Origin of the sequence: Guptibacillus hwajinpoensis (assembly GCF_005144865.1) — a bacterium.
Classification (GTDB): domain Bacteria; phylum Bacillota; class Bacilli; order Bacillales; family Guptibacillaceae; genus Guptibacillus; species Guptibacillus hwajinpoensis_A.
The window spans coordinates 461,373-519,043 of the sequence record NZ_SWFM01000001.1 but is presented as its reverse complement, the minus strand read 5'-3'; the positions used below and the strand labels follow the sequence as shown (position 1 = coordinate 519,043).

Here is a 57,671-nt window from a genome sequence, read left to right as displayed (position 1 = left end):
TTAATCCTTGATCGAACAGTAGCTGTTAAATTACTACGTCCCGAATTCTCACGTGACGATGATTTTATTAAACGGTTTCGTAGGGAAGCGGAGTCTGCAACAAGTTTAGCTCACCCAAATATCGTTTCTATTTATGATGTTGGAGAAGAAGAAGATATTTACTATATCGTGATGGAACACGTTGAGGGCGCAACCCTTAAGCAAAAAATTCGTAACCGTGGTGCGCTACCTATAGAAGAAGCTGTTGATATTATGAAACAAATGACTTCTGCTATCGACCATGCGCATGAAAATCACATTATACACCGAGACATTAAACCTCATAATATACTGATTAATGAATATGGGGAAGCGAAAGTAACTGACTTTGGAATCGCAATCGCCATGACGTCAGCTACGATAACCCATACCAATTCCGTACTTGGCTCTGTCCATTATTTCTCACCTGAACAGGCCCGTGGGGGGCTCGCGAACGAGCGATCTGATATTTACTCCCTTGGCGTTTGTTTCTATGAAATGGTTACAGGTGTTCTTCCTTTCTCAGGGGATTCACCAGTATCTGTAGCTCTTAAACATTTGCAGGATCGTTTTCCTAAGCCAAGTTTAATTAATACGTCACTGCCTAAAAATATTGAGAATATCATCTTGAAAGCAATGGCAAAGGAACCTTCTCAACGTTTTCAAAGTGCCCAAGAATTAATTGACGCACTGGAAGTGGCGCTAGATCCAACGAAGGTTTATGATAAGCCCATAGAGTCAACAGATGATGAAGCAACCAAAATTTTAGGTCCTGTACTACCTGATCGCTCTGAAAAGACGCAAGAATTAAAGCCGCTTGGCCCTGTCCAGAAACAAGAAACTGAGCCAGAGCCGAAAAAGAAAAAAAAGGCAGGTAAAATTACTGCAATCGTATTTTTAATTCTACTTCTTCTTGGTGGAGCAGGAGCTTTAGCCTTTGTCTTCATACCAGGTTTATTCTATGTTAGTGAAGTTGAAGTACCTGACGTAAAAGGTATGTCCTATGAAGAAGCAAGAACCACGCTTATCGATCAGAAGCTTGATGTGAAAAAGGAAGAGCAATTTGATGATGAAGTGGAAGAGGATGACGTTATCAGTCAAGACCCTGGCGTAGGTGTTATGGTGAAAGAAAATAGCACAGTAACGATCTATGTAAGTATGGGAGCTGAAAAGACAGAACTTGATGATTTCATTGGTAAATCAAAAGACGAAGTGCAAGCACTTTTAGATAAACAAGGCTTTACAAATGTGAAATACGAAGAGGAGTACCGGGACGAACCTGAAGGAGAAATTTACGATCAGAACCCTGAAGCTGGAAAGATGGTTCTTCCTACCGAAGATCGAATCGTTATTTGGTATAGCCTCGGACCTGAACCAACTCTCATGGAAGATATTATTGGACTAACCAAAGAAGAAGCTGAGGCTTATGCGAGTGAAGAAGGTTTAACCATTGTTTATGAAGAACCAGAATACAGTGATTCAATCGATGAAGGAAGCGTTCTGGATCAATCACCTAGAACGCCAGCTAAGGTTGAAGAGGGTGACGAAATTAGGCTTACCCTTTCAAAGGGGAAGGAGCCTGAACCTGAACCAGAGCCAGAACCGGAACCAGAGCCAGAGCCAGAACCAGAACCTGAGCCATCACCAGAAGATCAGGCAATTGTTGTTCCAAACTCATTCACGTATGATGTGAAAGAGGGAAAAGAACACCTGATTGAAATTCTATACAAGGATTCAACAACCAAAGGTGAAGAAATCTCAGAGAAAATAACTGAAACAAAAGAATTCAACTTTGACTTAACCATCTATCCAGGTGAAGAAGCATCCTACAAGGTCTTTGTCGATGGCAAAGAGAAAAAGAAGGATTCAAAAACAATTACCTATGAACAGGCTAAACAAAAAAACGAAAAAAACGAGTAAGGAGTCCTACATGGCAGATGGAAGAATTATTAAAGCGTTAAGCGGCTTTTACTACGTGCAGGATGAAGCGAACAAAGAAATCTATCAGTGCAGGGGAAGAGGGAATTTCCGGAAGCGGAAGATCACTCCACTTGTTGGAGATTATGTTGTCTATGAAGCAGAAAACAAAACAGACGGCTATGTATTAGAGGTTAATGACCGGGAGAATGAGTTAGTTCGTCCTCCCATTGCAAATGTCGATCAAGCTTTTCTTGTTTTCTCTGCTACACAACCTACTTTTAATACCCAGCTTCTTGATAAATTCCTCGTTCATATTGAAGCGAGTGATATTAAGGCTATCATCTGCATCTCTAAGATTGATCTCGTTTCAGCTTCAGAGGAGAATGAAATCATGGCGTATGCAGAGAACTATAGAGAAATTGGGTATGATGTGCTTGTCTCTTCTGCTCAAAGTCTATCAGGCGTGGCTGAAATTGAGCCCTATTTTCAGGAGAAAGTCACCGTGTTTGCAGGACAGTCAGGTGTTGGAAAATCTTCACTCTTGAATGCAATTAAGCCAGAACTTGAACTTGATACGAATGATATTTCAACACATCTTGGACGTGGTAAACATACAACGCGCCATGTTGAGCTTATTCCATTTGGATCAGGTCTCGTCGCTGATACACCTGGATTTAGTTCTCTAGATTTTAGAGGCATAGAAGCGGATGATTTGTGGCTTTATTTCCCTGAGATAAGAGAAAAAAGCAATGAGTGCAAATTTAGAGCGTGTACTCATCAGGCAGAGCCAGGCTGTGCTGTGAAAGAAGCGGTTGAGAACGAAGAAATTAAAGCATACCGTTACGATCACTATTCTTCTTTCTTTCAAGAGATTAAGGACCAAAAACGGAGGTACTAATATGATAAAAATTGCACCCTCAATTCTGGCATCAGATTTTGCCAGATTAGGTGAAGAAGTAAAAGATGTTGAAGCTGCTGGTGCTGATTATATCCATGTTGATGTTATGGACGGGCATTTTGTGCCGAACATTACGATTGGGGCGCCGATCGTACGTGCCCTTCGCCCTGTTACAACGCTTCCGCTAGACGTTCATCTTATGATTGAAAATCCTGATCAGTATATTGAGGAATTCGCAGAAGCAGGTGCAGATATCCTAACCGTTCACGCAGAAGCGTGTCCACACTTGCATCGTACGATTCAGCTTATAAAGAGTAAAGGCATTAAAGCGGGGGTTGTAATAAATCCTGGAACTCCTGTAGATGCAATTAAACATGTTATTGAAGATGTAGATCTTGTTCTTTTAATGACAGTCAATCCAGGCTTTGGTGGACAGGCATTCATCGAGAGAGTTCTATCTAAGATCTCAGAAACGAAGCAGTTGGCAGCGTCTCTTGGAGTCTCACCTGAAATAGAGGTAGACGGTGGTGTGAACGCCGAAACAGCACGTTTATGCATAGAGGCTGGCGCAACAGTATTAGTGGCAGGGTCAGCCATTTATAATCAATCTGACCGAAAAGCAGCAATCGATCAGATTCGCCACTCATAAAACAGCGGGGGCTCTTCCCGCTGTTTTTTTATAGGATAGTAACACTTCGTAGAATAGACTAAATCGTCAATTCATTAATATAGAAGACGATTGTAATGGGGGATTAACTCTTTATGAAGAAAAATAATAGACTCGTACTGCTTGTTGAAATTGCTTTAATGGCAGCAGTCGGTGTTATTCTTGATTTATTATCGCTACGTTTATGGCCGAATGGTGGTTCAATTTCGCTTGCTATGGTTCCAATTTTCCTCATAGCTTTTCGACGAGGGGCGGGACCTGGACTTATTACTGGTTTACTAGTCGGTGTTTTACAGCCTCTTCTAATTGCGCCATTTTACGTCCATCCTATTCAGTTCATCCTTGATTATCCTGCTGCCTTTATGCTAGTTGGATTAGCTGGATTGTTTCATGTATCGGTAAATACGAATAAGCGAAAAAGACTGACAATGATTGCAGTCGGATGTGTTGTGGGCTCTCTCTTTCGATTAGTGAGTCATTTTATTTCTGGCGTTATCTGGTTCGGAGATATGGCGCCAGAAGGTACTCCAGTAGCTCTTTATTCATTCCTTTATAATGCATCCTATTTACTACCAACAGCAGTGGTATCTATTATCGTACTTGGTCTCCTCTCAAATACTGCTCCCAAAATGGTGCATTACGAATGAAATCAAAAGAAATATATATTGTAGCAGGCGGACCTGTAGAAGATCTTCCGCAAAACTTGCTTGAAGAAAAAGATGTTCGCTGGGTTGGCGTAGATCGAGGAGTCTATACGCTATTGCAAAACGGTATTCTTCCTGAGCATGGTTTTGGTGATTTTGATTCTGTTACTTCAAAGGAAAGGGCATGGATGGAATCACACGATCTTCCGTTTACGGTATATCCTTCTGAGAAAGACCACACGGATCTCGAAATAGCACTGGATTGGGCCATAAACGAAAATCCAGAAGCGATTACGATGTTTGGCGTAACGGGAGGAAGACTTGATCATAGCTGGATGAATGTCCAAATGTTAATTAAGGGTGTTAAATCACATATTAGACTTGCTTTAGAAGATCGATTAAACCGTCTTGAAATGAAAGAACCAGGATTTTTTGTGGTAAAAGAAGATGCGCGTTTTCCATATATGTCATTTCTCGCATTTACACCGGAGGTAAAGGGCTTAACGCTCGATGGATACAGATATCCTCTAAGTAATCAAACCATTTCATGGGGCTCAAGTCTATGTATAAGTAACGAACTGGTTAAGGAAAAAGGGTCTTATTCATTCACCGAGGGCATACTATTGGTGGTAAGAAGTTCGGACGCCGAACAGCAGCTTTAGGTACTATTTTATTTTCGGCGAATATAATAGTAATGCATCTTATATTCTCATATTGTTCATCCGGAGGTCCATCTTTGACTTTCTGAGGAGGGGGAAATATGAAGTTCTATACGATTAAATTACCAAAGTTTCTCGGTGGTTTTGTGAGGGCTGTGCTGGGGTCTTTCAAAAAGAATGAGTAGCAACAAAAAAAGCACCCTTAAGGGTGCTTTTTTGCTAGTTATTATACGCGTTCAACTTTACCTGATTTAAGAGCGCGAGCAGAAACATAAACCTTCTTTGGTTTACCATCTACCATGATACGTACCTTTTGAAGGTTAGCACCAAATTTACGTTTTGTTGTATTCAACGCGTGAGAACGCTTGTTACCAAACGTAGTCTTTCTTCCAGTGATTGCACATTTAGCCATTATTTCAACCTCCTTACTGTCCTACATTGCACAAAAAGTGCAGGATAAATCCTCCACTATAGTATCACGTAGGTTTAGTGATTGCAAGATGTTTAACAAGTGATATCAAGAAAAAAACTTAACAGTAAAAACTGTCTATAATAGTGGTTTTAAAGGATGAACTTTTATTATGACTAATATTGTAGTAAAATAACGTTAGCTCTGCAAATAATTTATTTCATTTATAATATTTATCTGGAATGCTGAATTAGGATAGACTTAACAACAAGTTAGCACCCAAATCGCTAAGGGAGGAAATATAATGGCAATTGAAATGAAAACCCAATATGGACAAATCGATATTTCGACGGAAGTGGTAGCTGCGATTGCAGGTGGCGCGGCAATTGACTGTTATGGTATCGTAGGTATGGCTTCTCAGAAGCAACTGAAAGATGGCATTACTGAACTGTTGGGGAAAGATAACTTTAGCAGAGGGATTGTCGTTCGCAAAGAAGAAGAAGACGAACTTAACATTGATATGTATATAATTGTGAGCTACGGAACGAAAATTTCAGAAGTTGCTCATAATGTTCAAACGAAAGTAAAGTATCAGCTTGACCAGATGCTTGGACTTTCAGTGGATTCAGTAAACATCTACGTACAAGGGGTCAGGGTGACCAACCCTTAAGTGGAGTTAGGAGGAACAGTTTGTGACGATTGAAAAGATTAACGGTAAAAAGTTTGCGCATATGGTTCTTGAAGGAGCGAACAATCTTTCAAAGAACGCTAAAATGGTTGATGCGTTAAACGTATTCCCTGTGCCTGATGGGGATACAGGAACGAATATGAATTTAACCATCACTTCTGGCGCAACAGAAGTGAAAACAAGTAGTTCTGATAAAGTGGGAGAAGTAGCTTCCCTTTTTGCAAGAGGATTACTAATGGGAGCACGCGGTAATTCAGGTGTAATTCTTTCACAATTATTTAGAGGTTTTTCAAAATCAGTAGAGGGCAAGTCTGAGATTACTTCAGTAGATCTTGCTGCGGCACTTGAAAATGGTGTGGATTCAGCATATAAAGCTGTTATGAAACCCGTTGAAGGTACCATTCTCACTGTTGCGAAGGATGCGGCCAGAAAAGCTGTGAAATCAGCTAAAAAGATGCCAGACGTAGTTGAATTGATGCGAGAAGTTGTAAAAGAAGGAAAAGCATCACTTAATCGTACACCAGACCTTCTCCCTGTTTTGAAAGAAGTAGGGGTAGTTGATTCAGGTGGACAAGGTCTTCTTCTAATTTATGAAGGGTTTTTAGCCGTGCTTGAAGGCAAAGAAACGCCGGATTCTTCTGTAGACGAAGAAAAGATGGAAGAGCTAGTTCGTGCAGAGCACCATAAAAGTGCCCAAGGACATATGAAAACAGAAGATATTGAATTTGGATATTGCACAGAATTCATGGTCCAATTCGAGGGTGATAAGCTTGCGAAGTCTCCTTATGATGAGGAAGCGTTCCGTAATGAACTCGATAAGCATGGGGACTCTTTATTAGTTGTGTCTGACGACGATATCGTTAAAGTACATATGCATACAGAATATCCAGGAGAAATTATGACGTATGCACAGAATTACGGTAGCTTGATCAAAATTAAAATTGAGAATATGCGTGAACAGCATACGACGATTCTTAAGCAGGAACAAACTGCTCCTGTTAAAAAAGAGAAGGCTGCCGAACGTAAAAAGTACGGAATTATTACTGTCTCAATGGGAGAAGGCATTGCGACCTTGTTTGAAAGTCTTGGCGCAAGTTATGTAATCCCTGGTGGACAGACGATGAATCCAAGTACTGAAGATATTATTAAAGCGATTGAAGAAGTGTATGCAGAGAATATTATTATCCTACCGAATAACAGTAATATTGTCATGACAGCACAGCAGGCCGCTTCTGTCGTGGAAGAGAATGTGATTGTGATTCCTTCCAAAACAGTACCACAGGGAATATCGAGTCTTCTTGGTTTCAACCCTTCGGTTGAACCAGATGCAAACGAAGAAGCGATGAAAGAGAGCTTATCTGCTGTGAAATCTGGTCAAGTTACGTTTGCTGTAAGAGATACAAAGATTGACGGCATTGAAATCGCAAAAGATGATTTCATGGGCATCTCCGATGGTAAAATTGTCGTATCTGAACCTGGTCGATTAGAAGTTGCGAAAGCCCTTCTTCAATCAATGATTACAGAAGATGATGAGATTGTAACGATCATCTTTGGTGAAGATGCAGAACAGAAAGAAGCAGAGGAACTTGTTAACTTTATTGAAGATCAGTACGAAGATGTAGAAGTTGAGCTTCATGAAGGAAATCAGCCAGTTTATGCTTATATTGTAGCAGTCGAGTAGATTTATAATGACGGAAAAAGAAACGTGGCATGTGCCAGGTTTTCTTTTTCTGTTAAGATAAAGTGCATTTGAAGAAAGGTGGAGTCAGTGTGAAGTTTCGCAGCGTTTTTGACATTATTGGTCCTGTCATGATTGGCCCTTCAAGCTCCCATACTGCTGGAGCAGCAAGAATTGGACGAGTTGCAAGGCACCTCTTTGGGCGTGAACCAAAAAGCATTACGATTTCACTATACGGTTCCTTTGCAAGAACGTACAAAGGACACGGTACTGATGTAGCACTAATCGGTGGCGTTCTTGATTATGATACTTTTGATGAGCGAATCGTGAATGCGCTTACAATAGCGAAAGAAAAAAAGATTAAGGTTCGATTCACCGAAGAAGACGCTATTACAGATCATCCGAACACCGCTCGTGTTCATTTAAAAGATGATCAGGGGGAGCTCGAATTAGTCGGAATTTCAATCGGTGGTGGCAAAATAGAAGTAATAGAGTTGAATGGATTTGCGCTAGGTCTTTCAGGAAATAGTCCAGCTATACTCGTTGTACATAATGATCGCTTTGGAGCGATTGCAGGTGTATCAAATACACTTGCCAAACACGAAATCAACATTGGTCATATGAACGTATCGAGAAAAGAAAAAGGTAAAGAAGCGTTGATGACAATTGAAGTGGACCAAAACATTCCACAAATCGTTCTTGATGAAGTGGAGCTTTTACCAAATATCATTCAAGTCGCTAAGATAAGTGACTAAAAGATAAAGGAGGAATGGCAATGTTTCGTAATGTAGCAGAATTAGTAGAGATTGCTCAATCAAAAAATATGCCGATTTCAGAGATCATGATAGAACAGGAAATGGATTTTAGAGGGAGTACTCGTGAACAAGTTTATAACCAAATGAAGAACAACCTTGAGGTAATGGAACAAGCGGTTGAACGAGGCATTAATGAAGATGTTCGCTCTCATTCCGGGTTAACTGGCGGAGATGCAGTTCTTCTCCAAAACTATATGAAAACTGGAAACTCTCTTTCGGGTCATATGATGCTTGATGCAGTTAGTAAGGCTATTGCAACGAATGAAGTAAATGCGGCGATGGGGACTATTTGTGCAACGCCTACTGCAGGTTCTGCAGGTGTCGTTCCTGGTACCTTGTTTGCCATTCGTGAGAAAGTTAAACCAACCGAAGAACAGATGGTCAGATATCTATTTACTTCAGGTGCCTTTGGTTTTGTCGTTGCAAACAATGCATCGATTTCTGGCGCTGCAGGTGGATGTCAGGCCGAAGTGGGTTCCGCAACGGGGATGGCAGCAGCCGCCATTGTAGAATTAATGGGTGGAACGCCAGAACAGTCATCTCACGCATTTGCTATTGCACTTAAGAACATGCTCGGTCTTGTTTGTGATCCAGTGGCAGGTCTTGTAGAAGTTCCATGCGTAAAGCGGAATGCCATGGGCGCATCCAATGCTCTCGTAGCAGCTGATATGTCACTTGCAGGTATCACAAGCCGCATCCCATGTGATGAAGTAATTGATGCAATGTACAAAATTGGTCAAACGATGCCATCCGCATTGCGCGAAACAGCTCAAGGGGGCCTAGCCGCCACACCAACTGGTCGAGAGCTAGAAGCAAAAATCTTTGGAGTATCTCTAGATAGGAAATGAGTGAGAATCAATGGACGATCGGATCACACAAATAAAAGGGATTGGTGATGAAAAGGCCGCCTCTCTCTCATCAATCGGAATAAACAAAATTACAGATCTAATTGAATATTTTCCATTTCGCTATGAAGACTATGAGCTTAAAGATCTTTCGGATGTTAAGCATGAAGAACGCGCAACCCTAGAGGGCAAAGTTCATAGCGAACCGGTCGTTCGCTTTTATGGCAAGAAAAAATCACGTTTGTCTGTAAGGCTGTTAGTAGGAAAGTTCCTCATAACAGCCGTTTTTTTTAACCGTGCATTCTTGAAAAAGCAGTTTACTCTCGGACAGCTTGTGACAGTTACCGGTAAATGGGATCAGCATAAAATGACGCTCTCTGCCAATGAAATTACGTTCTCAAGTCATAATCCAGATGGAACAATCGAGCCGATTTATCCGGTTGGTGGTGATGTGACAGTAAAGGCGATGAAGCGATACATCCAGCTTGCGTTGAAGCAATTTGGGGATCAAATTGAAGAAAACCTTCCCCCACAAATGCTTGAACGATATAAGCTAATGCCACGGAAAGACGCTGTTGTGATGATGCACTCACCTGATTCTCATGAGGGGCTTAAACAGGCAAGAAGGCGCTTTGTTTATGAGGAGTTGCTTCAATTTCAATTAAAAATGCAGATTTTCAGAAAAAGAGAGCGAGAAAGCACGCAGGGAGCAGCACAACGGTATGAGAAAGAGAGGCTTGATGAGTTCGTTCAAAGCCTTCCATTCCCACTGACAGGTGCACAGAACCGGGTTGTGGGAGAAATTCTAAACGATATGGAAAGTTCTTATCGAATGAATCGGTTACTTCAAGGTGATGTTGGTTCAGGGAAAACAGTTGTTGCGGCCATTGGGTTGTATGCTAGTTATCTTGCGGGTCACCAGGGAGCGTTAATGGTGCCAACAGAAATTCTAGCAGAGCAGCACTATGAATCATTTCAGGATCTTCTTGGTGATCGGTTGAATGTTGAACTTCTTACAGGATCTGTTAAAGGGAAAAAGCGCCGAGAGATACTTGGACGGCTAGCAGATGGTGAAGTTGATCTTTTAATAGGCACTCATGCTTTGATTCAGGATGAAGTCGTCTTTAAAAACCTTGGACTCGTTATTACAGATGAACAGCACCGTTTTGGTGTTGGGCAGAGAAGAGTTTTAAGAGAAAAAGGTCTAAGTCCTGATGTTCTTTACATGACAGCAACTCCAATTCCAAGAACGCTTGCCATTTCGGTATTCGGAGATATGGATGTTTCAACAATTGATGAAATGCCTGCCGGTCGTAAGCCTATTGAGACATACTGGGCGAAGCCAGATATGCTTCCACGCGTCATTGATTTTGTGAAAAAGGAATTGGATCAGGGTTTGCAGGGTTATGTTATTTGTCCGTTAATTGAAGAATCCGAGAAGCTGGATGTTCAAAATGCGATCGACGTTCATTTTCAAATGCAAACCGCTCTTCCTGATTATCAAGTTGGGTTAATGCATGGGCGCTTAAGTTCTGAGGAAAAAGAAGAAGTAATGGATGAGTTCAGTAAAAACGATGTACAACTCCTCGTGTCAACCACGGTAGTAGAAGTTGGTGTAAACGTTCCGAATGCAACGATTATGGTCATTTATGATGCTGAGCGGTTTGGTCTAGCTCAACTTCACCAACTTCGTGGTCGGGTTGGTCGGGGCAGTGAACAATCTTATTGTGTGTTACTTGCTGATCCTAAATCAGAAGTTGGGAAAGAGCGAATGCAAATTATGACGGAATCCAACGATGGATTTGTCCTTTCCCAGCGTGACCTTGAACTCCGAGGGCCCGGCGACTTTTTTGGTCGGAAACAAAGTGGTTTGCCTGAGTTTAAAGTGGCAGATCTTGTCCATGATTACCGCGTTCTTGAAGTGGCGCGAAATGATGCTGCTGCACTCGTTGATTCCAGTGCTTTCTGGGAAGATGCCACATATAGTAGTCTCAGAAACTACCTTACCGAACAAGGCGTATTGAGCGGAGAGAAGCTTGATTAGCTTGCATAATCAATCAGCTCGGTATATACTACCTTTTAGGACCTAGTCATAAGACTGAGATAAAGAGGATCTAATGATCCTCTTTATCCGTTTATTAATGCTAGATAGGCGGCGGTAGTGAATGAAAAGGAGTAAAAAGGATCGGCAGAAGCAACTAAAAGAAACGATTGAAAGTACGCCATTTATTACGGATGAAGAACTCGCAGATAAATTTAAGGTGAGTATCCAAACCATAAGACTGGATCGGCTCGAACTTTCAATACCAGAATTAAGAGAGCGTATTAAGTATGTTGCTCAGCAACAGCTTGATGAAGTTAAAGCATTACCAATTGATGAAGTTATTGGACAAATCATTGATTTGCAGCTGGATGAAAGTGCAATTTCGATTCTAGATATTCGACCTGAGCACGTATTTTCTAGAAATAAGATTGCTAGAGGGCATCATTTATTCGCACAAGCAAATTCGCTTGCGGTTGCAATTATTAATGATGAACTGGCACTGACTGCGAGAGCGAATATACGCTTTTCAAGTCAGGTAAAAGAAGGAGAACGAGTGGTAGCTAAGGCAAACGTCACTGACCAAAGTAAGGACAGAACAATGGTGGAAGTTAATAGTTTCGTTCACAATGAGAATGTCTTTTCTGGTGAGTTTGTTATGTATCGCTCCACTAAATCCTGAAGGGAAGTTGAATGAATATGAGACTTGCGATAGATGCAATGGGCGGCGACAATGCGCCTCACTCGATTATTGATGGCGTATACGAAGCGATTGAAGCTTTTTCTGATCTTTCTGTTACCATTGTTGGAGACGAAGAAAAACTTAAACCGCTTCTTAAAGGCAACAAAGATCGTATTGCAATTTTACACACAGAAGAATACATATCCTCGGAAGATCAGCCAGTAAAGGCAGTCCGAAGAAAGAAAAAAGCTTCAATGGTACTTGCCGTGAATGAAGTGAAAGAAGGAAGGGCCGACGCAGCCATTTCTGCTGGTAACACCGGGGCATTGATGGCAGCTGGTCTGTTGTATATCGGTCGCATTGAAGGAATAGATCGTCCTGGTCTTGCACCTACACTTCCAACTATTGATGAAAAAGGGTTTGTTCTGCTTGATGTAGGGGCTAACATGGATGCAAAGCCAGAACACTTGCTACAATATGCCCATATGGGTTCCATTTACGCCGAGAAGGTTCGGGGAGTAAACAATCCCCGTGTTGGTCTTTTAAACATTGGAACAGAAGAAGGAAAAGGAAATGAACTAAGTAAAGAAGCATTTACTCTCCTTCAAGATAGCGGTCTTAACTTTGTAGGGAACGTCGAATCACGAGATATTCTGTTTAATGAAGCCGACGTTGTGGTGTGTGATGGATTTTCAGGAAATCTGGTTTTGAAGACGATTGAGGGAACAGCTCTTACAATGTTTAAAATGTTAAAAGAAGAGCTAACTAGTTCATTGACGAGTAAAATGGCAGCGGGCGTTCTGAAACCTAAATTGAAAAATTTAAAAAACAAACTTGATTACTCAGAATATGGAGGGGCTGGACTATTCGGTCTTCGCGCTCCGGTTATTAAAGCACATGGGTCATCCAATGGTCGTGCTGTTTTTAGTGCAATTAAACAGGCGCGTATGATGGTGACTGGTAATGTTGTATCAGCTATTCAAACATCGCTAAAACAGGAAGGGGATCAATAATGGGTAAAACAGCATTTTTATTTCCAGGACAGGGTTCACAGGCTGTCGGTATGGGACAAGCTTTTATGGAAGCTTACTCAGTATCGAAGGATGTTTTTACTGAAGCAGACAACCGATTGGATTACGAATTAACCAAACTTATTATGAATGGCCCGATCGAAACGTTAACAAGAACTGAAAATACACAGCCTGCTCTTGTAACAGCAAGTGTTGCTGTGCTTGAAGCTCTTCGTGAAAAAGGGATAACAGCAGACTACACAGCAGGACATAGTCTTGGAGAATACTCGGCCCTTGTCGCTTCTGGAGCTCTTTCGTTTTCAGATGCTGTTTTCGCTGTCCGAAACCGTGGATTGTATATGGAGGAAGCAGTTCCTTCAGGTGAAGGTGCAATGGCAGCAATCATGGGAATGGAACGAGAGGCACTACAACAAGTTGTTGATGATGTATCTGCTTCCACTGCTACTGTTCAACTTGCTAACTTAAATAGTCCAGGACAGATTGTTATTTCAGGTGCTAAAGAAGGCGTTGAGAAAGCATCAGAGGTTGCGAAAGAAAAAGGAGCAAGACGGGTCATCCCGTTGCAAGTTAGCGGACCATTCCATTCTAGTTTAATGAAACCCGCTGCTGATAAACTTTCAAGCATATTAGAAGGTATTGAAATTAAAGATGCTTCGATTCCTGTTATCGCAAATGTAACAGCAGAACCTTCTACTTCGGCAGAAGAAATTCATGATCACCTTTTAAAGCAAATTTATTCACCAGTATTATGGGAAGATACAGTACGTAAACTCATGGATCTTGGAGTAGACACATTTATTGAAGTTGGACCCGGAAATGTCTTATCTGGATTAGTAAAAAAGGTAAACCGTCGTGCATCTGTTCATGCAGTTAGTACACCGGAACAGCTTGATCAACTAATTGAAAAGTTAGGGGAGGAATAACAAATGGCTGAAAATAAAACGGCACTTGTTACAGGTGCTTCTCGTGGAATTGGACGAGCAATTGCTCTTGAACTTGCTGCGCAAGGGATGAATGTAGCTGTAAACTACGCTGGAAGTGAAGCGAAAGCGATGAGCGTTGTTGAAGAGATTAAGGCAGCAGGTGGACAAGCCATAGCGATTAAAGCAAACGTTGCTAGTATGGAAGAAGTTCAGAGTATGATTAAAGAAGTTGTAGGAACATTTGGTAGCCTTGAAGTGCTTGTCAATAATGCTGGTATTACACGTGATAATCTTATTATGAGAATGAAGGAAGAAGAATGGGACGCAGTCATTGACACCAATTTAAAAGGCGTATTTAACTGTACGAAATCAGTAACTCGTCAAATGATGAAGCAACGTTACGGTAGGATCGTCAATGTAGCTTCAGTTGTTGGTGTAGCTGGTAATGCTGGTCAAGCTAACTACGTTGCTGCGAAGGCTGGGGTTATTGGGTTAACGAAAACAACTGCGAAAGAGCTTGCAAGCCGTAATATCACAGTGAATGCTCTTGCGCCAGGATTCATTGAAACAGATATGACAGATGAACTTTCGGATGATGTAAAAAGTGGCATGAAAGGCCAAATTCCTCTTGGAAGACTAGGAGCTGCTGAAGATATCGCGAAAGCTACTAAATTCCTTGTATCTGATGATGCTAATTACATTACAGGCCAAACGCTTCATATAGACGGCGGCATGGTAATGTAACTTTTCGTTCAATGTCTAGTTTTTTTACTTTATATATCCTATAATAGCTTGAGGGGAGGTGAGTCTAATGGCAGATACACTAGAGCGTGTAACAAAGATTATTGTTGATCGTCTTGGAGTTGAAGAATCTGAGATTAAACCAGAAGCTTCTTTCAAAGACGACCTTGGTGCCGATTCCCTTGATGTAGTGGAATTAGTCATGGAACTTGAAGATGAGTTTGATCTTGAAATTTCTGATGAAGATGCTGAGAAAATTGTAACAGTTGGCGATGTAATTGATTACATAAACAGCCATCAATAATCTTCAGGGTAAACCTGAAGTTGTGGAGTAAGCCCCGCTCGCCGGGGCTTTATTCCCTTTCATGAAAGAGAATCTCAATCAACTAAGATGATATTGATAAGTCGTGGAGGTATCTATGTCCAAATCTAAACAATCACCAAAAACGAGAGCAAGACGTTACAAACCTAAACATTCACGACAACTCGTGGTTGGAGACGCGACTAGATCGCAATTCGCTACATTTCAAGAGGAAATTGGTGTATCGTTCGAAAATGAGCAGCTGCTATTTCAGGCTTTTACCCATTCATCCTATGTGAATGAGCATCGACTGCATCCGCAAATGGATAACGAACGTCTTGAATTTCTTGGAGATGCTGTACTTGAGCTCACAATATCAAGATACTTATACGAGAAATATCCGAACATGAGTGAAGGTCAACTAACAAAACTCAGGGCTGCAATTGTTTGTGAACCATCACTTGTTCAATTCGCGAACGATTTAAATTTCGGACATCTTGTCCTTTTGGGTAAGGGTGAGGAAATGACAGGAGGAAGAATGAGACCTGCACTACTTGCTGATGTGTTCGAATCATTTGTCTGCGCACTGTATCTTGATCGAGGTCTTGAAGTAGTCTTTGAATTTCTTGAGAAGTTTGTCTATCCAAAGATTAATGCCGGTGCTTTTTCTCATGTGATGGATTACAAAAGCCAACTTCAAGAAGTTATTCAACGTGAAGGCCTTGGAGGAATTGATTATGTCATTACCGACGAAAAAGGTCCAGCGCACAATAGAGAGTTTTCTTCAAAAGTCATGTTGAATGGAAATGATCTTGGTGTAGGTATCGGGCGCTCGAAGAAAGAAGCCGAACAAATGGCTGCACAAAAAGCACTTTTGAATTTAAAAGAACGCAATGAAAAAGAATCCTGATACTTGCTCAGGATTCTTTTTCATTACTATTAAATGGAGTCAACTGGGATTAAATTATGATACGCGCATTTTACCGAGTTCAGCTAGTAACGCTTGCATTTCAGCAACGCTAAGTGAATCCTTCTTGTTCACCATGACGTAAATTTCATGAATATCTTCATATGAAGATAGATCGAATGATTCTGGCTGAATCATCCCAGCGTTGATAACCTGCATTTTTTCTTTAATACCTTCAAGCATAAATGCAAGATTTTCTTCTGATTTAATTGAAAGATCCATGAATACCACCTGCCTTATAAGTCATTTCAACGTTAGATAACACATTGTGTCATTACGTTATGTAGAGACCATGCGACTCTTAAGATAACCGAGACACTTGGACTTTCCTTATTGTAACATGTCTTAGCTCGGTATCGTAGAGGGCATTGTTTTATGATAAAATAAGACAGTTAGTTAAAGTATTACACTTGATATGCATACATAGATGAAACAGATGAGGGGGAAAGATGATGTTCCTCAAACGATTAGATGTAGTCGGCTTTAAATCATTTGCCGATCGTATTTCAGTTGAGTTTGTCCCAGGAGTAACATCAGTTGTCGGACCAAACGGAAGCGGCAAAAGCAATATTAATGACGCCATTCGATGGGTACTTGGTGAACAATCAGCCAAGTCACTTAGAGGCGCTAAAATGGAAGATATTATTTTCGCAGGTAGTGATACAAGGAAAGCTGTAAATCTTGCAGAGGTAACACTAACCCTAGATAACACAAATCAATACCTACCAATTGATTATAACGAAGTAAGTGTGACAAGACGTGTTTATCGTTCTGGAGATAGCGAGTATTTATTAAATAACCAGACGTGTCGACTGAAAGATATTATCGAACTCTTTATGGACTCAGGACTTGGTAAAGAATCGTTTTCCATTATTGGCCAAGGCAGAATAGAGGAAATACTTAGTAGTAAGTCTGAGGAGCGTCGCAAGATCTTTGAAGAAGCGGCAGGTGTTCTAAAATACAAAACGCGGAAAGTCAAAGCGGAAAATAGGTTGAAAGAAACTGAAGATAACCTGCATCGAGTAGAGGACATTCTCTACGAGCTTGAAGATCAAGTAGAGCCGCTTCGAATGCAAGCATCCATTGCAAAGGATTACTTGCAAAAACGTGAAGACCTTGAGAAATTTGAAGCTGCGCTCACTGTTCATGAAATTGAAGAGTATCACAAGGCGTGGAAAGAGAAAACTTCAGAGCTTGACTCACTAAAGAACAAAGAGAGTGATCTAGCGGCCTCTGTTCAAGAGAAAAAGGACGAGCTTAACGATGCAAGAGTAAAGCTTGAAACCTCAGAACGCGACCTGGAAATGTACCAGCAAAAGCTTCTTGATACAAGTGAAGACCTTGAGAAGCTCGAAGGTAAAAAAGAAGTTTTGAAAGAACGAAAGAAAAATGCACATCAAAATCGCACGAATCTGAAAGAACGAATAACCTTTTTGAATGAGAAAAAGAGTTATTATGAAAAAGAGATAGACCATCATCGTAAAAGATTTGAACAACAAAGGAAAGAACTTGGCGATCTGAAAGGTAAGCTGAAAAAAGAAACAGACCTTCTTTCTGATATTGAACAAGATATCGAGTTAGAGCTTGACCGTATGAAGTCCGATTATTTCGAGCTTCTGAATGAACAGGCATCGATTCGTAACGAAAATCGTTATCTTCAAGATCAACTGTCGATCCTGAATCAACGGAAACAAAGGCTAGACGGTGACAACCATAAGTATATAGAAGAGCGCAGCAAGTTGGATGATAAAAAGAAGAATCTTTCAAATGAATTGACCGAGTCAAAGAAACAACTTGAAGCACACGTGTCTCGGTTTTACAAAAGTAAGCATGATGTTGAAGAGAAGAAAAAGTCACTAAGTGAAAAAGAATCTAAGCTCTATCAAGCATATCAGTATATTCAACAGTACAAATCAAAGAAAGAAATGCTTGAAGAAATGCAGGATGATTATGCTGGGTTCTTCCAGGGCGTTAAAGAAGTACTTAAAGCGCGAGAAGAACTAGAGGGTATTGAAGGCGCGATTGCTGAACTCATTACAGTGCCAAAAGAAGTAGAAATAGCACTAGAAACTGCTCTAGGTGGTGCGATGCAGAATGTGGTTGTACGCGATGAAGCTGCTGGACGCAAAGCCATCTCCTACTTGAAGAATAATCGTTCAGGTCGAGCGACCTTCCTACCGTTAACCGTTATCAAATCTAGAAAAATTTCTGGATATGATCTCGAGCGAATCAAACAGCATGACGCTTTTGTAGGCGTAGCTTCAGATCTTGTTAAATTTGATCCGAAGTATGAAGCTGTTATTGAGAATCTTCTAGGTTCAGTTCTTATCGCAAAAGAATTAAAAGGCGCTAACGAACTCGCAAAAATAATGCAATACAGAACACGCATCGTTACACTTGATGGTGATGTGGTTAACCCAGGTGGGTCAATGAGTGGAGGAAGTGTTAAGCAAAAATCTTCTTCACTTCTTAGTCGTCAGCGTGAACTTGAAGTGCTTGAAAAGAAACTCGCCGATATGCAGCAAAAAACGACGGTAGTAGAGCAGGAAATTAAACAGGAAAAAGCGCATTTAACTGAACTTGAAGAAAAGCTTGATGCTATGCGAGAGCGAGGAGAAAACCTAAGACTTCAAGAGCAATCCCTTCTTGGTGACTTAAGAGCTATCGAAGGCGAAGAGCGAAATACAAATGAGCGACTTCAACTTTATGATCGCGAGAAAAAGGCAATCGATGATGAGGAAGAAACACACGAGAATCGAAACGTTTACCTTTCTGAACGATTAGAAACAATCACGAAGCAGGCAGCGACGTTAGAAGAGAAAATTGAAAACCTGACTGCCAAAAAACAGACCCAGCAATCTTCTCGTGAAACGATTCAAGAGGAAATTACTGAGTTAAAAGTGAAAGTAGCTGAACATCAACAATCATTCCAGAACCAAAAGGAGACGCTTGATCGATTAACGTCAGAGCAAAATGAAACGATAGAAAAGCTTCAGGAAACAGTTGAAGAGCATACGCTTTTATCTGAAGCAATGTCTTCCAATTCGAATGGTGAGGAAAAGCTCGATCAGAACATTCTCTCCTATCGATCTCAGAAAGAAGAGCTCCTCACAGCTCTTCAGTATGAACGTGAAGTGAAACTTACTTTGCAGAATGATATCTCAGGAATAAGTGGTAACCTCGATAAATTAGTAGCTGAAGAAAAGCAATTGTCTGGTCTCATGCAGGCTGTAGAAGTGCGAATTAATCGCCTTGATGTTGAATTAGAAAATCGATTAGCCATTTTGAGTGAAGAATATGAGTTAACGTATGAGGCAGCCAAAGAAAAGCATATTTTAACAGTAGAACCTGATGAAGCGAAACGAAAGCTTAAACTTATTAAGATCGAAATCGATGAGCTTGGTACAGTGAATCTTGGAGCGATCGATGAATATGATCGCGTGAATGAACGGTTTACCTTCCTCAGTGAGCAACAATCAGACCTTCTTCAAGCAAAAGAGACGCTTTATCATGTTATTGATGAAATGGATCAGGAAATGAAGAAACGATTTGAAGAAACGTTTACAAAAATCCGCTATCATTTCCAAATCGTGTTTAAAGAGTTGTTTGGGGGAGGGAAGGCGGATCTTGTCTTAACGGATCCAGAGAACCTTCTGACGACTGGTGTTGATATTCTAGCGCAACCACCAGGGAAAAAGCTTCAACATTTGGCACTTCTTTCAGGTGGAGAACGAGCGTTTACTGCAATTGCTCTTCTCTTCTCAATTTTGAAAGTACGCCCTGTACCTTTCTGTGTACTAGATGAAGTGGAAGCTGCGCTCGATGATGCGAATGTTGGCAGATTTGCGAAATATTTAAAACAGTTTAGTGAGAAAACACAATTTATTGTTATTACTCATAGAAAAGGTACGATGGAAGAGTCTGACGTGCTTTATGGGGTTACAATGCAGGAGTCGGGTGTATCAAGACTCGTATCAGTTAGACTGGAAGAATCGAAACATTTAATATCGCAATAACAAACAAGGGGGATCATTCATGAGTTTTTTTAAGAAGTTAAAAGATAAATTCACAACGCAAACTGATGAAGTAACAGAGAAGTTCAAAGGCGGTCTTGAAAAGACGAGAACATCTTTTTCAACAAAGATGAACAATCTTGTAAAGAACTATCGTAAAGTGGACGAGGATTTCTTCGAAGAACTTGAAGAGCTTTTGATTAGTGCTGACGTTGGGGTAGCTACCGTAATGGATCTCATTGATGTGTTAAAAGATGAAGCGAGAACACGGAACATTAAAGATACAAAGGAACTTCAGAGCGTTATTTCAGAAAAACTAGCTGAATTGCTTCACAAAGAGGAAGAAGATGGTTCCCTAAATGTACAGGAAGACGGTCTATCTGTATTTCTATTTGTTGGTGTTAACGGAGTAGGGAAAACAACAACGATCGGCAAGCTTGCTCATAAGTACAAACAAGAAGGTAAAAAAGTAGTACTTGCTGCTGGAGATACGTTCCGTGCTGGTGCTATTGAACAATTAGATGTTTGGGGAGAACGAGCAGGCGTTGATGTAATTAAACATCAGGCAGGTTCGGATCCGGCTGCAGTTGTATTCGATGCTGTCCAATCTGCTAAATCAAGGCAGGCTGATATTCTTCTTTGTGATACGGCAGGACGACTACAAAACAAAGTGAACTTAATGAATGAACTTGAAAAAGTGAAGCGTGTCATTCAACGTGAAGTGCCTTCAGGTCCACATGAGGTCATCCTCGTTCTGGATGCAACGACAGGTCAGAATGCTATGAGTCAGGCAAAGCAGTTTGGTCAATCAACAGACGTTACTGGAATTGCGCTAACAAAGCTTGATGGTACAGCAAAAGGCGGTATTGTTCTTGCGATTCGACATGAGCTTGATATTCCTGTTAAACTCGTAGGGCTTGGGGAGCAAATAGACGATTTGCACGAGTTTGATCCTGATACGTTTGTGTATGGTTTATTCTCATCGATTATTGAAGAAGAGGAAGAAAACGAGGAATAAATCATCGCAAAAATGTGTTAAGAAAAAATCTTGACAAATAAAATGACGCATAGTAATATAATTAACGTAAAGGTGATTACCTTAACAAGGGGCTGTTAACAATGCTAGAAAAAACGATGCGAATTAACTCGTTATTCGACTTTTATCAGTCGCTTTTAACACCAAAACAACGTAATTATATGGCATTGTATTATCTGGATGATTATTCCCTTGGTGAAATCGCGGAAGAATTTCAAGTTAGCCGTCAGGCTGTCTATGATAATATTAAGCGAACAGAACAAATGATAGAAGAATATGAAGCAAAACTGTTGCTATTCGAGCGATATGTCAAACGGCAAGAGCTATTAGAACAGCTCAGAGACACTATAATTAGTGAGAATGAGAACTCTAAGGCGTTGTCATTGATTAACTCTCTTGAAAAACTGGATTAGGAGGCGGCGAACATGGCATTTGAAGGGTTAGCCGACCGACTGCAAGACACCCTGCAGAAGATTCGCGGTAAAGGGAAAGTAACGGAAGCAGACGTAAAAGAAATGATGCGTGAAGTAAGGCTCGCTTTACTTGAAGCAGACGTTAACTTTAAAGTCGTAAAACAGTTTATTAACAAGGTCAAAGAGCGCGCGGTTGGACAGGAAGTAATGAAGAGCCTGACGCCGGGACAGCAAGTCATTAAAGTAGTTAATGAAGAGCTGACAGCGCTTATGGGTGGCGAACAGAGTAAAATCGCCGTTTCAAATCGCCCGCCTACTGTTATTATGATGGCCGGTCTTCAGGGTGCAGGTAAGACGACAACTGTCGGTAAGCTTGCAAACCATTTACGTAAAAATCATAATCGCAAACCATTGCTAGTAGCAGCGGACATTTATCGTCCTGCCGCAATCAATCAGTTGGAAACATTAGGCAAGCAACTCAGCATGCCGGTGTTCTCAATGGGTGATCAAGTTAGCCCGGTTGAAATTGCTTCCAAAGCGATTGAAAAAGCGAAAGAAGAACATCTTGACTATGTCATTATTGATACAGCAGGTCGCTTGCATATTGATGAAGATCTGATGCAAGAGCTAAAAGATGTAAAAGAAGCCGTTACACCTGACGAAATCTTCCTTGTCGTCGATTCGATGACAGGACAGGATGCCGTGAATGTAGCTGAAAGCTTTAATGATGCCCTTGATATTACAGGTGTCGTTTTAACGAAGCTTGATGGCGATACCCGCGGTGGTGCTGCGCTTTCCATTAAGGCTGTGACGGACAAGCCAATTAAGTTCGCAGGTATGGGAGAAAAGCTTGATGCTCTTGAACCATTCCACCCTGAACGGATGGCGTCACGCATTCTTGGAATGGGAGATGTGCTAACACTCATTGAGAAAGCACAAACTTCTGTTGATGAAGATAAAGCGAAAGAGCTTGAGAAGAAGATGCGAACGATGAGCTTTACGTTCGATGATTTCCTTGATCAGCTCGGTCAAGTTCGCAGCATGGGACCGCTAGATGAATTGATGGACATGATTCCTGGTATGAATAAGAAAGCCATGAAGAATGTAAGTGTTGATGAGAAGCAAATTGGTCGAGTAGAGGCCATTATTCAATCAATGACAACACGTGAGAAAGAAGAGCCTGATATCATCAATGCGAGTCGCAAAAAAAGAATTGCCGTTGGAAGTGGGACATCTGTACAAGACGTCAATCGTCTCTTAAAGCAATTTGAAGAGATGAAGAAAATGATGAAGCAGATGACCAACATGTCTAAAGGCGGCAAGAAGAAGGGTAAAGGCATGAATTTCCCATTCATGCAATAAAAACGAAGTAAATTTTCTCTTTACAAGAGTATAAATTTATGATATTATATTTATTTATGTGAACATTTTATGGAGGTGAAAGACATGGCAGTTAAAATTCGTTTAAAGCGTATGGGTGCTAAAAGAGCTCCTTACTATCGCTTAGTTGTTGCTGATTCACGTGCACCACGTGACGGACGTTTCATCGAGGAAATCGGAACTTACAATCCGGTTGCTAATCCTGTTGAAGTGAAAATCAACGAAGAGAAAGCTCTTGATTGGATGCTTAAAGGCGCTAAGCCTTCTGATACAGTACGTAACTTATTCTCCACTGCAGGACTTATGGAGAAGCTTCACAACGCAAAAAACACAAAGTAATTTAACACCTAAGAGGAGGCTTTCTTGAAAGCCTCCTTTGGTGTATCTAGGTCCATCATTTAATTAAAGGTGGGATATCATAATGGAAGCCCTAGTAGAAACAATTGTAAAAGCTCTTGTGGATCATCCTGAAGATGTTAGGATTGAGAAAGAAGAAACAAACAATTTGGAGATATACAAGCTTCACGTTCATTCTAATGATACTGGTAAAGTCATAGGCAAGCAGGGGAAAGTCGCGAGGTCAATTCGTACAGTGATGAACGCCGCTGCTGTTCAGTCCAATAAACGTGTACAGTTGGAGATACTTTAGGGGAGATGAAACTCCTCTTTTTTTGTTTTTTAGCTGTTTACGTCGACATTGTTGCTATAAGAGTAGAGGTTGGCTCCAATCTACTGTGAAGTGGGGTACTTTATAGAAATTCTATTCCACAAACGTCACTTTTAAAAAAAGTATTTTTTAGCTCCCCATGTTCGTTTGGGCTCTTTCTTATGATAAAGAAGTAAGAACAAATGCGAAGGCTCTCCCATGAAGACTTGGCCCGAAGCCAGGTTTTTCTATTGCTTGTTTTTTATCATGTGAAAAACAGAACCTATTTACATATGGAGGGACAGCGCGTTGAAAATCATTGTAACGTATGAAGTGAAACAAATTCTAACCGAAGAAAGCCGGGCTTCCTATCTCGATAAATGGCGCAAAGAGTACAGCTCTCTCCAGCAGGAGAGGGAACATCTCCAATTTGAAATGAAACGATTGCAAAAGAAGCGTCCTTCGGATCAAAAGTGGATAGAAGAACAATTTGATAAAGAATTACGATCAAGATCCGAGCGGATGTCATTCCTTAAGTTTAAAATGGATCAACTCGATCAGTTATCGGTAGGATCTGAAATTCATGATGGAGAAATACAATCCGTTCAGGAACTTCAGGTTGGGGATGAGTGGCACGGGAGAGAGCAAAAAGGTAAAATAGTTGTAAAAGATGGGATTGTGCAAAGCATCGTCCCTGACTCAACAGGAAAGGATATCATGATATGACAGAATGGCTTAATGTAGGCAAGATCGTTAATACCCACGGCGTACGAGGAGAAGTACGCGTTATTTCTAGAACGGATTTCCCTGAGGAACGTTATGCAATAGGCAACAAGCTATACTTATTTAAGAATGACGAGCCTGTAGCCTTAACGGTTGCATCTCACAGAAAACATAAGCAGTTTGATTTGCTTACGTTTGAAGGTTTTCACAATATAAACGAAGTAGTGCATATGAAAGAAGGCATTTTGAAGGTAAAGGAAGATCAAGGCGGAAAGCTTGCAAAAGAAGAATTTTATTACCGTGATATTATCGGACTTGAAGTTCATACTGAAGACGGCGAATACCTCGGGAAAATTAAAGAAATTCTTTCACCAGGAGCAAATGATGTCTGGGTTGTTCAAAGTGCTAGCGGCGGTAAGGATCTTTTGTTACCATACATTGAACAAGTAGTGAAGAACGTTGATTTAGAAAAAGGTAAAGTCACTGTACATTTAATGGAAGGACTTCGTGATTAGCATGAAGGTCGATGTTCTTTCCTTGTTTCCAGAAATGTTTACGGGTGTTTTTAATCACTCAATATTAAAACGAGCACAGGAAAGCGGTGCTGTAACGTATCAGGTAACAAACTTTCGAGACTATAGTACGAATAAACACAAAAACGTTGATGATTACCCGTATGGAGGCGGCGCAGGAATGGTTTTAACACCACAGCCTGTTTTTGATGCAGTTGCAGATCTTTCAGGTGAAAAAAAGCCTCGCGTCATTTTGATGTGTCCTCAAGGGGAGCGTTTCACTCAGAAGAAAGCAGAAGAGCTTGCAAAAGAAGATCACCTTATTTTTGTTTGTGGTCATTATGAAGGCTACGATGAACGAATCCGTGAGAATCTTGTGACGGATGAGATCTCTATTGGTGACTTTGTGTTAACTGGCGGTGAACTTGGTAGTATGGTTATCATTGATAGTGTAACAAGGCTTCTGCCTGGTGTACTTGGCAATGATACCTCAGCTCCTATGGATTCGTTTAGTAGCGGTTTACTTGAGCACCCCCATTATACACGGCCGTTTGAATACAATGGGATGAGTGTTCCTGATGTCCTGCTTTCAGGTAATCATGCGGCCATTGATAAATGGCGTCTTAAAGAATCACTAAGACGTACATGGAGCAGAAGACCTGATTTAATCGATGAGAAGGATCTGACAAAAGAAGAACAGAAATTACTTCAAGAAATTAAGAGTGAAAACGACTGATTTCTTCCTTGTAATCTAAAAAATGCTATGCTATGATATCAGTTGTGGCATAAGTCACGTATTACGATGTTCCGCTGTAATGAAAGCTTATTTATAAGAGCATCTGTGTGGAAGGAGGGTTACTTGATGCACAAGTTAATCCAGGATATCACAAAAGACCAACTTAAGTCGGATCTTCCAAATTTCCGACCAGGAGATACTGTTAAAGTTCACGTTAAAGTTGTCGAAGGCACTCGTGAGCGTATTCAGTTATTCGAAGGTGTTGTGATTAAACGACGTGGTGGCGGAATCAGCGAAACGTTTACAGTTCGTAAGATTTCTTACGGTGTAGGTGTTGAGCGTACATTCCCTGTACATTCACCGAAAGTTGCTAAGCTTGAAGTTGCTCGTCGCGGTAAAGTTCGCCGTGCTAAGCTATACTACTTGCGTGCACTTCGTGGTAAAGCCGCTCGTATTAAAGAAATTCGATAAAGTTACACATGAAAAAGGAGCTTGCTCAGTCAGGCTCCTTTTTTCTATTGTAAAAACGAACATGAAATAGAAAACATATTATGGTAGAATATAGCGGTACATACAGGTTTCTTAGCGTATGTTTGAGGGAAATAATTAGTTAAAAAGACCTTGTAGGAGGAACGGGCATGAATAGCTCTAAATCAGCTGAGAAAAAAGACTCATGGGAATGGATCCGTGCTCTTGTCATTGCATTTATTCTTGCCGGAGCTGTACGCTATTTTATATTTGCTCCAATTGTAGTCGATGGTGAAAGTATGATGCCGACGCTCCAGGACCGTGATCGAATGATTGTAAATAAAATTAGTTATAATATTGGAGATGCTGAGCGTTTCGATATTGTTGTATTTGAAGCGCCAGAAGGAAAAGATTATATTAAACGCGTGATCGGCTTACCTGGAGATACGGTTGAATATAAACAAGATACCCTCTATGTAAATGGGGAACCAATTGAAGAACCGTACCTTGAACCGTCCAAAAACGATCTACTAGACGGAAACCTAACATATGATTTCGACTTGTCAGGAGTAACGGGTCAAACAACAGTACCTGAGGGGCAACTATTTGTGATGGGCGACAATCGTCAGCACAGTAAAGATAGCCGTTCAATTGGGTTTGTTCCAATAGAGAAAGTAGTAGGGGAAGCGAGCGTGATCTTCTGGCCGCTAAATGATATTCAAGTAATGGAATAGAAAGAATAGGGTGAGATGGTATGACGATTCAATGGTTTCCTGGACATATGGCAAAAGCACGCCGGGAGATTACCGAAAAGCTTAAGATGATAGATGTAGTAATTGAACTAGTAGACGCAAGAATTCCTCTAGCTTCACGTAATCCAATGATTGATGAAATCGTTTCTTCAAAACCAAGACTAATTTTGCTTAACAAAGCAGATATGGCGGATGATAAGAAAACGAATGAGTGGAAGAGCTATTTTCAATCACTAGGTCATAAAGCACTGCCGATCGATTCTCAAACAGGCAAAGGTGTTAAAGCTATACCTGGGGCTGCAAGAGAGCTTATGAGTGATAAGATTGATCGAATGATTGAAAAGGGTATGAAACCTCGAGCTGTACGAGCACTTATCCTTGGAATTCCTAACGTGGGTAAATCAACACTGATTAATCGACTAGCTGGAAAAAGGATTGCGAAAACAGGTGATCGACCTGGTATTACGAAAAAACAGCAGTGGATTAAAGTTGGCGATGAAATGGACCTTCTTGATACACCCGGGATTTTGTGGCCTAAATTTGAAGATCAGCAAACTGGATATAAATTGGCCGCTACAGGAGCGATCAAGGATGAAATTCTAGATTTTCAGGATATTTCTGTTTTTGTTCTTAAATTTCTTAGCATTCACTACCCGGATCGATTAATGGATCGATATAAGCTTGAGTCGATTCCTGAAGATGTTGTTGATCTGTTTGATGAAATTGGCAAAAAACGTGGTTTCTTAATGAGCGGAGGTTGGATTGATTACGACAAAACAGCTGAAACCGTTCTTCGTGAGCTTCGAAGTGGGAAACTGGGCGATGTTACGCTAGAAACGCCCGAAAGGTAAGGCCAATAGTGCCTTGCCTTTTTTAATTAGAAATAGAAGAGAGTGGGAGACGTTTGAAAGCGAAATGGTCAATTAATGAAATAGGGGAAAAGATTCAGAGCGGATATTCGGAAGAAGAATGGCAAGAATTTAAAAAGGATACTCGAAAAGGCGTAGTGAAACTACTTGCAAGAGAAGAAAAGAAAAAAAAAGAGAAGCAAAAACTGATTGACATGCATTTCGATATGAGCGTATTTGAAGCTCACTATAGAAGTGAAGGATACCAATCAATAGCAGGAGTCGATGAGGTTGGGCGTGGCCCTCTGGCAGGCCCTGTAGTCGCTTCAGCAGTCATCTTAAACCCTGAGGCTCCTATTCTTGGATTGCAAGACTCCAAAAAGCTTTCGACATCAAAGCTTCATGAGCTATTTGAAGAAATTAATGAACATGCCATTTCGATTGGTGTGGGTGTCATGAGTCCTTGCGAAATAGATGAGTTAAACATTTATCAGGCAACGAAACAAGCGATGCAGAAAGCTGTGAAGGGTTTAAATGTGCAAGCGGATCTGTTGTTAGTGGACGCAATGGAATTGCCAATTCAAATTAAACAAGAATCAGTAATAAAAGGTGATGCCAGAAGCGTTAGCATTGCTGCAGCATCAATTGTTGCAAAAGTTACACGAGATCGTATGATGACAGAATTAGCTGAAAAGTATCCTCAGTATGGATTTAATCGCCACGTGGGTTATGGAACGAAAGAGCATTTAGCCGCGTTAGACGAGCACGGAGTTACTGAAGTTCACCGGAAGTCTTTTGCACCTGTTCGAGATCGTCTTGGTATGCTTTAGTATGATTGCAGGAAAATAGATGATACTATACTTATTCCAGAAAGAAGGAGCAATCAGCAGTGAACGATCCAGGACATCCAGAAAGAAATAATTCGTTTTATGAAGAAGCGGGCGAAGAATTTGGTGTCTACACACCCGCTGCAGCAAGAGAATTAACCATTACTGATCATCAAAAGAGAGAGCAGCAGGAAGGTAGTTCCCAATCGAAAAAAGCAGGTAGGGAGGAACAGGAGGACGGGAGGTAACCCGTTTTCCTGTTTTTTTGATTACAATAGTCATTCGTGAGGTGTTGTGGAGGCTTACAAAAACAGCAGTTTTATAAAACCATTTAATCGCTTCCAATACTTTACTCAAATAAAAGAAGAGTGACTTTTTGCAAAAGGGTAGACAATCGGTGTGAATTTTCTATACAATGAAAACGTCGTCAAAGATTTGATTGACTAGGATAGGAGGATGAGAGAATGAATATCCATGAATATCAAGGAAAAGAAGTCCTAAGAAGCTACGGGGTATCAGTCCCTAATGGACAAGTCGCATACTCCGCGAAAGAAGCCGTGGACGTTGCGAAACAATTAGACAGCAGTGTTTACGTTGTGAAAGCTCAAATCCACGCAGGTGGTCGAGGAAAAGCTGGCGGTGTTAAGATTGCCAAGAACCTTGATGAAGTTCGTACATATGCCGAGGAGATTCTCGGAAAAACGCTCGTTACTCATCAAACGGGACCAGAAGGTAAAGAAGTAAAGCGCTTACTTATCGAAGAAGGTTGCGATATTGAGAAAGAATATTACGTAGGTCTTGTTCTAGACCGTGTCACTTCACGTGTTGTAATGATGGCATCTGAAGAAGGCGGAACTGAAATTGAAGAAGTGGCTGAGCACAGTCCTGAGAAAATCTTCAAAGAAGTGATCGATCCTGCCGTTGGTCTTCAAGGTTATCAAGCTAGAAGACTAGCATTCAATATTAATATCCCGAAAAAACAAGTAAACAAAGCAGTGAAATTCATGCTTGGTTTATACAAAGTATTTATCGAAAAAGACGCATCTATTGCAGAAATCAATCCACTAGTTACAACAGGTGATGGTAATGTAATGGCTCTTGATGCAAAGTTGAATTTTGATCCGAATGCGCTTTATCGTCATAAAGATATTCTTGAACTTCGCGATCTTGACGAGGAAGATACGAAAGAAATCGAAGCTTCTAAATATGAGCTAAGCTACATCGCTCTTGAAGGTAATATTGGTTGCATGGTTAATGGTGCAGGCCTTGCTATGGCTACAATGGATATTATCAAGCATTACGGCGGCGATCCCGCTAACTTCCTTGACGTTGGGGGCGGCGCAACTGCAGAGAAGGTTACAGAAGCCTTCAAAATTATTCTTTCTGACAAGAACGTTAAAGGCATCTATGTAAATATTTTTGGCGGTATTATGAAGTGTGATGTTATCGCTGAAGGTGTTGTAGAAGCTACGAAACAAGTTGGACTTGAAATTCCACTTGTTGTACGTCTTGAAGGAACAAATGTAGATCTAGGAAAGCAAATCCTGAATGATTCAGGATTGAATATTACCGCTGCTGAGTCTATGGCTGACGGCGCGGAAAAAATCGTTTCATTAGTTAAGTAGAAAGGCGGGACTAGGAATGAGCGTATTCATTAATCAAGATACAAAAGTCATCGTTCAAGGTATTACTGGATCAGTTGGTTTATTTCATACACAGCAAATGCTTGAGTATGGTACGAAGATTGTTGGTGGCGTAACGCCAGGTAAAGGCGGCACTGAAGTTGAAGGCGTTCCTGTATTTGATACAGTTGAACAAGCTGTTCAAAAGACTGGCGCAAATGCTTCCGTTATCTATGTTCCTCCTGCTTTTGCTGCAGATGCAATCATGGAAGCGGTTGACGCTGAGATGGACCTTGCTATTTGTATTACTGAGGGAATCCCGGTAATCGATATGGTTAAAGTGAGTCGTTATATGGAAGGGAAGAAAACACGCCTTGTTGGACCAAACTGTCCAGGTGTTATTACTCCTGAAGAATGTAAAATTGGCATTATGCCTGGCTATATTCATAAGAAAGGTCACGTGGGTGTAGTTTCTCGTTCTGGTACATTAACGTATGAAGCCGTTCATCAGCTTTCAGAAGCTGGTATTGGTCAATCTACTGCTGTCGGTATCGGTGGAGATCCGGTTAATGGAACAAACTTCATCGATGTATTGAAAGCTTTTAACGAAGATGACGATACGTATGCAGTAATCATGATCGGAGAAATTGGCGGTACGGCTGAAGAAGAAGCTGCTGAATGGGTTAAAGCAAACATGACTAAGCCAGTTGTTGGATTTATTGGTGGTCAAACGGCACCTCCAGGAAAGCGCATGGGTCATGCTGGTGCGATTATTTCTGGCGGTAAAGGTACTGCCTCTGAGAAGATCAAAACAATGGAATCATGTGGAATTAAAGTCGCACCAACTCCTGCAGTTATGGGCGATACACTGATCTCTGTTCTTGAAAATAAAGGTTTACTTGAGAAGTGCACAACACATAAGGCTTAATGGTAATAGCTCCCGTTCGGGAGCTATTTCTCTTATACATAACAAATTACATTCAAAAATTTTGTTTCTGATAGGAGAGGTCGATGTTTGATAACATTTAGAAGCCGGTTAATACAGCTGCATCAGTGTCGAGGTACGGACTGGAAGCTGCTTCAATCATTTCTCATATTTGACCCAACGCTTCAAAGCATATATGATATGTCTGCTACTCAGTTAAAACAGTTTGGACTATCAAGTAATCTAGCAGGTCTATTATATGAAGATCTTCATATAAAAAAACCTTGGCGAATAACTCATGTTAAAGCAGGCGATATTAGGGCCATAACAAGGTTTGATGAAGCATACCCTGAAAGACTTTCGCATATTTATGATGCACCGTGGGTGATTTATTGTTTAGGGAACTTAAAGCTTCTTAACGAAAAGAAATCTTTAAGTGTAGTTGGCTCTAGGTATCACTCAGCAAATGCAGGGGCGATGATGAAACATATTTTAACTCCAATCGTATCCAGCGGGTGGACAATTGTCAGCGGTCTTGCGCTCGGAATCGATACACTTGCACACCAGCTTGCGCTCGATCATCATGCAGGAACAATTGCCGTGCTTGGAAGTGGATTCAAACATATCTATCCTAAAGAAAACAATATGCTAGCATCCATTATTGCTCAAAATGGTCTTCTTCTATCAGAATACCCACCTGATCGTCGACCTGAAAAACATCAGTTTCCTGAACGCAATCGAATCATTAGCGGATTGTCTGCTGGAACACTGATTGTAGAGGCTAGAAAACGAAGCGGTTCGTTGATTACAGCTGATCAGGCGATGGAACAGGGGCGTGATGTATTTTGCTTACCTGGAAGAATAACAGACCTGCATGCAGAGGGGACAAATCGTCTCATTCAGCAGGGGGCAAAGCTTGTCATGGAAGCGAATGATATTTTGAACGAATTACCGAATATTCACGAAAATCAAACTAGCACTATTTGACAAACGAGTTTTGACTATTTAATAATAAGGAAGATTTTAAAATATACCTCAATGGGGGGAGGAAACGTATTGTGGCAGATTATCTAGTTATTGTTGAATCTCCCGCTAAAGCAAAAACAATTGAAAAATATTTAGGGAAGAAATATAAGGTGAAAGCCTCATTAGGTCACGTCATTGACCTGCCAAGAAGTCAGATGGGCGTTGATGTGGAGAATAACTATGCACCTAAATATATAACAATTCGCGGGAAAGGCCCTGTACTGAAAGAAATTAAAGATGCTGCTAAAAAAGCAAAGAAAGTCTATCTCGCAGCTGACCCCGATCGCGAAGGGGAAGCAATTGCGTGGCATCTCGCTCACAGTTTAAAAATTGATGAGCAAGCAGAGTGCAGAGTAGTATTTAATGAAATTACGAAAGACGCAGTAAAAGATGCGTTTAAACAACCTAGACCGATTAATATGGACCTTGTAGATGCTCAGCAGGCACGTCGTGTTCTTGATCGTCTCGTTGGTTACAACATAAGTCCTTTATTATGGAAGAAAGTGAAAAAAGGGTTAAGTGCTGGTCGAGTTCAATCGGTAGCTGTACGTCTCATTATTGAAAGAGAGAAAGAAATCCAGAACTTTGAAGCAGAAGAATACTGGAAAATCAAAGCCTCTTTCGAAAAAGATGGAGAACAATTCGATGCTGGTTTCTATGGTATTGATGGTAAGAAAACAGAGCTCCACTCAAGAGAAGATGTGGACAATGTTTTAAAACGGATTGAGGGAGATCAGTTCAACATTCAGTCTGTTCAAAAGAAAGAGCGTAAACGAAATCCTGCTAATCCATTCACAACTTCTTCTCTTCAACAAGAAGCGGCACGAAAGTTAAACTTCCGTGCAAAAAAAACCATGATGCTCGCACAGCAGCTTTATGAAGGAATTGCGATCGGTAAACAGGGAACGGTCGGTTTGATTACGTATATGAGAACTGATTCAACTAGAATCTCTGATACAGCAAAAGATGAAGCAAAAGAATATATCCAAGGAAAATATGGCGAGACGTACTTATCTGGTAAAAAAGCGGCTAAAAAACAGTCCGGTAAATCGCAAGACGCACACGAAGCGGTCCGCCCTACTTCCGTGATGCGTGATCCATCTGAGATGAAGGCATACTTGAAGCGAGATCAATTGCGATTGTATAAGCTGATTTGGGAACGCTTTGTTGCGAGTCAAATGGCACCAGCTATTATGGATACGATGAGTGTCGATCTTGAGAACAATGGTACGATTTTCAGAGCTACTGGTTCAAAAGTAAAGTTTAAAGGATTTATGAAAGTGTATGTAGAGGGCAATGATGACAACAAAAAGGAAGAAGATAAGATGCTTCCTGATCTTGAAGAAGGTATGAATGTTGATTCATCAGATATTGATCCTACTCAACACTTTACACAGCCGCCGCCAAGGTATTCTGAAGCGCGTCTTGTTAAAACAATGGAAGAACTCGGTATTGGGCGTCCATCTACCTATGCACCTACGCTTGATACAATCCAGCGGAGAGGCTATGTTGCACTCGAGGACAAGAAGTTTGTCCCAACTGAGCTTGGTGAAATAGTCCTTGAGCTTATTCTAGAGTTTTTCCAGGACATTATTAATATCGAATTTACCGCCGGTCTCGAAAATGATCTTGACAAAATTGAAGATGGAGATGCAGAATGGATTTCTGTCATCAACGAGTTTTATCAAAATTTTGAACAGCGGCTTAAAGTTGCTGAAGAAGAAATGAAAGAAGTCGAGATCAAAGACGAGCCTGCTGGGGAAGATTGTGAGAAGTGTGGTTCTCCTATGGTAATTAAAATGGGCCGTTACGGTAAATTTATGGCATGCTCGAACTTCCCTGACTGCCGAAATACTAAACCAATCCTAAAAGAAGTTGGAGTTACCTGTCCTAAATGTAAAGAAGGTAACGTGGTTGAACGTAAGAGTAAGAAAAACCGTCTCTTCTATGGTTGTGACCGATTCCCAGAATGTGATTTCCTATCTTGGGATAAGCCAATCAAACGACCATGTCCTAAATGCGGCGATTTGCTTGTTGAGAAGAAGACGAAGAAGAAAAAAGAGATCAAATGTGTAAACTGTGATTTCATCGAAGAAGAAAACTAGTAAGGAGTTTTAGCAATGAGTAATCATGTTACGGTTATCGGAGCCGGATTAGCTGGAAGTGAAGCAGCATGGCAACTGGCAAAACGAGGGGTAGATGTTCATCTTTATGAGATGCGTCCGAAGAAACAAACGCCAGCCCATCATACTGATAAATTTGCTGAGCTTGTATGCAGTAACTCGCTACGTGCAAATACACTAACAAACGCTGTTGGTGTATTAAAAGAAGAAATGCGAATGATGGATTCGGTTATCATTAAATCTGCGGATGAGTGTGCGGTACCAGCTGGCGGTGCGCTAGCGGTCGATCGTCATGAATTCGCAGCTAAAGTAACTGAAAATGTGAAAAACCATCCGAATGTGACTGTTTTTTCTGAGGAATGTACAAAAATCCCTGATGGTCCAACAATCATTGCAACAGGACCATTAACATCAAAGGACCTATCTGACCAATTAAAAGCGCTTAGCGGCGAAGAGTATTTATACTTCTATGATGCAGCTGCGCCTATCATTGAAACAGAAAGCATTGATATGGATAAGGTATATAAAAAGTCCCGTTATGATAAAGGTGAAGCGGCTTACTTAAACTGTCCAATGACAGAAGAAGAGTTCAACACATTTTATGAAGCGCTTATCTCAGCCGAAACGGTGCCGCTTAAAGAATTTGAAAAAGAGATTTTCTTTGAAGGTTGTATGCCGATTGAAGTCATGGCTCAAAGAGGACAGAAAACAATGACGTTTGGTCCACTTAAACCAGTTGGTCTTGAAGATCCGAGAACAGGAAAGCGTCCTTATGCAGTTGTTCAATTAAGACAAGACAATGCATCAGGAACACTTTATAACATTGTTGGTTTTCAAACACATCTCAAGTGGGGTCCGCAAAAAGAAGTGATCCGTCTAATACCAGGCCTTGAAAATGCCGATATTGTGCGATACGGTGTGATGCATCGAAACACGTTTATTAATTCTCCGAATCTATTGAAAGCAACTTATCAGTACAAGGAAAGAGAGAACTTGTTTTTCGCAGGTCAAATGACAGGCGTTGAAGGGTATGTAGAATCTGCAGCTTCAGGCTTAATTGCTGGGTTTAATGCAGCTCGGTATATGACTGACGAAGAGCCTGTAGTGTTTCCTGAAGAAACAGCGCTTGGTAGCCTAGCAAATTATATAACAACGGCTAACCCTGATAACTTCCAACCGATGAACGCGAATTTTGGATTGTTTCCACCTCTCGAAACGCGAATTAAAAGTAAGAAAGAGCGCAATGAAACAATTGCTAACAGAGCGTTAGAAACAATTCAGAATTTTGTAAAAAGATTGTAAATTTCTATTGCTTAGGCTTCTAGATTGTGATACGATTTAGAAGCCTTTTGAGGTGATAACTATGAATAACAATCAGCAAGCTCATATTCAGTCATTTTCTGAATATCTTCAGATTGAAAAAAATTGTTCACCACATACGATCTCAGGTTACTTACAGGACATTGAACACTTTAAGTCTTTTATGAAGCAGCAGACTATCGATGTCCTTGCTGCTGTTTCTTATGTAGACGTTAGGATTTATTTAACGGAACTTCATGAGAGAGGTTATGCAAGGAAAACGGCTGCGAGGAAAATCTCGACGTTAAGAAGCTTGTATCGCTTTCTTTTAAGGGAAAACATTGTAGAAATAAACCCTTTTACAATGAGTTCACTGCCGAAGCAAGAAAAACGTCTTCCACAATTTCTCTATGAGCAAGAATTGAGTCAATTATTTGAAGCGCCTGATTTAAATACACCCCTAGGACAGAGAGACAAGGCACTGCTCGAAGTACTATACGGATGTGGTATTCGTGTTAGTGAATGTGTAGCGCTTGATTTAGAAGATATTGATTTTGCTATTGGTACAATCTTTGTTACTGGTAAAGGACGCAAAGAAAGGTACGTACCAATTGGTAGTTTCGCTATAGATGCAATTAAAGAGTATATTGATGACGGGCGCTCGAAACTCCTTTCGTCAGCAAAGGAACCTACAAAGGCTCTGTTTTTGAACTTTAGAGGTGCTAGAGTAACAGCAAGAGGTGTTCGCACAATCCTTGATAAGATTGTCAAAGACGCTTCATTGCATGTACATATAAGCCCACATGTGATGAGACACACGTTCGCAACACATTTGCTGAATGAGGGAGCCGACTTACGGTCAGTTCAAGAACTTTTAGGGCATTCGAATCTTTCGAGCACACAAATTTATACACATGTTACAGGTGATCGATTGAAAACGATATACATGAACCATCACCCAAGAGCTTAATCGCTCGGGAGGAGGAACTTATGGGAGACTTTCATTCAACGACAATTTTTGCAGTGCGACATAATGGTGAATGTGCAATGGCGGGAGATGGCCAGGTAACATTCGGAAATGCTGTCGTAATGAAACATACAGCCAAAAAAGTTAGACGACTTTTCCATGGCAAAGTAATTGCAGGATTTGCAGGGTCAGTAGCAGATGCATTTACCTTATTCGAGAAATTTGAAAGCAAGCTTGAAGAATATGGTGGAAACCTTCAGAGAGCTGCGGTAGAACTTGCTAAAGAATGGCGAAGCGACCGTGTGCTAAGAAAGTTAGAAGCAATGCTTATTGTGATGAATAAAGATGAGCTACTCCTTATTTCTGGAACAGGTGAAGTAATTGAGCCTGATGATGGCATCCTTTCCATTGGGTCAGGCTCTAATTATGCACTTTCGGCAGGTCGAGCACTTAAACGATACAGCGAAAACAAAAGTGCGGAAGAGATTGCGCGAGCATCTATGGAAATAGCCTCAGAAATTTGTGTTTATACAAACGACCAGATTATCGTAGAAACCATTTAGTATCAAAACTGTATCTTTTGGAGGAGATCGTATGTCTAATCCATTAACACCAAGACAAATTGTTGAAAAGCTTGATCAGTATATTGTTGGTCAGAATGATGCAAAAAAAGCTGTAGCGGTTGCGCTGCGGAATCGATATCGCCGAGGTCTTTTAAGCGATAAACTGAAAGATGAAGTAAATCCGAAGAATATTTTAATGATTGGACCTACAGGCGTAGGGAAAACAGAAATTGCAAGACGGCTCGCTCGACTTGTAAATGCTCCTTTCATTAAAGTAGAAGCAACGAAATTTACTGAAGTAGGTTATGTAGGACGAGACGTTGAATCAATGGTTCGCGATCTTGTTGAGACATCGATCAGACTTGTCAAAGAAGACCGAATGGAACAGGTGAAGGGCAAAGCGGAGGAAAATGCAAACAAGCGTATTGTAGAATTACTCGTACCTTCTAGTAAGAAGCAAACACAATACAAAAATCCGCTTGAAATGTTATTTGGTAATCAAGGGCAAGAAGAGACCAACGCACAGTCCACTTCTGAAGATCAATCGATCGCTTCAAGAAGAAAGCAAATTGCACAGCAGCTTGCACTTGGAGAACTAGAAGATCGGATGATTACAGTTGAGGTTGAAGAACAAAACAATTCGATGATGGATATGTTTCAAGGCGCTGGCATGGAGCAAATGGGTATGAACATGCAGGATATGCTCGGTAACTTTATGCCAAAGAAAAAGAAAAAACGTAAGCTACCAGTTTCTGAGGCGCGGAAAGTGTTAACTCAGGATGAAGCTGCTAAACTGGTTGATATGGATGAAGTAGCACAAGATGCTGTTTCGAAAACGGAGCAATCGGGAATCATTTTCATTGATGAAATCGATAAGGTTGCTGGAAAGAGTCAACAATCTGCAGATGTTTCAAGGGAAGGTGTCCAAAGAGACATTCTACCAATTGTTGAAGGATCAACAGTGACGACGAAGTATGGCCCCGTGAAGACTGACCATATTTTGTTTATGGCAGCTGGAGCATTCCACATGTCGAAACCGTCTGATTTAATTCCGGAACTCCAAGGGAGATTTCCAATTCGCGTTGAGCTTAATAGTTTAACAATTGATGACTTTAAACGCATTTTAACAGAGCCTGATAATGCACTTGTGAAGCAGTATACAGCTTTATTAGAAACCGAAGGTATAAAAGTTGAATTTTCAGACGATGCTATTCATAAAATTGCCACAATTGCCACGGAAGTAAATCAAGATACTGACAATATTGGTGCACGTAGACTTCATACAATTCTAGAAAAACTTCTAGAAGATCTCTCGTTCGAAGCACCGGATATTAATCTTGAAAGCATTACGATTACACCAGAGTATGTTGAGGAGAAGCTAGCTTCTATCGCGAAGAACCGTGACCTCAGCCAATTCATCTTATAACACTAGCAGGAGGAAAATAACTATGAATTTACTTGAAAAAACAAGAAAAATTAATGGAATGCTACAAAAATCAGAAGGACCAGTTAATTTTACAGACATGGCAGAAACGCTTCGTGACGTTATTATGGCGAACGTCTATGTGGTTAGCCGTAGAGGGAAGCTACTTGGAATCGCGATTAATCAGGAAATCGAGAATGAGCGTATGAAGAAGATGTTTTCTGAGCGTCAATTCCCTGAAGAGTATACACAAAACCTATTCAACATTACTGAAACGTCTTCAAACCTTGATATTACAAGCGAGTACACAGCGTTTCCAGTAGAGAATCGTGACCTATTTGAAAAGGGTCTTACTACGATTGTTCCTATCGTAGGTGGCGGAAGCCGTCTAGGTACGCTAATTCTTTCTCGTTTAAGCGATTCTTTCTCAAATGATGACCTATTGCTAGCTGAATATGGTGCTACAGTAGTAGGTATGGAGATTCTACATGAGAAAGCAGAAGAAATTGAAGAAGAAGCAAGAAATAAAGCTGTTGTTCAAATGGCTATTTCTTCTCTTTCTTACAGTGAGCTAGAAGCAATTGAGCACATTTTCGAAGAACTTGAAGGAAATGAAGGTCTTCTAGTTGCTAGTAAAATTGCTGACCGTGTAGGAATTACTCGTTCAGTTATCGTGAACGCACTACGTAAGTTAGAGAGTGCCGGCGTTATTGAGTCACGCTCACTAGGTATGAAAGGGACTTATATTAAAGTCCTTAACGATAAGTTTCTAGTAGAGCTATCAAAACTTAAAACACAATAACACTTACGCTCCGGTCTAACCGGAGCGTTTTTATGTCTCTCTACTATAGGTATTAGTGTATTTTGCAAATTAAACTTGCGGCATTAAATTCTATATGTTATATTAATCAACGGTGTTAATCACACACGCTTGTTGATTTGGGAAGTGGTGCTGCGACTGCAGTTTTTCTCAGACACGATGCAAGCGGAGGCTAAAAAAACCATTAGGAGGAACACAATCATGGCAGTAATCTCTATGAAACAGCTTCTTGAAGCTGGGGTACACTTCGGTCACCAGACACGTCGTTGGAACCCGAAAATGAAACCTTATATCTTCACTGAAAGAAACGGTATCTACATTATCGATCTTCAAAAAACAGTGAAGAAAGTCGAAGAGGCTTATAACTTCGTTCGTGACATTGCTCAGGACGGTGGTAAAGTTCTTTTCGTAGGTACGAAAAAGCAAGCGCAAGATTCCGTTAAGGATGAAGCAATCCGTGCTGGCCAATACTTCATCAACCAACGTTGGTTGGGTGGAACACTTACGAACTTTGAAACAATTCAAAAGCGTATTAACCGCCTGAAGAGCCTTGAGAAGATGCAAGAAGACGGCACTTTCGAAGTACTACCTAAGAAAGAAGTTATGCTTCTTAAAAAAGAAATGGATCGCCTTGAAAGATTCCTTGGTGGTATTAAAGACATGAACGGCGTTCCAGACGCATTGTTCGTAATCGACCCTCGTAAAGAGCGTATCGCTATTGCTGAGGCTCGTAAGCTTAATATCCCAATCGTTGCGATCGTGGATACAAACTGTGATCCAGATGAGATCGACTATATTATCCCTGGTAACGACGATGCAATCCGCGCTGTGAAACTTCTTACTGCTAAAATGGCTGACGCTATTATCGAAGTTAGCAAAGTAGAAGAAGAAGCAGAAGTTGAAGCGGTAGAAACTGAAGAAACATCTGTATAAGAACACAAAGGGGTGATAAAGGGGAACTCAAACCCCTTTATCACCTTTTTTTAACCCAAAAGGGTATGATTACATATCATAATTCAAGGAGGAATTACTAATGGCAGTAACAGCTCAAATGGTAAAAGAATTGCGTGCACAAACTGGTGCGGGTATGATGGATTGTAAAAAAGCTCTAACAGAAAACGACGGTGACATGGACAAAGCGATCGACTGGCTTCGTGAGAAAGGTATCTCTAAAGCAGCTAAGAAAGCTGACCGTGTAGCAGCAGAAGGTCTTGCAACTATCGCTGTTGAAGGAAACAAAGCAGTAATCGCTGAAATCAACTCTGAAACTGACTTTGTTGCAAAGAACGAGAGCTTCACTTCACTAATCAATGATATCTCTCATCACCTCCTTAAAACTAGCCCTGAGTCTGTTGACGCAGCTCTTGAAAGCAAAATGGAAAACGGACAAACAGTTACTGAATTCCTAAACGAAAAAATTGCTAAGATCGGTGAGAAAATTTCTCTTCGTCGCTTCCAAATCGTTGAGAAAACTGATGCAGATGCATTCGGTGCATACCTTCACATGGGAGGACGTATTGGCGTTCTAACTCTTCTTGAAGGAACAACAGATGAAGAAGTTGCAAAAGACGTAGCGATGCATACAGCTGCAGTTAACCCTCGTTTCGTATCTCGTGACGCTGTTCCAGCTGAAGAAGTTGAGCGCGAGCGCGAAGTACTTAAGCAACAAGCTCTTAACGAAGGTAAGCCAGAGAAAATTGTTGAGAAGATGGTAGAAGGTCGTATCAACAAGTTCTTCGAAGAAATCTCTCTTGTTGATCAGCCGTTTGTTAAAGACACTGATCAAAAAGTTGGAAAGTATGTTGAATCTAAAGGCGCTACTGTAAAAGGCTTTATCCGCTACGAAGTTGGAGAAGGCATGGAGAAGCGTGAAGATAACTTCGCTGATGAAGTTATGTCTCAAGTGAAGAAGTAAAACATTGATAGGGAACACGTTGTGTTCCCTATTTTTCAAGAACAAATAATGAAAAACATGCTGGAGGGTTAAAATGAGCGGAGCCAAGTATGAACGCGTTGTGTTAAAATTAAGCGGAGAAGCATTGTCTGGTGGAGAAGGTCAAGGGATTTCACCAACAATTGTTCAGTCTATCGCATCACAAGTGAAAGAAATTCACGAAATGGGTGTTGAAGTAGCCGTTGTCGTCGGTGGTGGAAACATCTGGCGTGGTAAAGTAGGCAGTGAAATGGGAATGGACCGTGCTACAGCTGATTATATGGGCATGCTTGCAACAGTTATGAACTCACTTGCAATGCAAGATAGTCTTGAAAGTATTGGGGTAGAAACGCGTGTTCAAACTTCAATCGAAATGAGACAGGTAGCAGAACCTTACATCCGCCGTAAAGCAATACGACACTTAGAGAAAAAACGCGTTGTTATTTTTGCTGCAGGAACGGGTAACCCTTACTTCTCAACAGATACGACGGCAGCTCTTCGTGCAGCCGAAATTGAAGCTGACGTTATTTTGATGGCTAAGAATAACGTAGACGGAGTATACACAGCAGATCCATCTATCGATGCAAATGCGAAGAAGTATGATACGCTTTCATACCTTGATGTGCTTAAAGAAGGTCTAGCAGTTATGGATTCCACAGCTTCTTCACTTTGTATGGATAATGATATCCCGCTCGTTGTCTTCTCTATCATGGAAGAAGGTAACATTAAACGTGCCATTTGTGGCGAAGAAATCGGAACAGTTGTAAAAGGGAGAGATTAAGAATGCCAAAAGAAATTTTGAAAAACGCTGAAGAACGTATGCAGAACGGAATAACAAGCTTTAAGAAAGAGTTAGCTACATTAAGAGCTGGAAGAGCAAACGCTTCTCTTCTAGACAAAATCCAAGTAGACTACTACGGCGCACCAACTCCTGTTAACCAGCTTGCTGGTATTACTGTGCCGGAAGCTCGTATGCTATTAATTCAACCATATGATAAGTCATCTGTAGGGGATATCGAGAAAGCAATCCTTAAATCAGATCTTGGCCTAACACCTTCAAACGATGGTAACGTGATTCGCCTTACAATTCCAGCTCTTACGGAAGAGCGTCGTAAAGATCTAGTGAAGCTCGTTAAGAAATACGCTGAAGAAAGCAAGGTTGTTATCCGTAACATCCGTCGCGATGCTAACGATGAACTTAAGAAGAAAGAAAAAGATGGCGATATTACAGAAGACGAACTTCGTCGTGGCAATGATGATGTGCAGAAGCTAACGGATAAATTTGTAGCTGAAGCGGATAGCATTGCGGCAGATAAAGAAAAAGAAATCATGGCAGTCTAATTCAATAACATGTAAAATAAGATAATAAAAGAACCCTCTTTTCCCACAGGGGGTTTTTTTGTTAAGTAAGCGACACAATGGAGGATTTGCAATGCTTGGGAAGTTCTCGAACTGGATGAGAAAGAATGAAGATGAGGAACATTTTGAAATAAACACATCTGCTAATATCCCAGGACATATTGCGATCATTATGGATGGCAATGGACGCTGGGCGAAGAAGCGAGGTCTCCCGCGTGTGGCTGGCCACCGTGAAGGTGTGAAAGTCGTTAAGAAGATTGTAAGAAAAGCTAACGACCTTGGGGTAAATTACCTAACGCTTTATGCCTTTTCAACAGAAAATTGGAAGCGACCGAAAGAGGAAGTAGACTTTTTAATGAAACTCCCGGAACAGTTTCTACTTAGTCATCTGCCAGAGTTAATCGAGCAGAACGTACAAGTTAGAATAATGGGAGAACGAGAGCAACTACCCCCCCACACGTTCAAAGCCATTAGTAAGGCAGTGAAAGACACGAAAGACAATACCGGACTCATTCTTAATTTTGCGCTGAACTATGGAAGTCGACATGAAATGAAAATGGCTATGCAAAGGTTATTAAGTGACGTTAGAAAGGGGATACTGACTGAGGAAGATATTACTGAAGAGAAGATTTCTTCGTATTTACTCAGTAGCCAATATCCTGATCCTGACCTATTAATACGGACAAGCGGCGAAATTCGCCTAAGTAACTTTATGCTCTGGCAACTAGCTTATACTGAACTGTGGTTTACTGAAGTACTGTGGCCAGATTTTACAGAGCATCATTTTCTTGAGGCTGTACAGGAATATCAGCGACGAGGAAGACGTTACGGTGGGGTGTAAGTGTAGGAGGACATTAACGTAATGAAACAACGTGTTATTACGGGTGTGATTTTTGGCGCCCTATTGTTAGGTATGATAATTTTAGGAGACTGGCCGTTCATTATTCTTATGGCACTTGTAGCTACAATTGGAATGATTGAACTGCTATTAATGAAAAAAATCACTTTAGTTTCACTTCCAGGGTTACTTGCTATTTCGGGGACCTGGGTTCTAGTAATGCCTGATGCTTGGATTGCAGCCCTTACGTCATCTGTCTTTACTAAAATCGATTTGTTATTCTTTGGCTTGCTCATTCTTCTAGCAATGACTGTGCTTACAAAGAATAAATATAGCTTTGATGAAAGTTCATTCATCATGATGGCCTCCCTATACGTTGGTCTAGGTTTCTATTATTTTACGGCCACGCGTTATTTAGGAGATAGCGAATTAGATGGTATGGTGCATCTGTTTTTTATTATTTTTCTAATTTGGGCCTCTGATTCTGGTGCGTATTTTGTAGGACGGTCTTTAGGGAAGAAGAAACTATGGCCACATATATCTCCTAATAAGACGGTTGAAGGCGCAGTCGGTGGAGTCGTCATGGCACTAGTGGTAGGAGTTGTCTTCCAGCTTATCTACCCTGTTTATGAATCAATGATTACGGTCATTGTCGTCTCTGTTCTAACGTCTGTTTTTGGTCAAATTGGTGACCTAGTTGAATCTGCTTTCAAACGCCATTATGGTGTGAAAGATTCTGGCAGCATTTTACCCGGACATGGAGGGATACTTGATCGATTTGATAGTCTTATTTTCGTTCTCCCCCTTCTTCATTTACTTAACTTAGTTTAAAACTAAGTGGATTGGAGGAACAGGTCGTTTGAAGAAAATCAGCTTACTAGGAGCATCTGGTTCCATTGGAATACAGACTCTTGATATCGTGAGAATGCACCCTGACTTGTTTTCCCTAGTTGCCGTTTCGGTAGGAAAAAACGTAAAAAAAGCCGTTGAAATTGCAGAAGAATTTCACCCAAAATTACTATCGGTTCAGCACAGGGAAGATGCCGAATCACTAAGGAGAATTATTTCAAGAAAAACAAAGATTGTTTTCGGAGAAGAAGGTCTGTTAGAAGTGGCCTGTCATCCTGATACAACAGTACTTGTTAATGCAATTCTGGGTAGTATTGGTCTTTCCCCAACTCTTTCTGCTATAGAACAAGGTAAAACCATCGCAATTGCAAACAAGGAAACACTCGTAACCGCGGGACATTTAGTAACAGAAGCAGCAAAGCGACATGGATCAGCGTTACTTCCTGTTGATAGTGAACATTCAGCTCTATTTCAATGTTTACATGGAGAAAAGCAGGAGCAAATGGAGCGCCTGATTTTGACAGCTTCTGGTGGTAGTTTTCGTGACAAGAAACGAGATGAATTAGAAGGTGTTAGCGTACATGATGCGCTGAATCATCCTAACTGGTCAATGGGAGCAAAAATTACGATTGACTCAGCTACGATGATGAATAAAGGGCTTGAAGTGATTGAAGCACACTGGTTGTTTGGAACGCCATATGATCAGATTGATGTTATACTTCACAAAGAAAGCATTATACACTCAATGGTAGAGTACATAGACGGTAGTGTAATGGCCCATCTAGGTACTCCGGATATGCGAATTCCGATTCAATATGCACTTAGCTATCCTGATCGACTTGAAATCAGAAATGCAAAACGGTTAAACTTATGGGAAGTTGGCAAGCTTCACTTTGAGAAAGTGGATTTTGACCGATTCCGTGCGTTAAAGCTTGCATACGAAGCTGGCCGTACTGGTGGTTCATTACCAGCTGTCCTTAATGCAGCCAATGAAACCGCTGTTGCTGCATTTCTCGAAGGTAAAATCGATTTCTTAACGATCGAAGAGCTCGTAGAACAAGCGATGGAAAACCATAATAGCATTCAACATGCTTCGCTTGATGAAATTCTTGAAATTGATTCAGAAACAAGATTGCGAGTTCAGTCATTAATTAAATAAAGGTGGTACGTGGGTATGAATACTGTGATTTCGATCATTATCATATTCGGAGCGCTTGTCTTTTTCCATGAATTGGGTCATTTGCTCCTCGCAAAGCGCGCAGGAATTCTTTGCCGAGAATTCGCAATAGGCTTCGGACCAAAGCTATTTACAATCAAGAAGGGCGAAACAGTTTATACCATAAGATTATTGCCTCTTGGTGGCTTTGTTCGTATGGCCGGAGAAGATCCCGAAATGATCGAACTGAAACCCGGACAGCGTGTCGGGCTTTTGTTCAATAACGCTAATAAAGTTGAAAAGATTGTTATCAATCAAAAATCAGCTTACACGAATTTAAAAGAAGTAACGGTAGAAGAAGCAGATCTAGAGCGTGGACTTTATATCAAGGGATATGAAGGTGAAGATGAGCCTGCGGTGACCTACCAGATCGATGAAATTTCTCATTATGTGATGGATGGTTCTGAATTTCAAATCGCTCCAATTGATCGTCAGTTTGGTTCGAAGTCACTATGGGATCGCTTCCTAGCTATTTTTGCGGGTCCAGTAATGAACTTCTTACTGGCAATCGTAATTTTCATTGCTCTAGGATTATTACAAGGAACGCCAACGAACCAGGTTAGTGAAGTTGTAGAAGGTAGTCCAGCCGAACAAGCTGGATTGATGAATGGTGATGTTATTACAGAAATTAATGGTACAGAAATAACAAGCTGGGACAAAATGACTTCCATCATTCAAGACAATGCTAACAACCAGCTTGGTTTTAAAGTGGATCGTGAAGGAGAAGCAGTTACGTTATCCATTACACCTGAGAAGCAGAAGCTTACAGAAAATCAATCTGTTGGTAGAATTGGTGTTGCCCCTTCTTATGAAGTGAATTTCTTTGATTCAATCGCATTTGGATTCTCATCAACGATTGAGTTTTCAAAAGCCATTTTCGTTGGGTTAGGTCAATTGGTTACAGGTCAGCTTTCCATTGATGCGTTCAGTGGACCAGTTGGGATCTATAGTTACACAGAAGAAGCTGCTTCTGGTGGTCTTTATGTCCTTATGAGATGGGCAGCCTTCTTAAGTATTAACCTTGGTATCTTTAACTTGCTTCCGCTTCCGGCACTTGACGGAGGGAGACTTCTATTTATAGGGGTTGAGGCATTAAGAGGGAAGCCGATTGATCCACAAAAAGAAAGTCTTGTACACTTTATAGGGTTTTCGTTCCTGATGTTACTCATGCTTGTCGTAACATGGAATGATATCCAACGTTTCTTTTTATAAGAGAGTAGCAAAACCCGTTTTGAAGAATGAAATGAGGTGCAGTTTATGAAACAATCTAAATACTTTAATCCAACCCTTCGAGACAATCCAGCCGATGCCGAAATTAAAAGTCATCAGCTCCTTGTCCGAGCGGGTTTTATGCGTCAAAATGCTTCCGGCATTTATTCATACTTGCCACTAGGTAAAAAAGTATTATCAAAAATTGAACAAGTAATACGAAAAGAATTAGATGAAGCAGGCGCTCAGGAGTTGCTAATGCCTGCTATTCAGCCAGCTGAGCTTTGGCAAGAAACAGGTCGTTGGAACGTATACGGCCCTGAGTTGATGAGACTGAAAGATCGTCACGGTCGCCCGTTTGCTCTAGGGGCTACTCATGAAGAGCTTATTACAAGCCTTGTTCGTGATGAATTAAGTTCATATAAACAACTACCGGTTACACTTTATCAAATTCAGACGAAGTATCGTGATGAGAGACGCCCTCGTTTTGGTTTACTACGCGGAAGAGAGTTTATTATGAAGGATGCTTACTCATTTCATTCTTCAGAAGAACAGCTCGATGAAGCTTATAAACTAATGCATGAGACATATAGTAAAATATTCACCACACTTGGACTGAACTTTAGACCAGTTGTTGCTGATTCTGGTGCAATGGGTGGTAAAGATACAGAAGAGTTCATGGCTCTTTCTAGTGTTGGTGAAGATACGATTGCTTATAGTGACTCTTCTGACTATGCGGCTAATATTGAAATGGCAGAAGTGCACGTTAAGTACGAGAAGTCAGATGAGCTTGAGTCTCCATTAGCAAAAGGTGAATCTGAAACTGCCTTAGATCGCCAAATTAATGCAGCTGTTATGAAGATTGAAGACGATTTGATTGCTATTCTTGTAAGAGGCGATCATGAATTGAACGAAATTAAGGTAAAGAACCTTTTTGGAACAAATATGGTTGAAGTTCAAAATGAAGAAATAGATTTAAAGGAATTCGAAGGTAAAATCATAGCAGATACTGCGGTTAAGGCTGTAGTCAATGGCTCAATCAAAGGTGCACATGCTTATCATAATGTAAACCCTGATCGTGACCTAACCATTGAACGTTATGAAGACCTTCGCTTCATTCAAGAAGGAGATCCTTCTCCAGATGGGAACGGAACAATTGTATTCGCTGAAGGTATTGAAATTGGACAGGTGTTCAAGCTTGGTACAAATTATAGTGAAACGATGGGGGCCAAGTTTCTTGATGAAGGTGGTAAAGCTAAACCGATTATCATGGGTTGTTACGGTATAGGTGTATCAAGAACTCTTGCTGCAATTGCGGAGCAAACTGCAGATGACAATGGTTTATGTTGGCCACTTGCTGTAACACCATATCATGTTCATTTGATTACAATTAATGTGAAGGATGCCGATCAAAGTGCATTATCGGATCGTCTTTATGACTCACTTAAGAATGAACATGACGTGCTTTACGATGACCGCAAGGAACGTGCTGGTGTGAAGTTTAAAGATGCTGATTTGATTGGACTACCAATACGAGTTGTCGTTGGTAAAAAAGCAAATGAAGGTATTGTAGAAGTTAAACGTAGAGATACAGGAGAATCTGTTGAAGTGCCTGTAGATAACTTGAACTCGACACTTCAGCAACTTTTAGAACAAATGAACTAAAATTGTGGATAGGTGCCAGTGGTACCTTCCACCTTTTTTTTCGTTCGTGTGTTAGTTAGGCTCTTTCCGTATACTTTGTTTCTATAAGAGTAGAGGTTGATTTGTTAGTCCCACAGGAGTCGAGCACCTTCCGCTCCAATCAGCAAAGTGGTGTTCTCTATAGAACAATCTTTTAGAAAAGAGCCATTGGTTAAGAAGGAGGAAGAATTGGATGGACCAGGATTTAAAAATAAGGAAAGAACGTCTTCAGCTGCTCCTTCAGCAAATATCATTTCCTGATAAGTTTGAGGAATATTTTAAAGAGGGCTATATTTCAAAGCTAACAGTATATAAAGAGACGAGAAAATGGCATTTTGATTTCCACCTCCCTGATGTACTGCCGTTTCATGTGTATGAGCTTTTTCAAAGCCGTCTAATTGAGGGGTTACGTCATATCGCTTCAGTTTCTTACACCATCTCAACTGATGGGGGAGGATCAGAGGAGCTTGCAGCTGCTTATTGGGAAAATGTTGTTGAACTCATGCAGGAGCATTCAGCATCGCTTACTGCGCTCTTGAAAAGTCAAGCACCTAAAATTAGTGGAAATAAACTGATTGTAACCGTGCGAAATGAAACGGAAGCCGCTATTGCGAAGCGTAAGCTTGCAGGACCGCTTACTGATTGCTATCTCGCAGCTGGTTTTCCGAAATATATGCTTGAGATCGAAGTAAAAGAATCACAGCAGGATTATCAAAAATTTGTAGAGCAGAAGCAACAAGAAGATCAGTCGAAGATGATGGAAGCATTGATTGAGAAACAAAAAGCTGATAATGCTTCAAGCAAAGGTCAAGTCCCTGACTCTCTAGTTATTGGTTATAAAATTAAAGAAGATCCTGTGCCAATTGAAACGATTCAAGATGAAGAGCGCCGCATTGCCGTTCAGGGTTATGTTTTCCACGCGGAAACAAAAGAACTACGGAGCGGTCGTACGTTACTGACTTTCAAAATTACGGATTATACAGATTCGATCCTTGTCAAAATGTTCTCTCGTGATAAAGAAGATGTGCCAATTCTAGAAGCCGTTCGTAAAGGAATATGGGTCAAAGTGAGGGGCGGAATTCAGAACGATACATTCGTTCGAGATCTCGTCATGATTGGAAATGATTTAACAGAGATTAAACCAGATCTAAGAGTTGATGAAGCACCTGAAGATGAGAAAAGAATTGAGCTACATGCGCATACACAAATGAGTCAAATGGATTCAGTCAGCACTGCAGGAAGTTTAATCGCTCAAGCTGCGAAGTGGGGACATCCTGCTATTGCAATTACTGATCATAACGTTGTTCAATCGTTTCCAGATGCTTACGCTGCAGGACAGAAAAACAATATTAAAGTGATCTATGGACTCGAAGCGGATCTCGTGGATGATGGTGTACCTATGGCATATAATGAAGCGGACCGAGATCTTGAAACAGGAACCTATATCGTATTTGACGTTGAGACCACGGGACTTTCAGCTGTCTATAATAAAATTATTGAGCTTGCAGCTGTAAAGTTGAAAGATGGAGAAATCGTTGATAAATTCGAGCGATTTGCGAATCCGCACCATCCTCTTTCCTCGACTACAATTGAGCTTACTGGTATAACGGATGATATGGTAATGAACGCTCCTGAAATCGAAGACGTGATCAAAGATTTCTACGAATTTATTGGTGATGATATTCTCGTTGCTCATAACGCAAGCTTTGACATGGGTTTTCTAAACGTTGGCTTACGAAATATCGGTGTAGGAGAGGCAACGAATCCCGTTATCGATACGTTGGAACTTGCCCGGTTTCTATATCCCGAAATGCGAAATCATCGCTTAAATACGCTTTGTAAAAAGTTTGATATTGATCTTACACAACATCATAGAGCTATTTATGATGCTGAGGCAACAGGGTATCTATTATGGAAGCTAGTGAAAGATGCGCTTGAACGTGATATAACCAATCATAATATGTTAAATGATAATATGGGACAGACTGGTTTCCAACGAACTCGGCCATCACATGCAATCATTCTTGCAAAAAATGATGTGGGGTTAAAAAACTTATTTAAACTTGTATCTCTTTCACATATCGACTATTTCTATCGCACGGCTCGTATACCAAGATCAAAGCTTGAGAAATACCGGGAAGGATTACTAATCGGTTCAGGTTGTGATAAAGGTGAAGTCTTCGAAGGCATGATGCAAAAGTCGCCAGAAGAAGTCGAAGAAATTGCGAAATTCTATGATTATTTGGAGGTGCAACCTCCACAGAACTATATGCATCTAATTGAGAAAGAGTTAGTACAAGATGAAATGGCTCTTAGAGAAATCATCGGTAAAATCGTGAAGCTTGGGGAGAAACTCGATAAACCAGTTGTTGCGACAGGTAACGTCCATTACCTTGAACCTGAAGATCATATTTACCGTAAAATACTGATTAAAGCTCAGGCTGGTAATCCATTAAATCGACAGACGTTACCACAAGTTCATTTCCGTACAACAAATGAAATGCTGGATTGTTTCCATTTTCTAGGTTCGGATAAAGCAAAGGAAATTGTTGTGCGTGATCCTCAGAAAGTGACAGACTTAATCGATGATATTAAACCGATTAAAGATGATTTGTTCACGCCTAGAATTGAGGGCGCAGATGAGGAAATGCGAGAAATGAGTTACAGTATGGCTCGCAGTATATATGGAGATGAATTACCATCAATTGTTGAAGAGCGACTTGAAAAAGAATTGAAAAGTATTATTGGACATGGATTTGCCGTTATTTATTTAATTTCACATAAGCTTGTTAAGAAATCCCTTAACGATGGCTATCTAGTTGGTTCACGTGGTTCAGTCGGTTCATCTTTTGTTGCAACAATGACCGAGATTACCGAAGTGAATCCGCTCCCTCCACATTATGTTTGTCCAACATGCAAAAAGTCGGAGTTCTTTAATGATGGATCAGTAGGATCTGGCTTTGATCTTCCAGACAAATCATGTGAGGACTGCGGCGTTACATTAATTAAAGATGGTCACGATATACCATTTGAGACATTCCTTGGATTTAAAGGGGATAAAGTTCCCGATATCGATTTGAACTTCTCAGGAGAATATCAACCGCGTGCCCATAACTATACGAAAGAGCTTTTTGGTGAAGATAATGTATTTCGTGCTGGAACGATTGGAACTGTAGCTGAGAAAACAGCTTACGGTTATGTGAAAGGATACATGGGGGATAATGACCTGCATTATCGAGGGGCAGAAATCGATCGTCTCGTATCAGGATGTACTGGAGTTAAGAGAACGTCAGGTCAGCATCCGGGTGGTATTATCGTTGTACCAGATTATATGGACATTTACGATTTTTCACCGATACAGTTTCCTGCAGATGATAAAACATCAGCATGGAAAACGACGCACTTTGACTTTCACTCCATTCATGATAATTTGCTTAAGTTAGATATCCTTGGGCACGATGATCCGACCGTTATTCGTATGCTGCAGGATTTAAGTGGGATTGATCCAAAAACGATCCCAACCGATGATGAGGGGGTAATGAAGCTCTTCAGCGGAACGGATTCTCTTGGCGTAACGCAGGACCAAATTATGTGCAAAACTGGCACTTACGGAATACCGGAATTTGGAACCCGATTTGTACGTCAAATGCTTGAAGACACAAAACCAAGCACGTTCTCAGAGCTTGTTCAGATCTCAGGTCTTTCCCATGGAACTGATGTATGGCTTGGCAACGCGCAGGAGTTAATTCAAGCAGGTACTTGTAACCTTAGTGAAGTAATCGGTTGTCGTGATGACATTATGGTTTATTTAATCTACAAAGGACTTGATCCATCACTTGCTTTTAAAATTATGGAGTTTGTCCGAAAAGGAAAAGGGCTACAAGAAGAATGGGTAGCTGAAATGAAGAAGCATGATGTGCCAGATTGGTACATTGATTCATGTTTAAAGATTAAATATATGTTCCCGAAAGCTCACGCAGCGGCATATGTTTTAATGGCCGTTCGAATTGCTTACTTTAAAGTGCATCATCCTATTCTTTTCTACGCTGCTTACTTTACTGTAAGAGCCGATGACTTTGATATCGATACGATGTCAAAAGGGTCAAATCCCATTCGAGCGAAAATCGAGGAAATCAACGAAAAAGGACTGGATGCTTCTCCAAAAGAGAAGAACCTTCTTACTGTTATGGAAATTGCTCTTGAAATGTCAGAACGCGGTTATCGTATGCAAAAGGTAGACTTGTATCGATCCAAAGCAGCAGAATTCGTTGTTGATGGAGATACACTGATACCACCGTTCAATTCCCTACCTGGAGTTGGAACGAACGCAGCGCTTAACATCGTTAGTGCTAAAGACGGGGGAGAATTCCTTTCGAAGGAGGATCTTCAGCAGCGGAGTAAGATCTCTAAGACCGTTCTTGAGTATCTTGATGACCATGGCTGTCTCGAAGGTTTACCAGATGCCAATCAGCTTAGTTTGTTCTAGAGAAGCACGTTCGCTTCTCTGTTGAATTGGTGATATGAGTATGGTATAGTAATTGTGGAAATACTAGTGAATAAACACGCGACGGAAGAGTGGGGCTATCCCACTCTTTCGTTTTCGATTGGGACCCTGCTGTACAGGATCAGAAAGGAGGACAACCAATGACTGAAAATGTGATTACGGTAACTGAAGAACTAGTAAAACCAATAGTAGATGAAATGAACCTGGAACTCGTAGATATAGAATTTACGCAGGAAGGAAAGAATTGGTTTCTCCGTGTCTATATCGATTCTCCTCAGGGCGTAGATATCGAGGAGTGCGGTACAATTAGCGAAAAATTAAGCGAACAGCTTGATAAACATGACCCAATTACGCAACCTTACTTCCTTGAAGTATCCTCACCTGGTGCTGAGCGCCCGCTTAAGAAGAGGACTGACTTTGAAAAAGCAGTAGGTAAACAAGTCTATATGACAACCTATGAACCCATTAACGGGGAAAAAAGCTTTGAAGGCAAACTTTCGGACTTCGATGGTGAAACGGTTGTCATTGAACAGAAAGTAAAAACAAGAATTAAGAAGGTTGAACTACCTTTTGAAAAAGTTGCAAGCGCAAGGCTTGCTGTTGTTTTTTAGTTAAAGGGGAGAATGAAAAATGAAGAGTAGTGATTTATTAGATGCGCTGACCGTCCTTGAAAAGGAAAAGGGCATTAGCAAGGATATTATTGTTGAGGCGATTGAAGCTGCGCTGATTTCTGCATATAAGCGAAACTTCCACCAGGCTCAAAATGTTAGAGTTGACTTTAATCAAGATACTGGATCAATTCGCGTATTTGCTCGTAAAGATGTTGTGGAAGAGGTTGAAGATGCTCGTCTTGAGATCTCTCTTGAAGATGCAAAAGACATAGATCCACAATATGAATTAGAGGATATTGTTGAAATTGAAGTTACGCCTCGTAATTTTGGTCGTATTGCAGCTCAAACAGCTAAACAAGTTGTTACTCAGCGTGTACGTGAAGCAGAAAGAGGCATTATATTTAGTGAATTTATTGATCGTGAAGACGATATCATGACTGGTATTGTGCAGCGTCAAGATCATCGTTTTATTTACGTTGACCTTGGACGTATTGAAGCTCTCCTCCCTGCAGGCGAACAAATGCCGAACGAAACGTATCATTCACATGACCGCATTAAGGTTTATGTTACGAAGGTTGAGAAAACAACAAAAGGGCCTCAGGTGATGGTTTCACGTACTCATCCTGGCCTTCTTAAGCGTTTATTCGAACTTGAAGTGCCTGAAATCTTTGACGGTACAGTAGAAGTGAAATCCATTTCTCGTGAAGCTGGTGATCGTTCAAAGATTGCCGTTCACGCAGAAGATCCTGAAGTAGATCCGGTAGGATCATGTGTTGGACAGCGCGGACAGCGTGTACAAGCCATCGTAAACGAACTTAAAGGCGAGAAGATCGATATTGTAAGCTGGTCTGAAGACATCGTCGAATATGTAGCTAATGCGCTTAGCCCTTCAAAAGTACTTAAGGTAAATGTAGATGAAGAAAATAAAATGACTCAGGTTATCGTACCTGATTATCAGCTTTCACTTGCAATTGGGAAGCGTGGGCAAAATGCACGTCTTGCTGCAAAGCTTACAGGCTGGAAGATCGATATCAAGAGTCAATCAGAAGCTGAAGAGCAAGGGATCTACAGTCCTGATGAAGCACCGCTTTTTGAAGAGAACGATTCTGAAGATTCTGAGCTAGATTAAGCAACTGAAAGATCAGGAGAGGTGTCCATCGTGCAAAAACGTAAAATTCCGATGCGGAAATGTGTCGCCTGTCAAGAAATGAAGCCTAAGAAGGAACTCGTTCGCGTCGTTCGATCACCAGAAGGTGTTATTTCGATCGACGAAACGGGTAAAAAGAATGGACGAGGAGCTTATCTTTGCAATAGTGAAGAGTGCTTCGCGCTTGCCAAGAAGAGAAATTCATTAGCGGCTCATCTTAAAACAGAAGTGACAGAAGATATATATACTGACCTACAAGAATCGCGGTCAAACTAAATGAAGAGTAAGAATTGGGAGTCACTTCTAGGACTTGCTCAGCGCGCTGGTAAAGTCGTTTCTGGAGAAGAACTTGTCGTTAAAGAAATTCAACGCAAGAATGCTAGACTGATTTTATTAGCGAATGATGCATCTGACAACACAAGAAAGAAAATAACGGATAAAGCAACTACTTATAAAGTGCCTGTATGTACCGTTACAGGACGATATGAACTAGGCCATGCGATAGGTAAAGTTCAGCGAGTCACGATAGCCGTTACTGACGCAGGTTTTGCGAAGAAACTCTTTGCGATTCTCGATCAATAACTCGGGGGTGATCGTTTGAGTAAGATGCGAATTCATGAATATGCAAAAGAACATAATACAACTAGTAAGGATGTTATCGAAAAGTTAAAGAGCATGAATATTACGGTGAATAACCATATGTCTGTGATTGACGATCAGACAGTTGATAAGCTCAAAAACGATTCGAAACAATCCAAAAAGGGAAGCGACAAAAACAGTATGGAAAATAAAAATAACCGAAACAACCCAAAAGCAAATGCAAATCCAAAAAGTAAAAGTGCACCAAATAACCGCCGTGGCGGCCGACGTCCTAACCGTCGTGGTAAAGGACAGCCTCCTAAAAACACGGCTGCTCCAAGAAGACTGCCTTCAAAAGTAACATTTATGGGCTCTTTAACTGTAGGGCAGCTTGCTGAGAAGCTTGGTAAAGATGCTTCAGAATTAATCAAGAAATTAATGGGTCTTGGTGTAATGGCTACAATTAACCAGGAACTTGATAAAGACACAATGGAACTTATCTGTGATGACTACGGCGTCAAGGTCGAAGAAGAAGAACCATTTGAAGTAACAGACCTTGATAACTACACAAGCGAAGACAAGGAAGAGAAGCTTGTTGAGCGCCCTGCCGTTGTTACAATCATGGGTCACGTTGACCATGGTAAAACAACTCTACTTGATGGTATCCGTGATACGAAAGTAACCCAAGGTGAAGCAGGCGGAATTACACAGCATATCGGTGCTTATCAGATCGAAGAAAAGAATAAGAAAATTACGTTCCTGGATACACCTGGACACGCTGCCTTTACAACAATGCGTGCACGTGGTGCGAAAGTAACGGACATTACCATTCTTGTTGTTGCAGCTGATGATGGTGTTATGCCTCAAACAGTTGAAGCAATTAACCATGCGAAAGCGGCTGAGGTGCCAATTATCGTTGCCGTTAATAAGATGGATAAAGAAGGTGCAAATCCTGACCGTGTTATGCAGGAACTAACTGAGTATGAACTCGTTTCTGAAGCATGGGGTGGAGATACAATTTTCGTAAACCTTTCTGCTATCAAGCGCGAAGGAATCGACGAACTTCTTGAAACCATACTTCTTATTTCTGAAGTAGAAGAATTTAAAGCAAATCCGGATAAGCTTGCAACAGGTACAGTTATTGAAGCTCAGCTTGATAAAGGCCGTGGCCCAGTAGCGACACTCCTTGTTCAAGAAGGTACACTTAAAGTAGGTGACCCGGTAGTAGTAGGAAATACATTTGGCCGTGTTCGTGCAATGGTTAACGATCTTGGTAACCGTGTAGAAACAGCAGCGCCATCAACACCTGTTGAAGTAACAGGACTAAGTGATGTTCCACACGCTGGAGATCGTTTCGTAGCATTTGAAGACGAGAAAACAGCTCGTCAAGTTGGAGAGGCACGTAACCAACAAAAAATTGAAGCACAGCGTAAAGAGTCTTCAAAAATGAATCTAGACGATCTATTTGATAAAATTCAGCAGGGCGATGTGAAGGACATTAACATCATCGTTAAAGCTGATGTACAGGGTTCAGTTGAAGCACTTGCTGGCTCGCTTAGTAAGATTGAAGTAGAAGGTGTGAAGATTAATATTATTCACACAGCAGTTGGTGCAATTACAGAATCAGATATTATTCTTGCTTCAGCATCTAACGCAATCATCATTGGATTTAACGTACGTCCAGATACGAATGCGAAGAAAGTAGCTGAATCAGAACAAGTTGAGATTCGTTTACACCGCGTAATCTACACTGCAATTGATGAAATTGAATCTGCTATGAAAGGTATGCTTGACCCTGTTTATGAAGAGAAGGTTATTGGTCAAGCTGAAGTTCGTGAAACATTTAAAGTATCCAAAGTTGGTACTATTGCAGGTTCTTATGTAACAGAAGGTAAGATCACAAGAAATTCTGGTGTTCGTGTCATTCGTGACGGCATCGTAGTCTTTGAAGGTGATGTGGATACACTGAAACGTTTTAAAGACGATGCGAAAGAAGTTGCGAAAGGGTACGAGTGCGGAATTACACTTGCTAAGTTCAATGATGTGAAAGAAGGAGACATTATTGAAGCTTACATCATGGAGGAAGTTAAGCCTAAGTGATTGGTTATGTAGAATGTGAATGCATCATTTATGATGCTCAATCTCTGAAAGAAAAAAGGTCTGTGCTTCAGTCGGTTATTAGCCGGCTGAAGCATTATAATCTGGCCGTTTCTGAGCTTGATAGTCAGGATCTGTGGCAGCATACGGTAATAGGTATCGTCACAACCGCTTCAAGTAAGACTGCCTGCGAGCGTGAGCTTCAGCGTGCCGTCTCAATGATTGATTCACGTCCTGATATCGAACTCACTCGAGCTACTTATGAATGGCTTTAGGAAAGAAACGAGGTGTAACGATGAGTAATGTTCGCGCAAATCGTGTTGGTGAACAGATGAAGAAAGAACTTGGTGATATAATCAGCAGGAAAATCAAAGACCCGCGCGTAGGTTTCGTTACGGTAACAGCTGTTGAAGTTACGAATGATCTACAGCAAGCAACAGTATTTATTACTGTACTAGGTGATGAAGAGAAGAAAGAAGCTACCCTAAACGGTCTTGCGAAAGCGACTGGGTTTATCCGTTCAGAAATTGGGAAACGAATTCGTCTTCGCAAAACACCAGAAATTTACTTTGAGTTCGATGAATCGATTGATTATGG

The 57,671-nt window shown here is 40.9% G+C and carries 59 protein-coding genes (2 of these 59 cut by a window edge); 57 read left to right on the top strand and 2 right to left on the bottom strand.

Annotated features, from left to right (window positions below):
* From pknB to spoVM, 6 genes are all read left to right on the top strand, one after another.
* Positions 1–1,938 carry the 3' portion of a Stk1 family PASTA domain-containing Ser/Thr kinase gene (pknB, locus tag FBF83_RS02565; RefSeq protein ID WP_136945565.1) on the top strand. The gene continues 87 nt to the left of window position 1, outside the view, so only the last 1,938 of its 2,025 coding nucleotides appear in the window; the start codon falls outside the window, past its left edge; it ends in the stop codon at positions 1,936–1,938.
* Between the two features lie 10 nt (positions 1,939–1,948).
* Positions 1,949–2,836 carry a ribosome small subunit-dependent GTPase A gene (gene rsgA / locus FBF83_RS02560; RefSeq protein WP_136945564.1) on the top strand — a complete coding sequence of 296 codons (888 nt, stop codon included), beginning with the start codon at positions 1,949–1,951 and terminating at the stop codon, positions 2,834–2,836.
* 1 nt (position 2,837) lies between these two features.
* On the top strand, positions 2,838–3,485 hold the full coding sequence (gene rpe, locus FBF83_RS02555) for a ribulose-phosphate 3-epimerase (protein WP_136945563.1): 648 nt from the start codon (positions 2,838–2,840) through the stop codon (positions 3,483–3,485).
* A gap of 113 nt (positions 3,486–3,598) precedes the next feature.
* Positions 3,599–4,150 (top strand): energy-coupled thiamine transporter ThiT, encoded by a 552-nt coding sequence (thiT, locus tag FBF83_RS02550; RefSeq protein WP_136945562.1) that lies wholly within the window; start codon positions 3,599–3,601, stop codon positions 4,148–4,150.
* Entirely contained in the window at positions 4,147–4,809 is a 663-nt protein-coding gene (locus FBF83_RS02545) for a thiamine diphosphokinase (protein WP_136945561.1), read from the top strand. Before thiT ends, FBF83_RS02545 begins: the two co-directional genes overlap by 4 nt.
* Positions 4,810–4,907: 98 nt before the next feature.
* The gene (gene spoVM / locus FBF83_RS02540) at positions 4,908–4,991 is read left to right on the top strand and encodes a stage V sporulation protein SpoVM (protein WP_048309835.1); all 84 of its coding nucleotides are present in this window, start codon (positions 4,908–4,910) and stop codon (positions 4,989–4,991) included.
* 41 nt (positions 4,992–5,032) lie between these two features.
* Here the strand turns inward: spoVM and rpmB are convergent, their stop codons facing one another.
* Positions 5,033–5,221, bottom strand: a complete 189-nt coding sequence (rpmB, locus tag FBF83_RS02535) for a 50S ribosomal protein L28 (RefSeq protein ID WP_136945560.1) — start codon at positions 5,219–5,221, stop codon at positions 5,033–5,035.
* Positions 5,222–5,519: 298 nt separating this feature from the next.
* Here rpmB and FBF83_RS02530 point away from each other — a divergent pair, with 298 nt between their 5' ends.
* From FBF83_RS02530 to rnc, 11 genes are all read left to right on the top strand, one after another.
* Positions 5,520–5,885, top strand: coding sequence for an Asp23/Gls24 family envelope stress response protein (locus tag FBF83_RS02530; RefSeq protein WP_136945559.1), 366 nt, complete (start codon positions 5,520–5,522; stop codon positions 5,883–5,885).
* A 22-nt stretch (positions 5,886–5,907) separates the two neighbouring features.
* Positions 5,908–7,584: a DAK2 domain-containing protein gene (locus FBF83_RS02525; RefSeq protein WP_136945558.1), complete on the top strand. Its 1,677-nt coding sequence runs from the start codon at positions 5,908–5,910 to the stop codon at positions 7,582–7,584.
* 89 nt (positions 7,585–7,673) lie between these two features.
* Entirely contained in the window at positions 7,674–8,336 is a 663-nt protein-coding gene (gene sdaAB / locus FBF83_RS02520; protein ID WP_136945557.1) for an L-serine ammonia-lyase, iron-sulfur-dependent subunit beta, read from the top strand.
* Positions 8,337–8,356: 20 nt separating this feature from the next.
* Complete coding sequence (sdaAA, locus tag FBF83_RS02515; RefSeq protein WP_136945556.1) at positions 8,357–9,244, top strand: L-serine ammonia-lyase, iron-sulfur-dependent, subunit alpha; 888 nt, start codon at positions 8,357–8,359, stop codon at positions 9,242–9,244.
* Positions 9,245–9,254: 10 nt separating this feature from the next.
* On the top strand, positions 9,255–11,285 hold the full coding sequence (recG, locus tag FBF83_RS02510) for an ATP-dependent DNA helicase RecG (RefSeq protein WP_136945555.1): 2,031 nt from the start codon (positions 9,255–9,257) through the stop codon (positions 11,283–11,285).
* 121 nt (positions 11,286–11,406) lie between these two features.
* Complete coding sequence (gene fapR, locus FBF83_RS02505; RefSeq protein WP_136945554.1) at positions 11,407–11,964, top strand: transcription factor FapR; 558 nt, start codon at positions 11,407–11,409, stop codon at positions 11,962–11,964.
* A 17-nt stretch (positions 11,965–11,981) separates the two neighbouring features.
* Entirely contained in the window at positions 11,982–12,977 is a 996-nt protein-coding gene (gene plsX / locus FBF83_RS02500) for a phosphate acyltransferase PlsX (protein ID WP_136946462.1), read from the top strand.
* Complete coding sequence (fabD, locus tag FBF83_RS02495; protein ID WP_136945553.1) at positions 12,977–13,918, top strand: ACP S-malonyltransferase; 942 nt, start codon at positions 12,977–12,979, stop codon at positions 13,916–13,918. Before plsX ends, fabD begins: the two co-directional genes overlap by 1 nt.
* A gap of 3 nt (positions 13,919–13,921) precedes the next feature.
* A complete protein-coding gene (gene fabG / locus FBF83_RS02490; protein WP_136945552.1) occupies positions 13,922–14,662 on the top strand; it encodes a 3-oxoacyl-[acyl-carrier-protein] reductase in 741 nt (246 codons plus the stop codon).
* 67 nt (positions 14,663–14,729) lie between these two features.
* Positions 14,730–14,963 (top strand): acyl carrier protein, encoded by a 234-nt coding sequence (gene acpP / locus FBF83_RS02485; RefSeq protein WP_048309824.1) that lies wholly within the window; start codon positions 14,730–14,732, stop codon positions 14,961–14,963.
* Between the two features lie 115 nt (positions 14,964–15,078).
* Positions 15,079–15,870, top strand: coding sequence for a ribonuclease III (gene rnc / locus FBF83_RS02480; RefSeq protein WP_136945551.1), 792 nt, complete (start codon positions 15,079–15,081; stop codon positions 15,868–15,870).
* Between the two features lie 54 nt (positions 15,871–15,924).
* Here the strand turns inward: rnc and FBF83_RS02475 are convergent, their stop codons facing one another.
* Complete coding sequence (locus tag FBF83_RS02475; protein ID WP_136945550.1) at positions 15,925–16,149, bottom strand: DUF1128 domain-containing protein; 225 nt, start codon at positions 16,147–16,149, stop codon at positions 15,925–15,927.
* A 230-nt stretch (positions 16,150–16,379) separates the two neighbouring features.
* Here FBF83_RS02475 and smc point away from each other — a divergent pair, with 230 nt between their 5' ends.
* The 40 genes from smc to rbfA form a co-directional block, all read left to right on the top strand.
* Entirely contained in the window at positions 16,380–19,943 is a 3,564-nt protein-coding gene (gene smc, locus FBF83_RS02470) for a chromosome segregation protein SMC (RefSeq protein WP_136945549.1), read from the top strand.
* Between the two features lie 19 nt (positions 19,944–19,962).
* Positions 19,963–20,958, top strand: a complete 996-nt coding sequence (ftsY, locus tag FBF83_RS02465) for a signal recognition particle-docking protein FtsY (RefSeq protein WP_136945548.1) — start codon at positions 19,963–19,965, stop codon at positions 20,956–20,958.
* A gap of 101 nt (positions 20,959–21,059) precedes the next feature.
* A complete protein-coding gene (locus FBF83_RS02460) occupies positions 21,060–21,389 on the top strand; it encodes a putative DNA-binding protein (protein WP_136945547.1) in 330 nt (109 codons plus the stop codon).
* Between the two features lie 12 nt (positions 21,390–21,401).
* Complete coding sequence (gene ffh, locus FBF83_RS02455; protein ID WP_136945546.1) at positions 21,402–22,751, top strand: signal recognition particle protein; 1,350 nt, start codon at positions 21,402–21,404, stop codon at positions 22,749–22,751.
* An 84-nt stretch (positions 22,752–22,835) separates the two neighbouring features.
* Positions 22,836–23,108 carry a 30S ribosomal protein S16 gene (gene rpsP / locus FBF83_RS02450; RefSeq protein ID WP_048309818.1) on the top strand — a complete coding sequence of 91 codons (273 nt, stop codon included), beginning with the start codon at positions 22,836–22,838 and terminating at the stop codon, positions 23,106–23,108.
* Between the two features lie 82 nt (positions 23,109–23,190).
* Positions 23,191–23,418, top strand: coding sequence for a KH domain-containing protein (locus FBF83_RS02445; protein WP_136945545.1), 228 nt, complete (start codon positions 23,191–23,193; stop codon positions 23,416–23,418).
* Positions 23,419–23,724: 306 nt separating this feature from the next.
* The gene (locus FBF83_RS02440; RefSeq protein ID WP_169525146.1) at positions 23,725–24,141 is read left to right on the top strand and encodes a YlqD family protein; all 417 of its coding nucleotides are present in this window, start codon (positions 23,725–23,727) and stop codon (positions 24,139–24,141) included.
* Positions 24,138–24,653: a ribosome maturation factor RimM gene (gene rimM, locus FBF83_RS02435; RefSeq protein ID WP_136945543.1), complete on the top strand. Its 516-nt coding sequence runs from the start codon at positions 24,138–24,140 to the stop codon at positions 24,651–24,653. Before FBF83_RS02440 ends, rimM begins: the two co-directional genes overlap by 4 nt.
* A gap of 1 nt (position 24,654) precedes the next feature.
* On the top strand, positions 24,655–25,386 hold the full coding sequence (gene trmD / locus FBF83_RS02430; RefSeq protein ID WP_136946461.1) for a tRNA (guanosine(37)-N1)-methyltransferase TrmD: 732 nt from the start codon (positions 24,655–24,657) through the stop codon (positions 25,384–25,386).
* Positions 25,387–25,512: 126 nt separating this feature from the next.
* On the top strand, positions 25,513–25,857 hold the full coding sequence (gene rplS, locus FBF83_RS02425) for a 50S ribosomal protein L19 (protein WP_098443362.1): 345 nt from the start codon (positions 25,513–25,515) through the stop codon (positions 25,855–25,857).
* Positions 25,858–26,024: 167 nt separating this feature from the next.
* Entirely contained in the window at positions 26,025–26,588 is a 564-nt protein-coding gene (gene lepB, locus FBF83_RS02420) for a signal peptidase I (protein WP_136945542.1), read from the top strand.
* Positions 26,589–26,608: 20 nt separating this feature from the next.
* Complete coding sequence (gene ylqF / locus FBF83_RS02415; RefSeq protein ID WP_136945541.1) at positions 26,609–27,457, top strand: ribosome biogenesis GTPase YlqF; 849 nt, start codon at positions 26,609–26,611, stop codon at positions 27,455–27,457.
* 53 nt (positions 27,458–27,510) lie between these two features.
* Positions 27,511–28,284 (top strand): ribonuclease HII, encoded by a 774-nt coding sequence (locus FBF83_RS02410; protein WP_136945540.1) that lies wholly within the window; start codon positions 27,511–27,513, stop codon positions 28,282–28,284.
* 59 nt (positions 28,285–28,343) lie between these two features.
* Positions 28,344–28,529: a hypothetical protein gene (locus FBF83_RS02405; protein WP_136945539.1), complete on the top strand. Its 186-nt coding sequence runs from the start codon at positions 28,344–28,346 to the stop codon at positions 28,527–28,529.
* 216 nt (positions 28,530–28,745) lie between these two features.
* A complete protein-coding gene (gene sucC / locus FBF83_RS02400; RefSeq protein ID WP_136945538.1) occupies positions 28,746–29,906 on the top strand; it encodes an ADP-forming succinate--CoA ligase subunit beta in 1,161 nt (386 codons plus the stop codon).
* 16 nt (positions 29,907–29,922) lie between these two features.
* On the top strand, positions 29,923–30,831 hold the full coding sequence (sucD, locus tag FBF83_RS02395) for a succinate--CoA ligase subunit alpha (RefSeq protein WP_136945537.1): 909 nt from the start codon (positions 29,923–29,925) through the stop codon (positions 30,829–30,831).
* An 87-nt stretch (positions 30,832–30,918) separates the two neighbouring features.
* Positions 30,919–31,815 (top strand): DNA-processing protein DprA, encoded by an 897-nt coding sequence (gene dprA, locus FBF83_RS02390; RefSeq protein WP_136945536.1) that lies wholly within the window; start codon positions 30,919–30,921, stop codon positions 31,813–31,815.
* Between the two features lie 71 nt (positions 31,816–31,886).
* Positions 31,887–33,959, top strand: a complete 2,073-nt coding sequence (gene topA, locus FBF83_RS02385) for a type I DNA topoisomerase (RefSeq protein ID WP_136945535.1) — start codon at positions 31,887–31,889, stop codon at positions 33,957–33,959.
* Between the two features lie 15 nt (positions 33,960–33,974).
* Positions 33,975–35,279, top strand: coding sequence for an FADH(2)-oxidizing methylenetetrahydrofolate--tRNA-(uracil(54)-C(5))-methyltransferase TrmFO (gene trmFO / locus FBF83_RS02380; protein WP_136945534.1), 1,305 nt, complete (start codon positions 33,975–33,977; stop codon positions 35,277–35,279).
* A 61-nt stretch (positions 35,280–35,340) separates the two neighbouring features.
* Positions 35,341–36,246, top strand: a complete 906-nt coding sequence (gene xerC, locus FBF83_RS02375; RefSeq protein WP_136945533.1) for a tyrosine recombinase XerC — start codon at positions 35,341–35,343, stop codon at positions 36,244–36,246.
* Positions 36,247–36,266: 20 nt separating this feature from the next.
* A complete protein-coding gene (gene hslV / locus FBF83_RS02370; RefSeq protein WP_048309803.1) occupies positions 36,267–36,806 on the top strand; it encodes an ATP-dependent protease subunit HslV in 540 nt (179 codons plus the stop codon).
* 31 nt (positions 36,807–36,837) lie between these two features.
* Positions 36,838–38,232: an HslU--HslV peptidase ATPase subunit gene (gene hslU / locus FBF83_RS02365; RefSeq protein ID WP_136945532.1), complete on the top strand. Its 1,395-nt coding sequence runs from the start codon at positions 36,838–36,840 to the stop codon at positions 38,230–38,232.
* A 22-nt stretch (positions 38,233–38,254) separates the two neighbouring features.
* The gene (gene codY, locus FBF83_RS02360; RefSeq protein WP_136945531.1) at positions 38,255–39,031 is read left to right on the top strand and encodes a GTP-sensing pleiotropic transcriptional regulator CodY; all 777 of its coding nucleotides are present in this window, start codon (positions 38,255–38,257) and stop codon (positions 39,029–39,031) included.
* 219 nt (positions 39,032–39,250) lie between these two features.
* Positions 39,251–39,982 (top strand): 30S ribosomal protein S2, encoded by a 732-nt coding sequence (gene rpsB, locus FBF83_RS02355; RefSeq protein WP_048309800.1) that lies wholly within the window; start codon positions 39,251–39,253, stop codon positions 39,980–39,982.
* Positions 39,983–40,082: 100 nt separating this feature from the next.
* Positions 40,083–40,964: a translation elongation factor Ts gene (tsf, locus tag FBF83_RS02350; protein WP_136945530.1), complete on the top strand. Its 882-nt coding sequence runs from the start codon at positions 40,083–40,085 to the stop codon at positions 40,962–40,964.
* Between the two features lie 73 nt (positions 40,965–41,037).
* Positions 41,038–41,763, top strand: a complete 726-nt coding sequence (gene pyrH / locus FBF83_RS02345; RefSeq protein ID WP_136945529.1) for a UMP kinase — start codon at positions 41,038–41,040, stop codon at positions 41,761–41,763.
* Between the two features lie 2 nt (positions 41,764–41,765).
* Entirely contained in the window at positions 41,766–42,323 is a 558-nt protein-coding gene (frr, locus tag FBF83_RS02340; protein ID WP_136945528.1) for a ribosome recycling factor, read from the top strand.
* Between the two features lie 91 nt (positions 42,324–42,414).
* Positions 42,415–43,182: an isoprenyl transferase gene (locus tag FBF83_RS02335; RefSeq protein WP_136946460.1), complete on the top strand. Its 768-nt coding sequence runs from the start codon at positions 42,415–42,417 to the stop codon at positions 43,180–43,182.
* A gap of 21 nt (positions 43,183–43,203) precedes the next feature.
* Complete coding sequence (locus FBF83_RS02330) at positions 43,204–44,010, top strand: phosphatidate cytidylyltransferase (protein ID WP_136945527.1); 807 nt, start codon at positions 43,204–43,206, stop codon at positions 44,008–44,010.
* A gap of 28 nt (positions 44,011–44,038) precedes the next feature.
* Positions 44,039–45,187: a 1-deoxy-D-xylulose-5-phosphate reductoisomerase gene (dxr, locus tag FBF83_RS02325; protein WP_136945526.1), complete on the top strand. Its 1,149-nt coding sequence runs from the start codon at positions 44,039–44,041 to the stop codon at positions 45,185–45,187.
* A gap of 15 nt (positions 45,188–45,202) precedes the next feature.
* Positions 45,203–46,456 carry an RIP metalloprotease RseP gene (gene rseP / locus FBF83_RS02320; RefSeq protein ID WP_136945525.1) on the top strand — a complete coding sequence of 418 codons (1,254 nt, stop codon included), beginning with the start codon at positions 45,203–45,205 and terminating at the stop codon, positions 46,454–46,456.
* 45 nt (positions 46,457–46,501) lie between these two features.
* Positions 46,502–48,118 (top strand): proline--tRNA ligase, encoded by a 1,617-nt coding sequence (locus FBF83_RS02315; RefSeq protein WP_136945524.1) that lies wholly within the window; start codon positions 46,502–46,504, stop codon positions 48,116–48,118.
* Positions 48,119–48,329: 211 nt separating this feature from the next.
* The gene (locus tag FBF83_RS02310; protein ID WP_136945523.1) at positions 48,330–52,622 is read left to right on the top strand and encodes a PolC-type DNA polymerase III; all 4,293 of its coding nucleotides are present in this window, start codon (positions 48,330–48,332) and stop codon (positions 52,620–52,622) included.
* Between the two features lie 158 nt (positions 52,623–52,780).
* Positions 52,781–53,251, top strand: coding sequence for a ribosome maturation factor RimP (gene rimP / locus FBF83_RS02305; RefSeq protein WP_136945522.1), 471 nt, complete (start codon positions 52,781–52,783; stop codon positions 53,249–53,251).
* A gap of 19 nt (positions 53,252–53,270) precedes the next feature.
* On the top strand, positions 53,271–54,380 hold the full coding sequence (nusA, locus tag FBF83_RS02300) for a transcription termination factor NusA (protein WP_136945521.1): 1,110 nt from the start codon (positions 53,271–53,273) through the stop codon (positions 54,378–54,380).
* A 30-nt stretch (positions 54,381–54,410) separates the two neighbouring features.
* A complete protein-coding gene (gene rnpM, locus FBF83_RS02295) occupies positions 54,411–54,674 on the top strand; it encodes an RNase P modulator RnpM (RefSeq protein WP_276528439.1) in 264 nt (87 codons plus the stop codon).
* Entirely contained in the window at positions 54,675–54,980 is a 306-nt protein-coding gene (locus FBF83_RS02290) for a YlxQ family RNA-binding protein (RefSeq protein ID WP_136945520.1), read from the top strand. It abuts the gene before it with no gap.
* 15 nt (positions 54,981–54,995) lie between these two features.
* Entirely contained in the window at positions 54,996–57,077 is a 2,082-nt protein-coding gene (gene infB, locus FBF83_RS02285) for a translation initiation factor IF-2 (protein ID WP_136945519.1), read from the top strand.
* Positions 57,074–57,349 (top strand): DUF503 domain-containing protein, encoded by a 276-nt coding sequence (locus FBF83_RS02280; RefSeq protein ID WP_136945518.1) that lies wholly within the window; start codon positions 57,074–57,076, stop codon positions 57,347–57,349. The genes infB and FBF83_RS02280 overlap by 4 nt, the downstream gene beginning before the upstream one ends.
* Positions 57,350–57,369: 20 nt before the next feature.
* On the top strand, positions 57,370–57,671 hold the 5' portion of the coding sequence (gene rbfA / locus FBF83_RS02275) for a 30S ribosome-binding factor RbfA (protein WP_048309785.1). It continues 49 nt past the right edge of the window; the window shows 302 of its 351 coding nt (coding positions 1–302); its start codon is at positions 57,370–57,372; its stop codon lies beyond the right edge, outside the window.

Coding starts and splice junctions, on each gene's coding strand:
- FBF83_RS02460 (WP_136945547.1), top strand. CDS start 21,060: ATGCTAGAAAAAACGATGCGAATTAACTCGTTATTCGACTTTTATCAG.
- rimM (WP_136945543.1), top strand. CDS start 24,138: ATGACAGAATGGCTTAATGTAGGCAAGATCGTTAATACCCACGGCGTA.
- thiT (WP_136945562.1), top strand. CDS start 3,599: ATGAAGAAAAATAATAGACTCGTACTGCTTGTTGAAATTGCTTTAATG.
- fabD (WP_136945553.1), top strand. CDS start 12,977: ATGGGTAAAACAGCATTTTTATTTCCAGGACAGGGTTCACAGGCTGTC.
- lepB (WP_136945542.1), top strand. CDS start 26,025: ATGAATAGCTCTAAATCAGCTGAGAAAAAAGACTCATGGGAATGGATC.
- recG (WP_136945555.1), top strand. CDS start 9,255: ATGGACGATCGGATCACACAAATAAAAGGGATTGGTGATGAAAAGGCC.
- FBF83_RS02310 (WP_136945523.1), top strand. CDS start 48,330: ATGGACCAGGATTTAAAAATAAGGAAAGAACGTCTTCAGCTGCTCCTT.
- ffh (WP_136945546.1), top strand. CDS start 21,402: ATGGCATTTGAAGGGTTAGCCGACCGACTGCAAGACACCCTGCAGAAG.
- acpP (WP_048309824.1), top strand. CDS start 14,730: ATGGCAGATACACTAGAGCGTGTAACAAAGATTATTGTTGATCGTCTT.
- rpsP (WP_048309818.1), top strand. CDS start 22,836: ATGGCAGTTAAAATTCGTTTAAAGCGTATGGGTGCTAAAAGAGCTCCT.
- plsX (WP_136946462.1), top strand. CDS start 11,982: ATGAGACTTGCGATAGATGCAATGGGCGGCGACAATGCGCCTCACTCG.
- hslV (WP_048309803.1), top strand. CDS start 36,267: ATGGGAGACTTTCATTCAACGACAATTTTTGCAGTGCGACATAATGGT.
- ylqF (WP_136945541.1), top strand. CDS start 26,609: ATGACGATTCAATGGTTTCCTGGACATATGGCAAAAGCACGCCGGGAG.
- FBF83_RS02330 (WP_136945527.1), top strand. CDS start 43,204: ATGAAACAACGTGTTATTACGGGTGTGATTTTTGGCGCCCTATTGTTA.
- sdaAA (WP_136945556.1), top strand. CDS start 8,357: ATGTTTCGTAATGTAGCAGAATTAGTAGAGATTGCTCAATCAAAAAAT.
- rsgA (WP_136945564.1), top strand. CDS start 1,949: ATGGCAGATGGAAGAATTATTAAAGCGTTAAGCGGCTTTTACTACGTG.
- hslU (WP_136945532.1), top strand. CDS start 36,838: ATGTCTAATCCATTAACACCAAGACAAATTGTTGAAAAGCTTGATCAG.
- sucC (WP_136945538.1), top strand. CDS start 28,746: ATGAATATCCATGAATATCAAGGAAAAGAAGTCCTAAGAAGCTACGGG.
- sucD (WP_136945537.1), top strand. CDS start 29,923: ATGAGCGTATTCATTAATCAAGATACAAAAGTCATCGTTCAAGGTATT.
- FBF83_RS02475 (WP_136945550.1), bottom strand. CDS start 16,149: ATGGATCTTTCAATTAAATCAGAAGAAAATCTTGCATTTATGCTTGAA.
- trmFO (WP_136945534.1), top strand. CDS start 33,975: ATGAGTAATCATGTTACGGTTATCGGAGCCGGATTAGCTGGAAGTGAA.
- rnc (WP_136945551.1), top strand. CDS start 15,079: ATGTCCAAATCTAAACAATCACCAAAAACGAGAGCAAGACGTTACAAA.
- spoVM (WP_048309835.1), top strand. CDS start 4,908: ATGAAGTTCTATACGATTAAATTACCAAAGTTTCTCGGTGGTTTTGTG.
- rplS (WP_098443362.1), top strand. CDS start 25,513: ATGCACAAGTTAATCCAGGATATCACAAAAGACCAACTTAAGTCGGAT.
- pyrH (WP_136945529.1), top strand. CDS start 41,038: ATGAGCGGAGCCAAGTATGAACGCGTTGTGTTAAAATTAAGCGGAGAA.
- FBF83_RS02530 (WP_136945559.1), top strand. CDS start 5,520: ATGGCAATTGAAATGAAAACCCAATATGGACAAATCGATATTTCGACG.
- FBF83_RS02545 (WP_136945561.1), top strand. CDS start 4,147: ATGAAATCAAAAGAAATATATATTGTAGCAGGCGGACCTGTAGAAGAT.
- nusA (WP_136945521.1), top strand. CDS start 53,271: ATGAAGAGTAGTGATTTATTAGATGCGCTGACCGTCCTTGAAAAGGAA.
- smc (WP_136945549.1), top strand. CDS start 16,380: ATGTTCCTCAAACGATTAGATGTAGTCGGCTTTAAATCATTTGCCGAT.
- fapR (WP_136945554.1), top strand. CDS start 11,407: ATGAAAAGGAGTAAAAAGGATCGGCAGAAGCAACTAAAAGAAACGATT.
- FBF83_RS02290 (WP_136945520.1), top strand. CDS start 54,675: ATGAAGAGTAAGAATTGGGAGTCACTTCTAGGACTTGCTCAGCGCGCT.
- codY (WP_136945531.1), top strand. CDS start 38,255: ATGAATTTACTTGAAAAAACAAGAAAAATTAATGGAATGCTACAAAAA.
- FBF83_RS02335 (WP_136946460.1), top strand. CDS start 42,415: ATGCTTGGGAAGTTCTCGAACTGGATGAGAAAGAATGAAGATGAGGAA.
- frr (WP_136945528.1), top strand. CDS start 41,766: ATGCCAAAAGAAATTTTGAAAAACGCTGAAGAACGTATGCAGAACGGA.
- rseP (WP_136945525.1), top strand. CDS start 45,203: ATGAATACTGTGATTTCGATCATTATCATATTCGGAGCGCTTGTCTTT.
- rpe (WP_136945563.1), top strand. CDS start 2,838: ATGATAAAAATTGCACCCTCAATTCTGGCATCAGATTTTGCCAGATTA.
- rimP (WP_136945522.1), top strand. CDS start 52,781: ATGACTGAAAATGTGATTACGGTAACTGAAGAACTAGTAAAACCAATA.
- xerC (WP_136945533.1), top strand. CDS start 35,341: ATGAATAACAATCAGCAAGCTCATATTCAGTCATTTTCTGAATATCTT.
- tsf (WP_136945530.1), top strand. CDS start 40,083: ATGGCAGTAACAGCTCAAATGGTAAAAGAATTGCGTGCACAAACTGGT.
- fabG (WP_136945552.1), top strand. CDS start 13,922: ATGGCTGAAAATAAAACGGCACTTGTTACAGGTGCTTCTCGTGGAATT.
- trmD (WP_136946461.1), top strand. CDS start 24,655: ATGAAGGTCGATGTTCTTTCCTTGTTTCCAGAAATGTTTACGGGTGTT.
- ftsY (WP_136945548.1), top strand. CDS start 19,963: ATGAGTTTTTTTAAGAAGTTAAAAGATAAATTCACAACGCAAACTGAT.
- FBF83_RS02445 (WP_136945545.1), top strand. CDS start 23,191: ATGGAAGCCCTAGTAGAAACAATTGTAAAAGCTCTTGTGGATCATCCT.
- FBF83_RS02315 (WP_136945524.1), top strand. CDS start 46,502: ATGAAACAATCTAAATACTTTAATCCAACCCTTCGAGACAATCCAGCC.
- rpsB (WP_048309800.1), top strand. CDS start 39,251: ATGGCAGTAATCTCTATGAAACAGCTTCTTGAAGCTGGGGTACACTTC.